Source organism: Janthinobacterium sp. GW460-12-1-14-LB5 (assembly GCF_059423585.1).
Map to the genome: position 1 here is coordinate 170202 of NZ_JBWKYD010000004.1, position 55381 is coordinate 225582.

A 55381-nucleotide genomic window follows, 5' to 3' on the forward strand; every position below is an offset into this window, starting at 1 on the left:
AGCTGCGCGATGGTGATCAGGCCCGAGCGCAGGCCGTCGTCGATATCGTGGCTGTTGTAGGCGATTTCATCGGCCAGGTTGGTCAGCTGCGCTTCCAGTGTCGGTTGCGTGCGGTCGATGAAGCGCTGGGCCACCGGCCCCAGCTCGCGCGCATGCGCCAGCGAGCAGTGTTTTAATATGCCTTCGCGCGTCTCGAACATCAGGTTCAGGCCATCGAACGCGCCGTAATGCTCTTCCAGGGTATCGACCACGCGCAGGCTTTGCAGGTTGTGCTCGAAGCCGCCGTGCGCCTGCATGCATTCATTGAGCACGTCCTGGCCCACGTGGCCGAACGGCGTGTGGCCCAGGTCATGCGCCAGCGCGATGGCTTCCACCAGGTCTTCGTTCAGGCGCAGGTTGCGCGCAATCGAGCGGCCGACCTGCGCCACTTCCAGGCTGTGCGTCAGGCGCGTGCGGAACAGGTCTCCCTCGTGATTGAGGAAAACCTGGGTCTTGTATTCGAGGCGGCGGAAGGCCGAGGAATGGATGATGCGGTCGCGGTCGCGCTGGAACTGGCTGCGCGAGGCGTGCGCCGCTTCGGCAAAGCGACGTCCCTGCCCCTGTGCCGAATGGGCGGCGTACGGAGCGAGGAAGTCTTCCGGCGTCATGGCTATTGCACTCCGGCGGCCAGGGTAGCGAGCACCAGTTCGTGCGGCGCGGACGTGATGCACGGGCTGCCCAAGGGTTTCAACAGGATGAACTTGATGGCGCCGCCCTCGTTCTTCTTGTCCACTTCCATCAGTTCCAGCCAGCGCTCGACACCGAGGTCGGGCGCCTTGACGGGCAGGCCGGCGGCGGCGACGAGTTTGCGCACGCGCTCCACGGCCGCCTGGTCGATATAGCCCATGCGGCAGGACAGGTCGGCCGCCATCACCATGCCGCAGCCGACGGCTTCGCCGTGCAGCCAGTGGCCGTAGCCCAGGCCCGCCTCGATGGCGTGGCCGAAGGTGTGGCCAAAGTTCAGGATGGCGCGCAAGCCGCCTTCGCGTTCGTCCTGGCGCACCACGTCGGCCTTGATTTCGCACGAGCGGGCAATCGCATACGCCAAAGCCCCCTTGTCGCGCGCCATCAGCTTGGCCATGTTCGCCTCGATCCAGTCAAAGAAGGCCGCATCGATGATGGCGCCATGCTTGATCACTTCGGCCAGGCCGGCCGACAGCTCGCGCGCGGGCAGGGTTTCCAGGGTCGAGGTGTCGGCGATCACGGCGCGCGGCTGGTAGAAGGCGCCGATCATGTTCTTGCCCAGCGGGTGGTTGATGCCCGTCTTGCCGCCGACGGAGGAATCGACCTGCGCCAGCAGGGTGGTGGGCACCTGCACGAAGCCGATGCCGCGCATGTAGCTGGCGGCCGCATAGCCGGTCAGGTCGCCGATCACGCCGCCGCCCAGCGCCACCAGGGTGGTCTTGCGGTCGCATTTATTGGCCAGCAGCGCGTCGAAGATCTGCATCAGGCTGGCCCAGTTCTTATATTCTTCACCGTCCGGCAGGACGATGCTGATCACTTCACGGCCATCGCTGGCCAGCGCCGCCTGCAGGCGGCCCAGGTACAGGGGCGCGACGGTGGTATTGGTGACGATGGCCACCTTGTGGCCGCTGATATGGCGCAGCAGCGCATCGGCGTCGGCCAGCAGGCCGGGACCGATGGCGATCGGATAACTGCGTTCGTCGAGGTCTACGCTCAACAACATTTTGGATTGCTCGTTCATCGAAGGCTCTGCATGAATGACGCAGTTGGGCGAGGCCTCGCATTCGAGGCTGGCCAGCTGCATCAGGATGGTCTGAACCATCGATTGTACGTTAGGACGGCCCGTGTCGATCACAATGTCGGCCACTTCCATGTAATGCGGCTCGCGCTGCGCCGTCAATTCCTCGAGCTTTTTGCGCGGGTCCGCCGTCTGCAGCAGGGGGCGGTTCTTGTCGTGGCTGGTGCGCGCCAGGATGTTGCTGACGCTGGCGCGCAGGTAGACGACCGTGCCCCGCTCCTTCAGGTAGGCGCGGCTGTCGGCGTTGAGGATGGCCCCGCCGCCGGTGGCCATGACGATGCCTTCCTGGGCGCTCAGGTCGCGGATGACCTCGGCCTCGCGCCGGCGAAAGCTGGCCTCCCCCTCGATTTCAAAGATCCACGGGATGGTCGCTCCCGTGCGTGCCTCGATTTCGTGGTCGGAATCGACAAAGCGCAAGCCCAGCTTGCGGGCCAGGATGCGCCCGATCGTGGTTTTGCCTGCGCCCATGAGGCCGACAAGAAAGATATTACTGTTGGAAATTTCGGACACTTTTTATATCAATCAGAAAATAAGCAGGCGCCGCCTCTACGGCGCCCGTTTCCCCTTACGTCAAGGACAGGAGAATGTCAGTCTAAACGGGTAACTGGTGGCGTTACCCAGCGGCGTCGTCACTGTTACATTAAACGTGCTGACCACATTCGCTACACAATTTGTCGGCGTCAGGCTGTTAATTGTAACGGCATGCCGGCCTCCCTGGTTACCTTGAATGTTGCCTCCGGTACGGTCATCCACGCCAAGCGTGTTGTGCGGATAGATATTTTGTATGCTGTCCGGAGTGATGGATCCAACGCCATTGATCATATTCGTGATCGCGACCGTGGTCCCGGAGGGCATGGGATTTTGATGCAAATCGCTGAATCTCAAGCTGAATTGACGCACTGCAGCAGCTGAAACGCTTCCAAGATCATAGGTGCTGCGATCCAGGCTGACCTGGGCCGACTGATCGAACAGCATGACATTTTCGGGACGGCTGCCGCTCAGGAAGATGGCGATCTTCGCGAACAACGTCTTGCTGCCGTCCGAAGTGCTGGCGCAGACGGTGGCAAGACCGGGCCACAGGCTGTCGGCCGTGCCGCCATTGCTGACATCATTGCAGGGCGTGACAGGTGGATTGGTCGCCACACGCGGGTTCTGGCTGCGGAAGTCGACCGAGCAGCCGCCGTTCATGGTGGTGCAGCCGCCCATGCTGGACGAGCCGATGGCGCCCAAATTGCTCTGAAATACCACCGGCGTGCCGTCAGGAACAGGGTTGCCCGCTTGGTCTGCCAGCAAGATAGTGACGGTCGTGGCAGGGTTGCCCACGGGACTGTCATACGACCAGCCTTCCACGCTGGACTTGACGGAGCTGAGCGAAAACGCCGTTTGCACAGGCAAACCAGTCGTTACCAGGATGGAATCGGACAAAGTGGAAATGCCAGAGGCCAGGCTGGCCTTGACGCGGAAGGTGGTCGGGGTGGTGCCGGAATTGACGGTGGTGATGACGTCACCGTTGGCATCCGTGGTGTCTGTCACTTTATTGAGCGTCATGCCAGGGCCGTTCAACAGCGCAAACGTCACTTCCTGGCCGACCAGCGGTTTGTTGAAAGTATCGAATACGCGGAAAGTCAGCGTGGCCATTTCCGTGCGCGCTATGCCGCCCTGCCCTTGAATCACGATCGATTTGCCTACCGGACTGACGCTGGAAAATTGTACCGATGCCGGCGCGACGCGGCCGATCGGCAGCGTCGCGTGAAGATACATGGAAGCGCTGCCCGCCACTGTGGCATTGACCATATCGTAGTCATTGCAACCCAGGTCGCGGAAAACAGCTGTGGCCTTGCCATTGACGACCGGCACGCCACTGGTCACGCTAGCCTTGCCGGCCGCCACGCAAGTCGAACTGAAATTGACCGTCTGACCTGATCCCGTGTACAGGCTGGTGCCAGCCATGACATCAACCGTGACATTGGTGGTGCCATAGGCCGCGATGCTGGCGGGCGAAAACCGCATGTTCTCCACACTCAGGTCGGTGGCTCCCAGCACATAATTAATCTGGCTGCTGGCAACGGCACCATTGGCCGTTGTGGTCGCCCGCAACGTGGCGGCGCCGCTGGCCGACAGATTGAAAGGACGCAGCGTTACGCTGGCCGTACCTGTCGCATCGGTCAGTGCCGTCCCTACCGATGGTGACATTACTGCCATGGTATTGTCAGTCGAGAATGCCACCAACATGTCGCTGATCGGTTTTCCGTTCAAATCGGTCACCAACGCCTTGGCCGTCAGCGGCGTGGCGCTCGACAGCGCGTTACTGGCGCTGCTACCACTGAACAGCGACAGCGTCATTTTCGCGCCCGCAGCCTGCGCCGCCTTGACCTCATAACTCGCCTCGCCGGTGACCATGGCGGTGCCCGCCGCGACAGTGGCCGTCAGCTTGCCCGCACCGGTGACCGTCGCATTCAAGGCCGAGACAGTGATGCTGGCATAGCCCTTGGTGTCCGTCAGCGCCGTGCCATTGCTCGACGACAGCTTTACCAGTGTGGCGTCGGAGGCGAAAGTGACTATCGTATTGCTGACCGGAGCACCATTTTTATCGATCACCAGCGCCTTGGCCGTCAGCGGCGCAGTGCTGCTTAGCGTACTGGCAGGCTGGTCGGCCGAGTTCAACAGGCTCACCGTGACCGTCGCGGCCACACCACCGGTGGTACCACCGCCCTTGCCGCCATCGATGGTCGGATCACCGCCACCGCCGCCGCAGGCGGCCAGTACAGTGCTCAAGACCAGCAAGAGCAGCCAATTCGATACCCTACTCCAAGAAGTATTGCCTAAAGAGAAATTCCGCATAGTCGCCATCAGTCCGCTTTCGTTTGCATTGTTACTTAAACGTAAAGATGTGACATTAACGTGTTGCTGGCCGATCTGCCACTATTTTCGGCGTAATAAACACCATCAGTTCCGTTTTTTCTTGACTGCGGCCCGTGCTGCGGAAAAAAACACCGAGCACGGGGATGTCGCCCAGCAGCGGCACCTTGCTGTCCGTACCCCGTTCGGACTGCTGATAAATGCCGCCCAGCACCACCGTGCCGCCGTCTTCCACCATCACTTGCGTCCGCACGTGTTTGGTGTCGATGGCGAAGCCGGAACGCGTTTCCTGGCCCACGCTATCCTTGTTGACGTCCACTTCCAGCACCACGTTGCCGTCCGGCGTAATCTGCGGCGTCACTTCCAGGCGCAAATTCGCCTTGCGAAACGTGATGGACGTGGCGCCGCTGCTGGTGGCCACCTGATACGGCAGTTCGATGCCCTGCTCGATCAGCGCCAGCACCTTGTCGGCCGTCACCACGCGGGGGCTGGAAATGATCTTGCCCCTGCCGTCCGCTTCCAGCGCGGACAGTTCCAGATTCAAAAAGCGGTTGGCGGCCGCCGAAAACAGGCTCAGGGCGAAGCTGGCCGGCTGCAAGCCATTGATGCTGGCGGCCGGCAAGTTGACGAATTGCGTGTTCGGCACGAAGGCGCCGGCGCCCGCCACCGTTTGCCCCGTCGCCTCGCCCACGCCCTGGTAACTGCCGCCGATGGCCGCGCGGCGCCCGCTGCCGCCCAGGGAAAAGCCGGGCACCTGGCCCGCCGCCAGGCGCTGGTCCGTAAAACCGAGGCGCGCGCCCAGATTGCGGCTGAAACTGTCATTCGCCTCGACGATGCGCGCCTCGATCATGACTTGTCGCGTGGCAACATCCGTCTTGGCGATCAGCTGACGGATCTGTTCCAGGCGCGCCGGCACGTCCGTCACGAACAACTGATTCGTGCGCGGCTCGATGAGCACGCTGCCACGGCGCGACAGCAGGCGGCTGCGCCCTTCTCCCGCGTCCAGGGCGAACACCGTGCGGAACGCTTCAGCCTTCTGGTAATTGAGCTGGAAGATGGCCGATTGCAAAGGTTCGAGTTCGGCAATCTGCGCGCGCGTTTCGAGCTCCAGCTTTTCGCGCGCCAGCATTTCCTCACGCGGCGCGATCCACAGCACGTTGCCGTTGCGCCGCATGTCCAGGCCCTTGGCCTGCAACAGCAGGTCGAGCGCCTGGTCCCACGGCAAGTCGCGCAGGCGCATCGTCACATTGCCCGCCACACTGTCGCTGGCGATGATGTTTTGCCCGGAGGCATCAGCCAGGATGTGCAGGGCCGCGCGCACGCCCACGTTCTGGAAATCGACGGAGATCTTCTCGCCCGCGTAAGGGCGCGGGGCCGACACGTGCACCACCGCCTCCTGGGCAAGGCCGCAGGCATGCAGACACAGCATGACGGCCAGGAGCATGCGGCGCGGCCTCATGGCGCCGCCTCGGGCAGGCTGGCTTTCGTCCCCGCCACCTGCAAGGCCAGGCTGCCGCGCCGCTCGCGCCACGGGCCATCCGCCTCGCGCAGCAATTCACGGTACTGCACCGCCTGTTCGCTGATCTCCGTCACCATACCGTGGTCTTGCCCCAGATACTGGCCCACCGCCACCCGGTACACGCGCTGGCCCGCCAGCAGCAGCGCGTTCAGGCGCCCGTCCTGCTGCACGCTGCCCACCATGCTGATGGCAGGCAAGGCCACGCTTTCCAGCGGTTCACGCACGCGGCGCGGGTCGGGTCCCGCCACGTTGCCCCGCTGACCCGGCGCGGGCGCTGGCGGCAATGCATTGAAAGGATCGGCCAGCGCGGCCGCCTCATAGGGATGCGGCGTGACAGCGGCAAGCGGGCGCCATGCCGCTACGGCTACAGGCGTGCCTGCCTTGGGCACCAAAGCCGCTTGCGCCGCCCGTTCTCCCGCTTCGGGCAAGCGATACGCGTGCAGCACGGCATCGAGGGTCAGCAAGCGATCCTTGCCGAGGTTCAAGGCCAGCTCATGCACCGTGACGATGCGCGGCAAGCGCGCCAGATCCGCCAGCAGCGCGCCCATGGCATGATAGCTGCCGCGCAACTGTATGGCGATCGGCAAGGCAACATACGGTGCTTGCGGCTGGGCCACTCCCGGCTTGAACAGCGAAAATTGCAAGCCGCGCGACTGGCCTGCGGCATTGATATCCGTCAACAGCACCGCCATCGCCTGCTGGTCGGGCAGTTGCTGTTCCAACAAGGCCAGCTCGGCGCCGGCCTGGCGCTGCTGCGCGCGCCACTGCGGCAACTGTTTCGCCCTGGCCTGCGCCGACAGATAATCGGCGCGCAGACGGGCCTCCTCGCCTTGCCCCGCCTGCACGGCCGCCAACAGGCCATCGAGCCACGCAAGGTGCAGCAGGGCCGCCACCAGCGAACCGGCCAGGACAGCGCAAGCGAGGCGCCCCGGTAACGGCCACAGTGACGCGATCTTCAAGCTCAGCATGATCAACCTCCACGACTAAGATTGCCCAGCGGGTGCCAACGCCAGCCGTATCGTCCATTCCACGGCGCCATCTGCCGCGCCGCGCACTTCAAGCACTTCCGGCCTGGACCAGGGCACGGCCTGCGCCAGCGCCAACAATAGTGCCGCGACCTTTTCCTGCGAAACGGCATGCCCTTGCAAGCGCACCATCGCCGTTTCCTGGCGCACACTGTGCAAGGCCACGCCAGCCGGCATCGCGCGCGCCAGCGCGTCCAGCATGCGGACCCAGGCATTGCGTTGCTCTTGCAAATTGGCGATGGCCTGCTGGCGCAGCAACAGTGCCGCCGTCTCGCCCTGCACCCGCTTGCCGGCGGCAAGGACGACCTCGACTTGCTGCATGGCACTGCGCCAGCCCTCTTGGCGGCGCAGCTGCGCGTCGAGCTGGTGCTGTAGCCAAGCCCCTGCCGCCAGGGCCACCAGCAAGCCCAGCAACGCCCCACCCGCCAGTTGCCACAGCAGCAGCTGAATACGCCTGCGGCGTGCCGCCTGGCGATACGGCACAAGGTTGATGCACAGCACTTGCGTGCGGACTTTCATCGGGCGTACCGGTGCAAGGCCAGGCCCCAGGCCAACTGGTACGCCACGCCACCATCGGGCAAGGCTTGCCAGCCACCGTGCGCGAGCGCCGCCTGCAGCGCGAGCGCCTCGCTATCCATGACCACAGCCTGCAAACCCGCCGCCGTGGCCGCATCGAGACGGCGCTGCACGGTGGCGCGCCGCGCCGCCACCAGCAGCACGTCAACCTCCTTGCCTGTCGTGCCGGCCAGCGGCGGCGCGGGGCCGAGAATGACAAAATCCAGGCTGGCATCTTCCAGCGCAAACGGCATGTATTGCGCCGCTTCCAGTTCCACGAGGATTTCCAGCTGTTCCTCCGGCAATCCTGCGGGCAAGCGGATCGCATGCGTGATCAGGGCCGTGGCCGGCATGGCCAGCGCCACCCGCGTGCAGCCGCTGCCGCTGTCGCGGTGGGCCTGGCGCAGGGCATCGGCCAGGCCCGGCAGATCTTCGACACTGCCTTCAAGCATTATTCCAGCAGCCAGTGCGGCGCTGCCGCAATGCCGGCACGACAGTTTTCCCCGCCGGCGCCGCAACTCGACCACGCGCACGGCATCGTCCGCGATGTCGACGCCCAGCAAGCCGGCGCCAAAAAAATTGCTGATAGACATGTTTTTCATAGAGAAACGTCAGCGTGGGAGGAGTTCCTGCCATTCGAAAGCCTAGTCCTGGCAGCGCTGGCTTGTAAATGGATTTCACGCCGGAGTCTGCGGTACGCGGCGCCTATCTGGCCCGGCCGTGATCTGGCGCAGAATAATTGTTACCAAATCCTGGTTGCCAGCGGGCCCATACACGCTTATATAGAGTATCGGCAAGTTTCGACACTGCCCCCGGGCAAGCGCCACGGCGCGCTGCCACCCCGGCAAGCTCGCTTATAATTGGCCGGCATAATTAACCGAAAGACATACGACGCATGACATCTTCAAACTCCGCTGGCTCCGCTGGCTCGAAGCCGCCCACCAAGGGCAGCAAACCCAAACGTTTTCTGCTGATGGCCCTGGTATCGCTGCTGGGCCTGGGCATCGTCGGCGTCTTGCTGGTGGTCTTTGGCCTGGCCATGGCCTATCCGAACCTGCCGGCGCTCGATACCTTGACCGATTACAAGCCCAAGATGCCGCTGCGCGTGTTCACGTCCGACAGTGTGCTGATCGGTGAATTCGGCGAGGAACGGCGCAACATGGTGCACATCAAGGATATTCCCGATGTCATGAAGAAAGCCGTGCTGGCCATCGAGGATGACCGCTTCTATGAGCATGGCGGCGTCGATTACCTCGGTATCACGCGCGCGGCCCTGCACAACCTGACGGGCGGCGCCAAGCAAGGCGCCTCGACCATCACGCAGCAGGTGGCGCGCAATTTCTTCCTGTCCAGCGAACAGACCCTGAAACGCAAGGCGTATGAAGTATTGCTGGCGTGGAAGATCGAGAAAAACCTCAGCAAGGACCAGATCCTCGAAGTGTATATGAACCAGATTTATCTGGGACAGCGCGCCTACGGCTTCGCGTCGGCCGCGCAAATCTATTTCGGCAAGAGCATCCAGGACCTCACCGTGGCCGAAGCGGCCATGCTGGCTGGCTTGCCGAAGGCGCCATCGGCCTACAACCCCGTCGTCAATCCGAAGCGCGCGCGCATGCGCCAGCAATACATTCTGCAACGCATGGCGCAGCTGGGCTACATCACGCCAGAGCAGTACACGGAAGCCAAGAATGAAGAGCTGAAAGTGAAAACCGACAGCAGCGCCTTCGGCGTGCACGCGGAATACGTGTCGGAAATGGCGCGTCAGCTTGTCTACGAGCAATTCAAGGAAGACACCTACACGCGCGGCCTGAACGTCTACACCACCATCACCAAGGCCGACCAGGACGCCGCCTACATCGCCTTGCGCAAGGGCGTGATGGATTACGAGAAACGCCACGGCTACCGCGGCCCGGAGGCATATATCGAGATTCCGAAAACCAAGGCCGAAGCCGATGACGCGATCGAAACGGAACTGGCCGACCACCCGGACAGCGATGACATCATCGCCGCCATGGTGCTGCAGGCGTCACCCAAGTCCATCCAGGCCGTCACCTCGGCCGGCGAGGAAATTACCATTACCGGCCCCGGCCTGACCTTTGGCGCGGCCTGGCTGTCGGAAAAAGCGGCACCGAACCGCCGCATCAAGCGCGGCGCCGTGATCCGCGTCATGCAGGAAGGCAACACCTGGGTCTTGACGCAGATGCCGGAAGTGCAATCGGCGTTCGTCTCGGCCAGCACCACGGACGGCGCCATCCGCGCCATGGTGGGCGGCTTCGATTACAACCGCAACAAGTTCAACCACGTCACGCAGGCGTGGCGCCAGCCCGGTTCCGCCTTCAAGCCCTTCATCTATTCCGCTTCGCTGGAACGGGGCCTGTCGCCGGCCACCATCATCAACGATGCGCCGATCTCGTTCGACGCGGGCCAGACGGGCGGCCAGGCATGGGAACCGAAGAACTACGACAGCAAATACGACGGTCCGATGACCATGCGCAAGGGTCTGATGAAATCGAAGAACATGATTTCCATCCGCATCCTGCACAAGATCGGCGCCAAGTATGGCCAGGAATACGCGACGCGCTTCGGCTTTGACGCGGACAAGAACCCGCCGTACCTGACCCTGGCCCTGGGCGCCGGCAACGTGACGCCGCTGCAGATGGCGGGCGCGTATGCCGTGTTCGCCAACGGCGGCTACAAGATCAACCCGTATCTGATTGCCAAGGTGACCGACAGCGACGGCAATGTGTTGTCGCAAGCCAAGCCGGACCTGGCGGGCGAGGAAGCCAACCGCGTCATCGATGAGCGCAATGCCTTCATGATGAACAGCATGCTCAACGACGTGGTGCGCTTCGGCACGGCAAATAAAGCCATGGCCTTGAAGCGCCCTGACCTGGCCGGCAAGACGGGCACGACCAACGATTCCATCGACGCGTGGTTCGCCGGCTACCAGGCCAAGCTGGTGGGCATCGCCTGGATCGGCTACGACCAGCCGCGCAACCTGGGCAACCGGGAAACGGGCGGCGGCCTGGCCTTGCCGATCTGGATCAACTATATGGCCAAGGCATTGAAGAGTATTCCCGTGGAGGAACGCGCCGTGCCGGAAGGCCTGATCCACGTGGGCGACGAGTATTACTATGCGGAAAATCCACCGGGCACGGGCGTAGGCAGCCTGGAAGGCGCGGCGCGCGGTACGCCGGAGGAAGAAAAAGCCAAGGAAGCCGTCAAGAACGAGTTGTTTTAAGATCGTTTGATGCAAAAAAGGACAGCCTGAAGAGGCTGCCCTTTTTGATTGCGCGCGGCTAAAACAATTACTTCAATACCACCGGCGCACCCGCCTGCTCGCTGGCCATGCTGGACAAGGCCGCAAACAGTTCCGAACCGTCGCGCGTGTTGATCCATTCGTCGCCCACGCGCTTGTAGTGGAAACCGCCGGAACGGGCGGCCACCCACATTTCGCGCATGGGGGCCTGGCTGTTGACGATGATTTTCGTGCCGTTATCGATGAATTCGATCTCCAGCACATTGCCGCTGCGGCTGCATTCGACGTCGAGCACGTCTTCATCGTTCAGCCGGTCCAGCGCCGCCTCGATCTGGGTCAGGGTGGCTTCGGCCAGGGCCAGGAATTCCGATTCGCTCATGCTACACTCCAAAGATCTTAATCAAACCGTGATTCTAATCGTGAAGTCATCCTCAGCGTTTTATATCGGCACCGCCATTGTGGTTTCTAGCGTCCTGGCCGGCTGCGGCCAGCCCGGCCCCCTGTACCTGCCCAAGCCGCCAGCGGCCAAGGGCGCACCGGCCAAAGGCCCCGTCGAACCGGCGCCCGTGCCGCCGCCGCCGGTGATCGTGCCGGCGACCTAAACGGAGCGCACCGGGGTGGCGGCATTCGCCGCCCTGGCATTTTTGACGCGCTTGCTCCAGAAAAAATACACACGCATTAACAGCAATAGCGCGACGATACTGCCAAACAGGATCGGTTGCGCGAAATTGTGCTTGCCCGCCTTCATCCACCAGAAGTGCAAGATACCGAGCGGGGCGATGACATAGATCAACCGGTGCAGCCACTGCCAGCGCTTGCCCCCCAGGCGTTTCACCATGCCGTTCGTGCTCGTCACGGCCAGCGGAATCAGCAGCACGAAGGCAATAAAACCCACCGTGATGAATGGCCGCTTGAGCACATCCTTCCACATTTCCTGCACATCAAAAAAGTGATCGAACCATAAAAACGTGGTGAAGTGCAGCGCCGCGTAGAAAAACGCGAACAGGCCCAGCATGCGCCGCAGCTTGATCAGCCAATTCCATTGCGTGAAGCGGCGCAAGGGCGTCACCGCCAGGCTGATGCAGATAAAATACAGGGTCCAGTCGCCCGTGCCGCGCGTGATGAATTCCAGCGGCTCCACCAGTTGCCCCGTGTACGTGAGCCAGACCATGCGCGCAAACGGCAGTAGCGCCAGCAGAAAAACCAGGCTTTTGAAGAGCGACAATTGTCTCGGCGTGGGGTGGAAGGCCATGGTCTTTCCTTAAAAGAACTTCTTCAGATCCATGCCCGCGTACAAGGAAGCAACATCGTTGTAGCCGTTGAACATCAGGGTCTTGCGCTTGCGCGCGAGAAAGCCGTCTTCGCCGATGCGCCGCTCGGACGCCTGCGACCAGCGCGGATGATCGACGTTCGGGTTCACGTTGGAATAAAAACCGTATTCGGACGGCGCCGACAGGTTCCAGGACGTGCGCGGCTGTTCCTTGACGAAACGGATCTTGACGATGGATTTGGCGGATTTAAAACCATATTTCCACGGCAAGACCATGCGCACGGGCGCGCCATTCTGGTTCGGCAAGGTTTCGCCATACATGCCCAGGGTCAACAGCGCCAGCGGATGGTTCGCTTCATCGATGCGCAAGCCTTCCGTATAGGGCCACTGCAGCACGCGGCTGCCCACGCCCGGCATCTGCTTCTTGTCGGCCAGGGTGATGAATTCCACATACTTGGCATTGCCCGTCGGCTCGACCTTCTTGATGATTTCCGAGAAGGAATAACCAACCCAGGGAATCACCATCGACCAGCCTTCCACGCAGCGCAGCCGGTACACGCGCTCTTCCAGCGGCGCCAGCTTCAACAGGGCGTCCAGATCGAGCGTCATGGGCTTCCTGACTTCGCCTTCGATACTGACGGTCCACGGCCGCGTGCGCAGGGTGCCCGCGTTTTGCGCCGGATCGCTCTTGTCCGTGCCGAATTCGTAGAAATTGTTGTAGCTGGTGGCGTCTTTATAGGCCGTCTGCTTGTCCAGCGCCGAATAGGCGGGATTCAATTTGGCGGACAGCTTGGGATTGGTGCCTTGCGCGAACGCTTCGCGGCTGGCCATTTCCAGCAAGGCCGCGCTGGACACGGAGCCCAGGGCGATTTGCTTGATGAAGCTGCGGCGCGATTCAAACACGGCGCGTGGCGTGATTTCGGAAGAATACGGCAACTCAATGCCGTTGGGACTGCGCTTGATCAACATGGCGGCTCCGGGAAAAGGTGATGATTTGTACCTTACACCAGTTTTCCCGGGCCGTTCATGACGCTTCTGTCATTAAAGCTTGCCGTAAGAATGCAGGCCGGAGAGAAACATATTCACGCCCAGGAAGGCAAACGTCGTCACCAGCAAGCCCACCAGCGCCCACCACGAGGCGACGCGGCCGCGCAAGCCCGTCATCAGGCGCATGTGCAGCCAGGCTGCATAGTTGAGCCAGACGATCAGCGCCCACGTTTCTTTCGGGTCCCACGACCAGTAGCCGCCCCACGCTTCGGCCGCCCACAGGGCGCCCAGGATGGTCGCTACCGTGAAGAAGGCGAAGCCCACGGAAATGGCCTTGTACATGACGTCGTCGAGCACTTCCAGCGACGGCAGGCGGTCGACCAGGTAGCCGCTCGATTTGAGCAGGTAGGCCGCCGCCACCATGGCCGACAGGGCGAAGGTGCCGTAGCCGATGAAGTTGGCCGGTACGTGGATCTTCATCCACCAGCTTTGCAGGGCCGGCACCAGCGGCTGGATTTCCGCCGCATCGCGCGTGACCGTGTACCACATCAGGAACACGACGGCCGCGGAAATGACCAGCATGACGAAGGCGCCCAGCTGGCGCGTCGCGTAGTGCTGCTCGTAATACAGGTAGAACATGGCCGTGATCAAGGAAAACAGGATGAACACTTCATACAGGTTCGACACGGGGATGTGGCCCACGTCGGCGCCGATCAGGTAAGACTCGTACCAGCGCACCAGCATGCCCGTCAGGCCCAGTACCACGCCGGCCCAGCACAGCAGGGAGCCGACGGACGAGCCGAATTCCGAGCGCGCCACCAGGCCGATCCAGTAGAACAGGGTCGACAGCACGAACAGGGTGCCCATCCACAGGATGGCGGACTGGCTCGACAAGATGTATTTCAGGAAGAATTTCTGGTTCGCCATGTCCAGATGGCCCGCGTACAGTTCGATGGCGAACAGCGACAGCACGGCCGCCAGCGGGATCAGCCAGCGCACGGGCTTCCAGTACCAGCCCAGCCACGCGAACGTGGGCGCCGCGGCTAGCAGGATGGCTTTTTCGTAGATATCCATGAAGGCGCCAAAGCGCATCAGACCGAACAGCGAGGCGGCCAGCAAGCCGGCACCATACAGCCAATCGATCAGGCTCAGGCGCTTGAAAAATCCTGGTTCCTGCGTATATATTTGCTTGTTTGCCAATTCCATCATTTTCTCCATTCCCGGCGACGCGCAAGCGCCCCGAAACTCAGCCAATCCAACTCAGCGCAGCTTACGCCGATTGCGGCAGCTTTGCCTTCAAAGTCTCAAATTCTTTTTCAAAATCCAGGGTCTTGCGTTGCGTGCTCATGGCCATCAGGGCTTCGCTGCCGCCCTCGCCATCCTTGATCCACACCCACAGGCGGCGCTCGCGGATATAAAACATGGAAAATACGCCGATCACGAGGAACAGGCAACCGAGGTAGACCACGCTCTTGCCCGGCGAACGCGTCACTTGCAGCACGGACGCCTTGATCTCCGTAAACTCGTCGAGTTGCAGATACACGGGCGCGCCATAGAAGAAGCTGTCGGACAGCGCATTCGTGGCCAGCTGCAGGAAGCGGCCGTGCTTATCATCGGCCTCGATGGCTTTCAAGCCATCCTGGGCGCGCGCCGCCTGCCACAAGTCCCACAGGCTGCCATTCAAGATTTTCATGAAGATATCGGCCGCTTTTTCCTGCTCGGCCGTCGGAACTTTCTCCAGGAAACGCGAAATGGCGAGGAAACCGCCCTCTTGTCCATTGCCGGCAAAGATACCCAGGCTTTTCGCCGCCGATTCCTGCAACTGGCCGCGCAAGGCTTCCGCGTTCGCCTGCGGCATGGCGCGCGCCGCATAGCGTGCGGCAGCCTGCTGGCGCAGCGCGGGATCTTGCAGCGCGGCACGCAAACGCATCCACTCGTTCACACTGTAATTGTCATCGGCGGGAATGCGCAGATAGCTGAACGGGTCGCTGGGGTTGACACGCATGCCGGCCAGAAACACCGTCGTGCCATCGACCGTGACGGGCTGCATGTAATTCTGGTACTCGCGCGCCTGGCCCGTCTTGTCGCGCAATTTGTATTGCACCGAGGGACCCACGTTCTTGAGATCCTTGTTATGCGCGTTCTTCGCGGCCGACCCGAGGCGTTTATCGAGGCCGACGGCGAATTTATCGTTGAAACTTTCCGCCTTGCTGACGGCGCGCACATCCTGGCCCGCGCTGAGGTTTTCCACGTTAAACGGACGGAAACCCGACCATTCCACCGTGTAGGAATTGCCGTCGCTGCGCTCGAGCGGCGTGCTGCCGCCCACTTCGCCGCCGATATCGAAGCGTTTCGTCGTCTTGCCCGTCATGGGAAAACCAGTCAACTTGAGCTTGCTGCCGCCATCTTCAAAGCTGGACTGGTACAGGGCCAGGCCCTTGTACAGCAGCGGCTGGTTGACTTTGATGGTCGCGGGGAAACTTTCTCCCGTTGCATGGTCGGTGACGACCACATCGCTGGCGAACAGCTTGGGCATGCCCGTGCTATAGAAATCGATGTGGAATTTCTTCAGCAGGATGGTGATGGGCAGATCCTGGATCAGCACGCCATCGGCCTGGGGAATGATGGCCGTGTTGCTCGACGAGCCTTCCGGGATCATGGTATTGCCGCGGAAAGTAGGATTCGACAGGCTCAAACGGTGCTGGGCGGGAATATCGGCGATCACGCCGCTGCCGGAAAACGGCGTCTTACCAAAGAACCATTGCTGTACGCGGATCGGCATTTCCGAATCGAGCAAGCCGCCCACGCAAATGATGACGATGGCGCCATGGGCAAAGATATAGCCCCATTTATTGGCCGCGCCCCGCTTGGCGGCCACCAGGGTGGCGTTGTCCTTCTCGACCACCTTGGCCCCGTAGCCGGCGTCTTTCAGGCGCATCACCATCTGCTGCGCCAGCACGGCGCGCGGCAGCGGCGCCTGCCATTCCAGCTTGTGGTGGAAATTGCGCAGCGATTGCTCGCGTACGGTTTCGCGCCAGCTGCGCATGTCCTTGAGCATCTTCGGCGCATTGCGCACGATGCACAGCGAGGTCGAGGCAACCAGAAAACCCATGATGACGAGGAACCACCAGGCCGAATACACGGAATACAGGCTCAGCTTGTCGAAGACGGCGAACCAGAACGGACCGAACTGGTTCACATAATTGGGCATGGGCTCGTTTTGCTTGAGCACGGTGCCGATGATGGAGGCGACGGCGATCAGGGTCAGCAGGCTGATGGCAAAGCGCATCGACGAGACCAGCTCGACGAATTCAGCCAGGCTGCGGCGTTGGGTCTTTAACTCGATTCCAGTCGTGCCAGTGCTCATACGTGGATACTCATACGGGATATGCAATCTTCAAGAAAATGTAGGCATGGAGCAGAGTGTTTCTCCGCGCAAGGCGGCAGCATACTCCTGTTTGGCCCCTGCCATGAAAAAGGGCAGCCTGTGGAGACGGCCGCCCTTGTTCATGCGCGCTGGTGCGCCTGGCAATCGCTTGCCAATATGAAAACTTACTTCAGGCCGGCGATGTAATCGGCCACGGCGGCAATCTCGTCATCCGACATGCGGGCGGCGATGGTGTGCATTTGCGCGCTGTTCTTGCGGGCATCAGCCTTGGTGCTGCGGAACATGGTCAGCTGGGCCACCGTGTAATCCTGGTGCTGGCCGGCGATGCGCGGATACTGGACGGGAATGCCATTGCCCGTCGCGCCATGACAGCTGGCGCAGGCGGCAACTTGCTTGGAAGCAATGCCACCACGGTAGATTTTCTTGCCCAGGTCGATCGTATCCTTGTTTTTCGCCGCACCCGGCTTGGACACCTGCGCGCCCAGGTAGGCGGCGATATTCTTCTTGTCGGCGTCGCTGAGCATCTTCGCGTACGTCGTCATGACGGGCTGGCTGCGCTCCGGCGTGGTGAAGTCGACCAGTTGCTTGTAGATATAGCTTTCGTGCTGGCCGGCCAGCTTCGGATTGACCGTGATGGTCGAATTGCCGGCCGCGCCATGGCAGGAGACGCAGGCAGGCAAGCCGCGCGCCGCATCGCCATCGGCGTACAGGGTAGCGCCCTTGGCGGCATCGGCCTTGACGGCCGGTTTCGGTGCTTCGACCGCGGAAGCAGTTGCCGATACAGCCAGCAAAGCGAGCAGCATGGATTTGATAAACGGTGAAAACGCACGATTCATTCAGGCACCCTGAGACAGTGAGAAATTAGTGGTGGACATTGCCGCGCCCTGTGGATTTTTGCTTTATTTTCAGGGCCGCAAGCCGCATCGCTGCTACGCCGGCAACAATAAACAACCCCTTATTGTACAATAGCTTCTTGGCGTTATCGCTCCCTTATCGCTCCCTTTTGTTGCTTTACTACTCCCATGTCAAAACTCTGGCAAGCCCGCTTCTTTACGACCGTCAACCAATTGCGTGACCTGCCCGATACCACGGTGCCGGAAATCGCCTTTGCCGGCCGCTCCAATGCCGGTAAATCGACCGCCATCAACATCTTGTGTAATCAGAAAGGCTTGGCGTTCGCCTCCAAGACACCTGGCCGTACCCAGCACATCAACTACTTCTCCATCGGCGGCGCCCACGTGGCGCAGCACCGCAAGGATGCCACCATCGTCGAAGAGATCGAATGCCTGCTGGTCGACTTGCCGGGCTACGGCTACGCGGAAGTATCGGGCTCGGCCAAATTGCACTGGCAGCGCCTGCTGGGCGACTACGTGCAGCGCCGCGAGCAATTGGCGGGCTTGATCCTGATCATGGATTCGCGCCGTCCCTTCACCGACCTGGACATCCAGATGCTGGAATGGTTCGCCCCGACGGGCAAACCAATTCACTGCATCCTGACGAAAGTCGATAAGCTGAACCGCAATGAATCGGTCAACGCGCTGCGCCAGGCGAAAGCCAAGCTCGACAGCTACGTGGATGAAGACGGCGTCGGCTTCCCGTTCACAGTGCAACTGTTCTCGGCCCTGAAAAGAGTCGGCATCGACGAAGCCAATGACAAGATCATGGAACTGGCCGGCATCAGCGAAGACGGCGCGGCCCAGATGGTCGACTTGATCGAGATGGAAGACGACGTCGAGCCGGAAGCGGACAAACCGGCTTGATCAAGATCAACGCTGCGTAAAAAAGGCTGCCCGTTCACACGGTGCAGCCTTTTTTATTGCCGTCAGGTTTCCCGAGCGTTTAGCGCCGTCCCGGCCCTGGGCGCTTCTCGGAAAAGAATTCCTGGCGCAGGAAAGCCATCAGCTCAGCCGTGTCTTCCACGCGGGCGCTGAGGTTGACGTTGCGTCCCAGGCGGCGTGATTCCCACACGAAATCGCCGGGCTTTTCGGCACGGATCAGCTGGATCATCTTCTTCAGGATGGCCGTTTCGATATCGGGCTCATTGCCCAGCTCCACTTTTTCCTGCTTCAGCCAGTTGCGCTTGAAGTTGCCATTCCAGCCCTTGAACTTGACTTCCGCGCTGAACGAGGTCTGGTTGACGATAGAAAACACGCCGCCCGAATCCTCGCGGTCGCTGCCGGAATTGCGTCCCTGCGCGCCGGCGATGTTCGCCTTGGCCACGCGCATGGCGCGGTCGTTTTCGCTTTCCTCGGCCGGCGGCGCGGGATTTTGCGCCTGACGCTGCTTGCGGCGCTGCTCGATCATCGAACTCATGTCTTCAGCGGGCGGCGGCGGCAACGGCACTTTCGACACCAGCGGCGGCGTGAAGGTTTCCAGTTTCGGCTTGTCGCGCGGCACGTCTTTTGTGACCACGCGCTTGCTCGGCGCCGGCGGTGGTTTCACCTTGGCCACTTTCGTGTCCTTCGGTTTCGGCGTGGGCTTGGGTGTGGGCTTGGGCTGCGGCTTCGGTTGCGGCTTGTCCTTCAGGGGCGCAATGTAGACCATCGCGCTTTCCTTCTTCGGCGGCGGAATCTTTTCGATGGTGTCGCTGCGCAGCAGGACATACGCGGCCAGCAGCACGTGCAGCAAGACGGACACGCCGAGCGCCACCTTGCGCATGGTGCTGGTCCTGGACCCGTAGGCCGGTGGTGGCTGGATCAATTGCCCGCAGGTGGGGCAATAGTCGGAATCGGCAGCCATCAAATGGGTCGTGTCATGCAAAATGAATCGTGCTTTCTGTGTAGCAACAAAAATAATCTTACAGGGCAGCCATAGTGCCAGAGTCCCTTGCTTTTGGGAACACTTCCCCGGCATTTCCAACCCGAAGCGTACAGGATCGCGGTATTCCTTGCAGCGCAAGCTAGGGTACCCGAGCCGTCTCTTGACGGTTGTTACCGTATGTATCACGGTCCATACAAGACCGGCGCCGCATTCACTGAGGAACGGGGCGCCGGTGGTGGCCGTGTGGCGGCTCAGGCCTTGTTGTCGAGCGCCACCAGTTGCTCGTCCGTCAACGGTCCCGTGCCGCTGTACTTGTCGAGGAACAAATAGATGACGGGCGTGATGAACAGGGTAATGACTTGCGAGAAAAGCAAGCCACCGACCACGGCCAGGCCCAGCGGCTGGCGCAGCTCGGCACCGGCGCCCAGGCCCAGGGCAATCGGCAAGGCGCCCATCAAGGCCGCCGCCGTCGTCATCATGATGGGACGGAAACGCAGGATGCAGGCCTGGCGGATGGCGTCGGTTGGGCTCATGCCCTCGTTGCGCTGCGCATGCAGGGCGAAGTCGATCATCATGATGGCGTTTTTCTTGACGATGCCGATCAGCATCAAAATGCCGATGATGGCGATCATGGTCAGGTCCATGCCGAACAGGCGCAGGGTCAATAGCGCCCCCACGGCCGCGGACGGCAAGCCGGCCAGGATGGTCAGCGGGTGGATGTAGCTTTCATACAGCACGCCGAGCAGCACATAGATCACGGCCAGCGCGGCAATGATGAGGATGATCTGGCTCGACTGCGAGCTCTGGAACACGGCAGCATCGCCGCCGTAGCGCGTGATGATGGAGGCCGGCAAGCTCATATCCTTGGCCATCGCATCGATCCTGCCCGTGGCGATGCCCAGCGGCACGTCCGGCGCCAGGTTGAAGGCGATGGTGACGGCTTGCAACTGCCCCTGGTGATTCACGGAGGTGGGGCCGATCGTGCGTTCCACATAGGCAATACTTGATAGTTTGACCAGCTCGCCCGTCTTGCTGCGCACGGAGACGCGCGTGAGCGCATCGTCATACTGGCGGTCCGCCGTGGCCGCTTCCAGGATCACATAATAGCTGGCAGCCGAGGAATAGATGGTCGACACTTGCCGCTCGCCAAAGGCGCTGTACAGGGCCGTGCGGATGTCGGACATTTGCACGCCCAGCAGATTGGCCTTGTCGCGGTCGATCCTGAGCGACGCCTGCAAGCCCTTGATTTGCGAATCGCTGGTGACGTCGCGGAAGGCCGGATCGGTGCGCATGCCGGCAATAAACTTTTCCGCCCAGTCATTCAGCGCGTCGGGGCTGACGCTTTGCAAGGTGTACTGGTAGCGGCTCTTGCTCTGGCGCCCGCCCAACTGCAAGTTTTGCACGGGCCGGAAATACACGGCCATGCCGGGCACGGCGCTCGTGGCGCGGCGCAAGTTTTCCAGCACCACCGGCATTTTCGGCCGCTCGCTGCGCGGTTTCAAGACCATGAACATGCGGCCCGTGTTGCCGCCGCCGACGAACGAGGTCACATCCTGCACGCTGGGGTCCGCCATGAGCACGGCCGCCACGCGGGCTTGCAAATCCTGCAATGCCGCGGAGGAAATATCTTCCGACGCTTCCGTATTCACCTGGATCTGGCCCAGGTCTTCCTCGGGGAAGAAACCTTTGGGAATGGTCGCGTACAGCAGCACCGTCAGCGCAAAGGTACACACGGCAACAAAGAGCACCACGTTGCGGTGCGCCAGGGCCTTGTCTAGCAGATGCACATAGCCGTTGCGCAATTTCGTGAAACCGGCTTCGAAATGGCGGCCGATAAAGGTTTTCTCGCCATGGCTGGGGTCGCTGTCATTGTGCTCGCGCGAGTCGGGCGGCAGGAAGCGGCTGGCCAGCATCGGCACCAGGGTCAGCGACACGACGGCGGACACCAGCACGGCCAGCGAAACGACCACGGCGAACTCGTGGAACAGCAAACCGATCACGCCCGGCATGAAGAAGATGGGGATGAACACGGCCACCAGCGAGACGGAAATCGAAATGATGGTAAAGCCCATCTCTTTCGCCCCTTCCAGCGCCGCGCGTATCGGTTTCTTGCCCATCTCGATATGGCGCACGATGTTTTCCAGCACCACGATGGCATCGTCGACGACGAGGCCGACGGCCAGGGTAATGCCCAGCAGGGAAACGTTGTCGAGGCTGTAGCCGAGCCAGTACAGCAGGGCCAGGGCGCCCAGCAGGGAAATCGGCATGGTGACGGCCGGAATGAAGGTGGCGGTCGCACGGTGCAGGAACAAAAAGATCACCAGCACCACCAGCACCACGGTCAGGGCCAGGGTCAAATTGACGTCGTGGATGGCTTCGCGGATCGACAGCGAGCGGTCGTTAACCAGGCTGATCTGTATAGACTGCGGCAATTGCTCCTTGAAACCCGGCAACAGACGGCGCACGCCGTCGACCACTTGCACGGTATTGGCGTCCGGCTGGCGCTGCACCATCAGGCTGATCGAACGCTCGCCATTGAAACTGCCGACGGCCTTGATCGATTGAAAGCTGTCTTCCACCTCGGCCACGTCTTTCAGGCGCACAGGCTGGCCATTGCGGCTGGCGACGATCAGTTCGGCAAAATCGGCCGCTTTCATCATTTGCGGATTACCCTGGATGGTCAGGGTCTGGCTCGGACCGTCAAGAATGCCCAGCGGGGAATTCGTGTTCGAGGTGCGCAAGGCGGTGGCCAGTTCGTCCATCGTCAGGTTGCGCGCATTCATCAGGTCGGCACGGGCACGCACGCGCACGGCGAAGCGTTTCTGGCCATTGACGATGACCTGCGCTACGCCAGGCAAGGTCGACAGGCTGGGGGCGATCAGGTTTTCCGCATAATCATTGAGATCCGACAAATTCAGCGAGGGCGACGTCATCTGGATGAACAGCACCGGCGCATCAGCCGGATTGACCTTGCGGTAAGACGGCAAATCCGTCATTTCCGTCGGCAACTGGCGCTGTGCGCGCAGCAGGGCCGCCTGCACATCGACGGCAGCCTCGTTGACATTGATGCTGGCGTCAAATTCCAGGGTCAGCGAGGTATTGCCCAGGGTACTCGTGGACGTGATCAGGCTGAGGCCGGAAATGGTGGAAAACTGTTTTTCCAGCGGCAAAGCCACCGAGGACGCCATGGTTTCCGGGCTGGCGCCGGCCAGGTCGGCGCTGACGTTGATGACGGGCGTGTTGTAGCTCGGCAAGGCCGCCACGGGAATTTGCAGGTAGGCCAGCACGCCGGCCAGGATGATGGAGAGGGACAGCAGCACCACCATGACGGGGCGGCGGATGCTCAGTTCGGACAGGTTCATGCTGGCTTGCCCTGCGCTGCGGCGGCGCCATCGGCGGCCTTGTGTTTTTCCGCCAGGCGCACCTTGCTGCCTGGGCGCAAGTTCTGCTTGCCATCGACGATGACTTTTTCATCGCCGGCCAGGCCGGTGACGACGGCGCTCGGTCCGAATGCATACACGCGGGCAATCTTGCGCATCCTGGCTGTGTTGTCCGCCTCCATCGAGTACACGAACGTGCCGGTGGTACTCGTGATGATGGCGTTTTGCGGAATGACGAGCGCATCCTTGAGGGTGCGCACGGTCAGCTGCGTATTCACGTACTGGCCAGGCCACAGGTCGGTGCCGCCATTGTTGAAACGGGCCTTGACCTTGATCACGCCCGTGGCGGGATCGACGGCATTGTCGATAAAGTTCAGTTTGCCATCGAGCTGCTTGCCGCCCGCGTCCGACAGCAGCGCCGTGACGGGCACCTCGCCCGCCTTCTGCGCCGCCAGCAAGCCCGACAGGCTGCTTTCCGGCAAGGTGAACGACACGTCGATGGGGTCGAGCTGGGTGATGCTGGTCAGCGAAGTAGCCGGCTGCACCAGGCTGCCCGGATACACATTGATGGCGCCCACGCGGCCGCTCTGCGGCGCGCGCAGGACCGTGTAGCTGGAATCGACCTGGGCGGCACGCAAGGCAGCCTGGTCGGCGGCCAGCAAGGCCCGTGCCGCGTCGAGCTGGCTTTGCAGGGTATCCACGGCGCCCTGGGCGATAAAATTCTTGCTCAGCAAATCCTGGTTGCGCTTGAGCTGGCGTTCGAGGTCCTGCACCGAGGCGCGGTCGCGCAGCACCTGCGCTTGCGCCTTGTCAACATTCGCGTGCTCGCTGCGCGCATCGAGCGTGAACATCAGCTCGCCCTGCCTGACGAACTGCCCTTCGCGGATATGCACCTTGGTAATCGTGCTGGTCGTCTGCGGGTGCAGGTCGACACTGCTGATGGGCATGACGCTGCCATTGGCTTGCAGCACCATCGGCACATCCTGGCGCAGCGGCGCGACCACGCTCACCGTCGTCGGCGCCTGCCCGCCCTTGCCCCCTTTACCCTCCTGCCCACCGGTCGCTGCGCCGGACTGATGCTTGAAATACCAGATGCCGCCACCGATACACAGGGCCGCACCCACGAGGATTGCCAGACTAGTCTTTTTCATTGTTCTGTCACGCTGTCGCAGCGCAGGGCTGCAGGTTGAATGTAGTTGCCAGGGGGCATAAAGCACAATATTGTCGCATGGAAATGATCACTTTCCTGCGTAATACTCTGGCACGATAAGGGTGACTTCCAGTCCACCGTCAGCATGATTGAGCAGTGAAACCGTGGCGCCATGCTGCTCGGCAACATTGCGCGCGATGGTCAGGCCCAGGCCCGTGCCGCCCGATTCGCGCGAGCGCGAAGTCTCGATGCGGTAAAACGGTTCGAATACCTTGGCCAGTTGATCTGGCGCAATGCCTGGCCCCCCGTCGCGGATGCGGATGCGCGCGGCACCCGGGATACGCTCGACGGCAACCTGCGCGTACAGGCCATATTTGACGGCATTGTCGATCAAGTTCACCAGGCAGCGCCGCATGGCGATCGGGCGCGCCATCAAGGCCATGCCTGCCTGTCCACTGAGGGTGACTTTCTGGCCGGCATCGGCCGCGTCGGAGCAGACGCTATCGAGCAGGGAATCGAGATCGAGCGCCTGCATCGCTTCCGTGCTATCCATCGAGCGGGCCAGGTCCAGCCCTTCCTTGACCATGCTTTGCATGGCCGACAAGTCGCCCACCAGGCGGTCGTACAATTCCGTATCCGCCACTTTTTCCAGACGCAGGCGCAAGCGCGTCAGCGGCGTCTGCAAGTCATGCGTGATGGCAGCCAGCATCTGTGTACGCTGGGAAATATGCTGGCGGATGCGCGCCTGCATGGCATTGAAGGCGGCGCTGGCCTGGCGGATTTCGCTGGCGCCCGACAGGGTCAGCGGCGGATGGTTGATGTCGTTGCCCAGGTCTTTTGCCGCCTGCGCCAGCTGTTTCAGCGGGCGCATGGTCATGCGCGTGACCAGGTAGGCGAGGATGGCGATGCTGATCAAGAATGGCAGCAGGGTCATCCAGTCGTTGTGTTCATTGAACGGCGGCTGCTGGCGCGGCGGCAAGACCATCAGGCGCAGCACGTGACCGTCCTGCATGCGCACGTCGAGGTTTTCGCAGGTGCCGCCCCATGGCTTGGCGGAAAACATGCCTGGCGACTGGCGCGGCTTGACACAGGCTTCCGGGCGTTCGGCCAGCGCGCTGACCTTGAAACCCTCGCCCAGCTTGGCTTGCAGGGCGGTGGAAAATTCCGTCGGCGCACCGGGCGTATGTTCCTTCTCGGGACGCAGTTCCAGGCGCACGCTGCCCTTGTTGGCCACTTTCAGATAGGCGGCGCGCGAGGCCAGCGGCACCACGTCGGCCGCCATCACCAGTTGCTCTGCCCGCTCCACGGCGTGGTAGTCGCGGTATTGCTCGATGGCACGCTGGCGTTCGCCCACGGCCAGCCACTGCGTCAACGCGGCCGAAGCGACGATACCGATCAGCAAAAACATGAAGACGCGGCCCGTCATCGATCCCAGGAAGGCCTTCACGCGTGCGGCTCCACATTGACTTGGCCGGCCAGCACGTAGCCGCCGTTGCGCACGGTTTTGATGATTTGCGGCAAGCGGGCATCTTCACCGAGCTTTTGCCGCAGGCGGCTGATCTGGATATCGATCGAGCGGTCGAACGGGTCGGCGTCGCGCCCCTGCGTCAGGTTCAGCAACTGGTCGCGGTTCAGCACGCGGTTCGGGTGTTCCAGGAACACGCGCAGCAAACGGAACTCGGCGCCCGACAACATGATCACCAGGCCGCTGGGGTTAAGCAGGTGGCGTGCCGTGAGGTCCAGGGTCCAGCCGGAAAAGCGGATTTGCTGCGCCTTATCTGACGGCACGTTCGACGGCATGGCGTGGCTGCGGCGCAGCACGCTGCGTATGCGCGCCAGCAATTCACGCGGCTCGAACGGTTTCGGCAAGTAATCGTCGGCGCCCATTTCCAGGCCCAGGATACGGTCCAGCGGCTCATTGCGCGCCGTCAACATGATCACCGGCACGGTCGATTGGGCGCGCAGCTTGCGGCACAGGGTAAGCCCATCGTCACCAGGCAGGTTCAAGTCGAGCACGATCAGGTCGGGCCGCGTTTCATCGAGGATTTTCCACATGGCCGTGCCATCTGCCGCGCCCAGGGTGCGGTAGGCGTTCGTTTCCAGGTAGTCCGCCAGCAAGCTGCGGATATCGCGGTCATCGTCGACGATGAGAATTGTAGAAGTGGGTTCCATAATACGAATTATCCCCACTTCCCCCACCCTTGCACAACGCATTTGTATCGTCTTGTATATAGGAGACCCGAAGAAACATATAGATACAAACTGTCTGGCAGCGGACACTTCGGGGAAACATGGGGCGTCCAACATGGATTCATGTGCTGCAACATGCACATCCCTCACTTTTACAAAGGAATCCAGATGAACGCCTCAATGACAACCTTGCGCAAGAACTTGATCATCGCCATGAGCGTACTCGGCATGGGTGCGGCATCGCTGACCGTCCACGCCCAGGAAGCGGCCGCCAGCGCGCCTGCCGCCAGCACCAAGATGCAACATGATGGCCAGCGCGGCCAGCACCGCGCAGGCAACCCGGCCGAGCGCATGGCCAAGTACCAGGCCCGCCTGCACGACAAACTGAAGCTGACGGCCGCGCAGGAACCGGCCTGGGCCACGTTCACGGCCGCCAACGCGCCGAAAAAGCCGATGGGCGACTGGAAGGCCAAGCGCGAAGCGATGGCCAAGCTGTCGGCACCGGAACGCATGGAGCAATGGATCGCCATGTCGAAGGAACGCATCGCCAGCCAGGAAAGCCGCCTGGCCTCGCTGAAAACCTTCTACGCCGTGCTGACGCCGGAACAAAAGAAAGTGTTTGACGATAGCGTGCCTGGCGGCAAGCACGGTGGCATGCGCGGCGGCCACCACGGCATGCAGCAGCATCCGAAAGCCGGCTAAGTTGTAGCTGGCGCAGAAACAGAAAAAGCCTGCATTGCAGGCTTTTTCTTATTGAGCAGACAAGTAAACGCTTACTGTCCGTCGAGCTTGCGCAAGGAAGTCAGGAACGTCGATGCATTCTGGAAGCCGATCACGCGCGACTGGGCGATTTCCTGCCCCTGCGGATTGAACATGATGATGCCCGGCGGGCCGAACAGCTGGAAACGTTTCAGCATGGCTTTGTCGTCCGCATCATTGGCCGTCACGTCCACTTGCAGCAGCACGGCTTGCCCCATCTTCTCGCGCACGGCGGGATCGACGAACGTCAGTTTTTCCATCTCGATGCACGACACGCACCAGTCCGCATAAAAGTCCAGCAAGGCCGGCTTGCCACCCAGCTGCGCCAGCGCCGCATCGAGCTGCGCCACGGTCTTTACGCGCGTAAACGGTTGCGCGTGGACCTGGCCGCCACCGAGGTGGGCCAGCGGCGCTAGCGGGTCGCGGCCGCCGCTGGCCACGCCCACCAGCTGCATCGCGCCCAGCACGGCAAACACGAGGCCGAAGGCCTTGGCCACCCAGGCGTGTTGCGCGCCGCTCTTGCCCACCAGCAAATACATGCCATAGCCGACGAGCAGGACCGTCCAGCCCAGCATTTGCACGGCGCCCGGCAGCACGGGCGAGACCAGCCACCAGGCCACGCCCAGCTGCAGCACGCCAAAGAAGCGTTTGACGGCATCCATCCACGCGCCAGCACGGGGCAGCAAGGTGCCGGCGGAGACGCCCACCAGCAGCAGCGGCACGCTCATGCCCACCGCCATGGCAAACAGCGCGCCGCCGCCAATGACGACGTCGCGCGTCTGGCTGATGTACAGCAAGGCGCCAGCCAGCGGCGCGGCCACGCAGGGTCCCACGATCAGGGCGGAAATGGCACCCATGACGAACACGCCCGCCAGGCGGCCCGACGATTGCTGGTTCGACACGGACGTCAATTTTCCTTGCAGGAAAGCCGGCACTTGCAGTTCATAAAAACCGAACATCGACAGCGCCAGGCCCGCCATCAGCAAGGCAAAGAAGCCCAGCACCCACGGATTTTGCAGCTGGGCCGCCAGGCCTTCGCCCGCCAGACCGGCCGCCCCCCCCAGCGCCGTATAGACGATGGCCATGCCCAGCGCGTAGGTCAGCGACAGCAGCAAGCCGCGCGAGCGGCTGACCTTGGCGCCATCGCCGATGATGATCGACGACAAAATCGGCACCATCGGCAGCACGCACGGCGTAAACGCCAGCCCCAGGCCCAACAACATGAACAGCGGCACGATGACGAGCAGCTTGCCGCCCTTCAGGGCCGCTTCGATCTTGCCCATCTCGTTTTCCACCGGTGCGCTTGCCGCTGCTGCGGGCGCCGCCGCGACGGCATCGGGCGTGCTGCTGATATCGGGACTGGCGATGCTCATCACGGACACGCCGGGCGATGCTTGCGCCTGCGGGCCGTTGACGGCCGCCGTGTCGACTGCCGGCGCGGCCGGCAAGGCGAATTTCGACGGCAGGCCGGCGCCGGGCGCCATGCTCTGGCCGCCGCCACCGCCGACCAGCTGGGCCGTGGCGTCCTGCGGCGCATAGCACAGGCCCTTGTCGGAGCAGCCCTGCCCCGTCGCCTTCAGGGTGAACGCACCGGCCGCTTGCACGGGAATCGTGATGGTGAGCGTCTTGCGGAACGTTTCCACATTCTTCTGGAAAGTGTCGTCAAACTTGACCTTGCCAGGTGGGTATACGGGCGTGCCCAGCTTGGCGCCCACGGCGTCGAACTTGAAGCGCTCGTGATACATATAGTAGCCATCGGCAATCACATAGGTGACGGCGATGGTGGACGGGTCCTGCATGCGCGCGGAAAACTTGAAAGCCAGTTCCGGATCGAGGAATTCATCGTCGGCGCGGGCATGGCCGGCGCCAAAAACGGCCATGGCCAGCAACAGGCAAGTGGCAAACCAGATCAGCAGTTGACGTAGTGGAGCGGCGCGCGCAGTGGCGCTGGAGGGGAAACGGGACATGGGCGACCTTTTTCTGCGGCATCAGCGTGCCATTCAACAAGAGACGCGCGGGGCGTGCAGTGGCTGCAGGGCCGGCGCGAAAGGAGAATAGTACACTGCGGTAAGAATGACTGCAGCAGAAAACAAAAAAGCCAGGCTAGGCCTGGCTTTCTCAGATGCAATTACTGGGATTACTCGCCAGCAACTTCAACTGCTTCGGTCGTATCTGGACGATCCATCAGTTCAACGAACGCCATAGGAGCGTTATCGCCGACGCGGAAACCCATTTTCAGGATACGCACATAACCACCGTTACGGTTGGCAAAACGTGGGCCCAGTTCAGCGAACAGCTTGACGACCATTTCGCGGTCGCGCAGGCGGTTGAAGGCCAGACGCTTGTTTGCCAGGGAGTCGGTTTTGCCCAGGGTCAGAATTGGCTCAACAACGCGGCGCAGTTCTTTTGCTTTTGGCAGGGTGGTCTTGATCGCTTCGTGACGCAGCAGCGATACTGTCATGTTGCGCAGCATTGCCAGACGGTGGGACGAGGTACGATTCAGTTTACGGAGGCCGTGACCGTGACGCATGATAAATCCTTTCGGTGAGTGTTTAAATCCAGTTCTTCGATCGGCTTGGCGGGAAACCCCGACTAGCCGCGGACCGGTTTGGTACTACAAAATAAAAGCCTGGGACACCTGTCCCAGGCAGTTTGCTACAACTACGAATTACTTTTCCAGGCCGGCAGGCGGCCAGTTTTCCAGCTTCATGCCCAAGGTCAAGCCGCGCGATGCCAGCACTTCCTTGATTTCGTTCAGGGACTTGCGGCCCAGGTTTGGCGTTTTCAGCAGTTCGTTTTCCGAACGTTGGATCAGGTCGCCGATGTAGTAGATGTTTTCCGCTTTCAGGCAGTTCGCCGAACGCACGGTCAACTCCAGGTCGTCGACTGGACGCAACAGGATAGGATCGACCAGCGGAGCGCGCGATGGCGCTTCGGCGGCGGCTTCCGTGCCTTCCAAGGCAGCGAACACGTTCAACTGGTCCACCAGGACGCGGGCCGACTGGCGGATCGCTTCTTCCGGCGAAATCACGCCGTTGGTTTCGATGTTGATGATCAGCTTGTCCAGGTCGGTACGCTGTTCAACGCGGGCCGATTCAACGAAGTACGATACGCGGCGCACTGGCGAGAACGATGCATCGAGAATGATGCGGCCGATGGTCTTGTTCGTGTCTTCCGACAGGCGACGCACGTTACCAGGAACGTAGCCGCGGCCTTTTTCAACCTTGATCTGCATGTCCAGCTTGCCACCAGCGGTCAGGTGGGCGATCACGTGGTCAGGGTTGATCAGTTCGACGTCATGCGGCAGGTCGATGTCGGAGGCCAGGATCGCGCCTTCGCCTTCTTTTTTCAGGGTCAGGGTTACCGAATCGCGGTTGTGGACTTTGAAAACCACACCCTTCAAGTTCAGCAACAGATCGACGACGTCTTCTTGCACGCCATCGAGGGAAGAATATTCGTGGACGACGCCAGCGATCGTCACTTCGGTCGGCGCGTAGCCCACCATCGACGACAGCAGAACGCGGCGCAACGCGTTACCCAATGTGTGGCCATAGCCGCGCTCGAACGGTTCCATCACGACCTTGGCGTGACCTGCACCGAGAGCTTCAACATCGATAATACGTGGCTTCAACAAACTGTTTTGCATGAAATGTCCTTTTCAATACCCTCGGCTCATTACACCGATAAGGCTGATGGCATTAGTGAAACGCCCACTTTACAAAAGCAAAGTGGGCGGAGATCTTGCTACTGACTACTATTAACGCGAGTACAGCTCGACGATCAGCGATTCGTTGACGTCGTTAGCGATTTCGTTACGCTCTGGCAGGGACTTGAAGGTACCTTCCATTTTCTTGGCATCAACCGAAACCCAGCTAGGCATGCCAACTTGTTCGGCCAGCGACAGTGCTTCAACGATACGCACTTGCTTTTTCGATTTTTCACGAACAGCGATGATGTCGCCAACTTTGACCGAGTACGAAGCGATGTTCACAACGATACCGTTCACGGTGAATGCTTTGTGGCTGACCAATTGACGCGCTTCAGCGCGGGTCGAGCCAAAGCCCATGCGGTAGCAAACGTTGTCCAGACGCGTTTCCAGCAACTTCAACAGCGTTTCGCCGGTGTTGCCTTTACGACGGTCTGCTTCAGCGAAGTAGCGGCGGAATTGACGTTCCAGCACACCGTACATACGCTTGACTTTTTGCTTTTCGCGCAGTTGGTTACCGTAGTCCGAGGTGCGGGCGCCGGATTTGACACCGTGCTGGCCTGGCTTGACGTCCAGTTTGCACTTGCTGTCCAGCGAGCGACGTGCGCTCTTCAGGAACAGGTCTGTACCTTCACGGCGGGAAAGTTTTGCTTTAGGTCCGATATAACGTGCCACGATACTTCCTTTTTTTAAATGATAACGCCCCAGCCACATGTATGATCAAACACACTGATGCGGTTAGGCGCTAGTCTGATTTGGTTTCAATCAGACGGTGGCTGAAAACGAAAAACCCGTCAAACAGGATTTGACAGGCAAGAACAGCCGGGCAGTATAACCGTTTCCGGCTCCCTGCTCCAGCGTTTTCACACAACTGTACTGAGTTACAACAGACAGCAAAGCAGCTGGCGCCGAAGCGCCCTCTGCAACACTATCTTAGATACGACGACGTTTCGGTGGACGGCAACCGTTGTGCGGTACCGGCGTCACGTCCTGGATCTCGGTGATCTTGATGCCCAGGTTGTTCAGCGCGCGAACGGCGGATTCACGACCAGGACCTGGGCCCTTGATACGTACTTCCAGGTTCTTCACGCCACACTCAACAGCCACTTTACCAGCGGCTTCCGCGGCGACCTGCGCTGCGAACGGGGTCGATTTACGCGAACCCTTGAAGCCTGCACCGCCGGAGGTAGCCCACGACAAGGCATTGCCTTGACGATCGGTGATGGTAATGATGGTGTTATTGAACGAAGCGTGGACATGCGCTATGCCTTCAGCGACGTTCTTTTTAACTTTTTTACGCACGCGTGCTGATGCGGCGTTATTTTGCGACTTAGCCATAATTATTCCCTAGCGGATTATTTTTTCAGCGATTGAGCGGCTTTACGCGGTCCCTTGCGGGTACGTGCGTTCGTACGCGTACGCTGGCCACGGCAAGGCAGACCCTTACGATGACGCATGCCGCGGTAGCAACCCAGATCCATCAAACGCTTGATGTTCATGGACAGTTCACGACGCAGATCGCCTTCGACGATGAATTTACCTACTTCATCGCGCAGTTTTTCCAGTTCGCTGTCATCCAGATCTTTGATCTTTTTGTTGGTTGCTACACCGGTCGATGCACAGATTTTCTCTGCGCGTGGACGGCCCACACCGTAGATGGCCGTCAGGCCGATAACGGTATGCTGATGATTTGGGATATTAACCCCTGCAATACGTGCCATTTGTTATTCCTCGATTAACCTTGACGCTGCTTGTGACGTGGTTCCACGCAGATAACGCGGACTACGCCTTTGCGCTTGATGATCTTGCAGTTGCGGCAGATCCGCTTGACTGATGCGAGAACTTTCATTTTTGGGCTCTTTCTTTCGCTTCTTTGGTTTGATTCAGTGTGTTACTTGGTACGGAACACAATGCGGGCTCGGCTCAGGTCATACGGCGTCAACTCCACCGTCACCTTGTCTCCAGGGAGAATGCGAATATAGTTCATCCGCATTTTACCTGAAATATGCCCGAGCACCACGTGTCCGTTCTCCAGCTTCACTCGAAATGTTGCATTTGGGAGATTCTCAAGAATCTCGCCCTGCATCTGTATGACGTCGTCTTTTGCCATTCGGTATGTTTACCGCGCTTAACGCGTCGGAATTCCGCCCTTGAAATTTGCTTTGCGCAGCAGCGAATCATATTGCTGCGACATCACGTAGTTCTGTACTTGCGCCATGAAATCCATGGTGACAACTACAATAATCAATAAAGAAGTACCGCCGAAATAGAATGGTACTTTCCACTGGGCTTGCATAAATTCCGGCAATAAACACACCAGGGTGATGTAGACTGCGCCGGCAAGTGTCAAGCGTGTCAGGATCTTGTCGATGTAACGGGCTGTCTGCTCGCCTGGACGGATCCCGGGAATGAACGCACCGCTTTTCTTCAAGTTATCCGCTGTTTCCTTGCTGTTAAATACCAGCGCTGTATAGAAGAAACAGAAAAACACGATCGCCACTGCGTACAACAGCGCATGGATAGGCTCACCAGGCCCCATCGATGCTGCCAAATCTTTCAAGAACCGCACCGCAGGGTTAGCGTTGTCGGCGCCCTTTGAAAACCAGTCCACGATAGTGGCCGGGAACAAGATGATCGAAGAAGCAAAGATCGGCGGGATCACGCCGGCCATGTTCAGCTTCAACGGCAAATGGCTGGTTTGACCGCCATAAATCTTGTTGCCTACCTGGCGCTTCGCGTAATTGACCAATATTTTGCGCTGACCACGTTCGACGAATACAACGAAGTACGTTACCAGTGCTACCAGAATCACGATGAAAATCGCGCTGAAGCTGCCGATCGAACCATTCGACACCTGAGTGAACAAGCCACCCAACGCCGACGGCAGACCTGCTGCAATCCCGGCAAAAATGATGATCGAGATGCCATTCCCCAAGCCACGCTCGGTAATTTGCTCACCCAACCACATCAAAAACATTGTTCCGGTCAACAAAGTGACGACCGTCACGAAGCGGAATGCAAGACCAGGTTCCAACACCAGACCAGCTTGCGACTCCAGTGCGACTGCAATGCCTAACGCTTGGAACAGTGCCAGGGCAACCGTGAAATACCGGGTGTACTGGGTGATCTTGCGACGACCTGCTTCGCCTTCTTTTTTCAACGCTTCCATCTGCGGTGACACGATCGACAGCAATTGCATGATGATCGAGGCCGAGATATAAGGCATGATACCCAGCGCAAACACTGTAAAACGAGACAAGGCACCGCCCGAGAACATGTTGAACATGCCCAGGACGCCGCCTTCGTGCTCCTTGAACAGCGAGGCTAATTGTGTCGGGTCAATCCCGGGAACCGGGACGTGAGCACCGATACGATAAACCACCAATGCGCCAAGCAAAAACCAGAGCCGTCCCCAAGGGAAACCGGCCGCTGCACTTTTAGCAAGTTGTGGATTAGTCGCCAATTTTCGCTCCGATCAAGCTGTTAGCGGTCAACTCAGGCTACCGAGCCGCCGGCTGCTTCGATGGCTGCTTTCGCGCCAGCGGACACTTTCAAGCCCTTCAAATTCACCGCTTTGGTGATTTCGCCGGACAAGATCACGCGCACGTCACGGGCCAACACGCCCAGAACGCCAGCTTGCTTCAAGACCAGAATGTCGACATCGCCAACAGCCAGGTTGTTCAGATCGGACAGGCGCACTTCAGCTTTGAAGGTGGCGTGCATCGATTTGAAACCGCGCTTAGGCAGACGGCGTTGCAGAGGCATCTGACCGCCTTCGAAACCGACTTTATGAAAGCCGCCCGAACGCGATTTCTGACCTTTGTGACCACGACCCGAGGTTTTACCCAGGCCGGAGCCGATACCGCGACCGACGCGACGCTTGTAGTGCTTAGCGCCTTCGGCTGGTGCAATAGTATTCAATTCCATGATTTGCTCCGTTCGTGTAAGCCCGAAGGCTTACCCGACAACTTTAACGAGATACGATACTTTATTGATCATGCCGCGTACGGATGGGGTGTCTTGCAATTCGGAAACCGAATTTACACGACGCAGACCCAGACCGCGCACGGTAGCGCGATGCGATTCGCGCGTACCGATCAAGCCCTTGACCAATTGCACTTTGACTGTGTTTGTCATTTTGTCCACCTTAAGCCAGAATGTCTTCGACCGACTTGCCGCGTTTGGCAGCGATATCGGAAGCAGTGCTCATTTTCGACAGGCCGTCCAGCGTAGCGCGTACCAGGTTGTATGGGTTGTTCGAACCGGTGGATTTCGCCACCACGTCCGTCACGCCCATCACTTCGAAGATAGCGCGCATTGCGCCACCAGCGATAACGCCAGTACCAGGCTTAGCTGGGTTCATCAGGACCTTGGAGGCGCCGTGACGACCAACAACCGTGTGATGCAAGGTGCCGTTTTTGAGCGGTACTTTGATCAGGTTGCGACGGGCTTCTTCCATTGCCTTCTGCACGCCAACTGGCACTTCTTTCGATTTGCCCTTGCCCATGCCGACGCGGCCATCGCCATCACCAACTACGGTCAGCGCGGCGAAACCCATGATACGACCACCCTTGACCACTTTGGTCACGCGGTTGATCGCGATCATTTTTTCGCGCATGCCATCATCCGGCTTGTCGCTTTGCATTTTTGCTTGCATTTTTGCCATGATTGATCCTTAGAACTTCAGACCGGCTTCGCGTGCGGCTTCTGCCAACGCTTTCACACGGCCGTGGTAACGGAAACCGGAGCGGTCGAACGCAACTTCGGTAATTCCTGCTTTCAACGCTTTTTCAGCGACGCGCTTGCCGATCAAGGCTGCAGCAGCGGCATTGCCGCCTTTGCCGGATTGGCCTGCCAGTTCAGCGCGAACTTCCGCTTCAGCCGTCGAGGCCGAAACCAGGACTTTAGCGTCCGGGCTGATCAGGTTGGCGTAAATGTGCAGGTTGGTGCGATGCACCGACAAGCGATTTACTTTCAATTCCGCAATCTTGATGCGGGTTTGGCGTCCGCGGCGAAGCCGTGATTCTTTCTTATCCATCGTCAGCCCCTAATTACTTCTTCTTGGTTTCTTTAAGCTTAACCACTTCGTCCGCATAGCGAACGCCCTTGCCTTTATAAGGCTCAGGAGCGCGGTAAGCACGAACTTCAGCGGCTACCTGGCCAACCTGTTGACGGTCGATACCTTTAATCAGGATCTCGGTCGGGGTTGGTGTTGCGCAGGTAACGCCAGCTGGCATGTCATGCACTACAGGGTGCGAGAAACCCAGGGACAGATTCAACTTGTCGCCTTGAGCTTGCGCCTTGTAACCCACGCCTACCAGGTTCAGCTTTTTCTCGAAACCCTTGGTGACGCCAACAACCATGTTGTTGACCAGTGCGCGCAGCGTGCCGGACATGGCATTGGCTTCGCGGCTGTCGTTCGCCACGTCGAAACTCAGGGTTCCTGCATTGTTTTCCACTTTGACCTGACCGGTGAGGGCCTGGGAAAGTACGCCCAGCGGGCCTTTTACGGTGATCGCTTGTGCGGAGATGGCGACTTCGGCGCCAGCTGGCACTACGATAGGCATTTTAGCTACTCGAGACATGTGTAACTCCTTAAGCCACGTAGCAAATAACTTCGCCGCCGACACCGGTAGCGCGTGCTTTGCGGTCAGTCATGACGCCTTGCGGAGTCGACACGATCGCCACACCCAAGCCATTCATCACAACAGGGATCTCGTCTTTACCCTTGTAGACGCGCAGACCCGGACGGGACACGCGCTCCAAGCGCTCAATGACGGGACGGCCAACATAATACTTCAAACCGATTTTCAGTTCCGCTTTGCCACCAGCTTCGGCAACAGCGAAATCTTCAATGTAACCCTCGTCCTTCAGGACGCTGGCAATCGCAATTTTGACTTTCGACGATGGCATGGCCACGGTCGTCTTTTGCACGCCTTGTGCATTGCGAATGCGGGTCAGCATATCGGCGATAGGATCGCTCATACTCATTGCATATTCTCCTATTACCAGCTTGCTTTTGTCATACCCGGAATTTCACCACGCATGGCGAATTCACGGAGCTTGATACGACCCAGACCGAATTTACGGAATGTGCCGCGCGGACGACCAGTGATGGCGCAACGGTTACGTTGACGCGTCGGGTTCGAGTTACGTGGCAGCGCCTGCAATTTCAGGCGAGCTTCGTAGCGCTCTTCTTCCGATTTCGATTGGTCATCGACGATGGCCTTGAGAGCTTCGCGCTTAGGGGCGAATTTCGCCACCAGGTCAGCACGCTTGATCTCACGATTAATCAGTGACAGTTTGGCCATGATCAGTTCCTGAAAGGGAATTTAAAGGCGGCGAGCAAAGCTTTGGCTTCGTCATCGGTCTTAGCGGTTGTCGTGATGCTGATATTCATACCGCGCAACGCGTCAATCTTGTCGTATTCGATTTCAGGGAAAATGATCTGTTCCTTGACACCGATGTTGTAGTTGCCACGACCATCAAATGCACGGCCGTTCACACCACGGAAATCGCGTACGCGCGGCAGAGCCACGGTAATGAAGCGATCCAGGAACTCGTACATGCGAGCGCCGCGCAGGGTGACCATCGTACCGATCGGGTAACCTTCACGGATTTTGAAGCCTGCGATCGCTTTGCGGGACTTGGTGGTCACTGGCTTCTGGCCGGCGATCTTGGTCAAGTCAGCAACTGCGTGCTCGAGAACTTTTTTATCCGCGATAGCCTCACCAACACCCATGTTCAGGGTGATCTTGGTCAGGCGTGGAACTTCCATTACCGACTTGTAACCAAACTTGCTGGTCAGGTCGGCAACGACTTTTTCTTTATAGAATTCTTGGAGACGTGCCATGATTTCTTAAGCCTTCACTACTTCGCCGGAGGATTTAAAGATGCGGACTTTCTTGCCGTCCACTTCTTTGAAACCCACGCGATCTGCCTTGCCAGTCGCTGCATTAAACAATGCAACGTTGGACACGTGAATTGGCATGGTCTTATCGACGATACCACCAGTTACGCCAGTCATCGGGTTTGGCTTAGTCGCTTTTTTAGCGATGTTAATGCCGTCAACCACGATATGTTCAGCATCGATACGCTGCTGTACCACACCACGTTTGCCCTTGTCTTTCCCGGTCAGAACGATGACTTCGTCGTTTTTACGAATCTTATCCATTACGACTCCTTACAGGACTTCCGGTGCCAGGGACACGATTTTCATGAACTTCTCAGTGCGCAGTTCGCGCGTGACAGGTCCAAAAATACGGGTACCGATCGGTTCCAGCTTGGCGTTCAACAGAACGGCGGCGTTGCCGTCGAACTTCACCAGGGAACCGTCTTGGCGGCGAACACCTTTAGCGGTGCGCACAACCACGGCGTTATAAATTTCACCTTTTTTGACACGACCACGTGGCGCAGCAACCTTAACGGTTACCTTGATCACATCGCCAATGCCAGCATAACGGCGCTTGGAGCCGCCCAATACCTTGATGCACATTACTTCTTTGGCACCGGTATTGTCAGCCACTTCGAGCCGGCTTTCAGTTTGAATCATAGTATTCTCTTTCCCAACTTAAGCCGAAGAATCCACACAATGTAGACCCACGGTCAGTCTTGGTCCCGCCAGAGCCGCCCTGCTGGGCTTCACTGTTTGGGTGCATGACCTTCATACATCAACTGACCGCGAATGCTACTGTCTGTGGCCAGACACTTTGCGGCGTTACATGAACGAAGCCCGCAAGTATTACATACAATTTGCGGGCCTGCAAGTACTAATTAAAAGCCACCGCCGAAACGGTGGTTTTTATTTAAACGGTTGGTGCGGCTTGAACCACACGTGTCACCGTCCATGCCTTCGTTTTGGAGATCGGGCGACCTTCCTGGATCTCAACCGTGTCACCGGCCTTGACTTGGTTGGTCTCGTCATGCGCGTGATACTTGTTCGAGCGCATGATGATCTTGCCATACAAAGGATGTTTTACGTGGCGCTCGATCAGAACGGTAACGGTCTTGTCCATCTTGTCCGAAACCACTTTACCGATCAGCGTGCGCTTGAGCGACTGTTTCACTGGTTCGTTCATTTGGCTTCCTTCAGATTCATTACCGTCTTCACACGCGCGATATCGCGGCGTACCTTCTTGAGCTGCGAAGTGTTGCTCAGCTGCTGCGTAGCGATTTGCATGCGCAGGCCGAACTGTGCCTTCAACAGGTCATTCAGCTCTTTTTGCAGAGCTGGCTGGTCCTTGCCGCGGAGTTCAGATGCTTTCATATACAACTCCAATTATTGGCCGACTTGGCGGATGACAAACGTCGTCGCCAGTGGCAGTTTAGCGGCGGCAAGACGGAATGCTTCCCGTGCCAGCGCTTCATCAACGCCATCCATTTCGTACAGTACTTTGCCTGGCTGAATTTCAGCGACGTAGTACTCAGGATTACCTTTACCGTTACCCATACGGACTTCAGCCGGTTTGTTCGAAATCGGTTTGTCCGGGAAAATACGGATCCAGATACGGCCACCGCGCTTGATGTGACGCGTCATTGCACGACGCGCCGCTTCAATTTGACGCGCAGTGATACGACCGCGCGCAACTGCCTTCAGACCGAATTCGCCAAACGACACGGCGGTGCCGCGGCTGTGCGAAATACCGGTATTACGGCCTTTCTGCTCTTTACGATACTTTCTGCGTGCTGGTTGCAGCATGATTATTCTCCTGCTTTCTCAGCTGGTGCTGCTGCGGCGGCCGGTTTAGCGGCGGTACGCACACGTGCACCTGGTGCTGTGGATGGTTTCGCACCGGCACCGGCTGGACGTGGACGGCCAGCTGGCTTGCCATCGTCACGGCGTGGGCCGCGGCTTTTCTTCTCGTCAGCTGGGGTATCGATGACTGGTGCATCGCCGTTCGGCGCGCGGTCACCTTTGTATACCCACACCTTGACACCGATGATGCCGTAGGTGGTCGACGCTTCGCTGGTACCGTAGTCGATATCGGCGCGCAGGGTATGCAGAGGCACGCGGCCTTCGCGGTACCACTCTTTACGCGCGATTTCGATACCGTTCAGACGGCCGGACGACATGATCTTGATACCGAGAGCACCCAGGCGCATTGCATTTTGCATTGCACGCTTCATGGCGCGGCGGAACATGATCCGTTTTTCCAGCTGCTGCGAGATCGAATCGGCGATCAGTTGCGAGTCGATTTCAGGCTTGCGAATTTCTTCGATGTTCACGTGAACAGGTACGCCCATGATCTTGGTCAGCGCCGACTTCAGTACTTCGATGTCTTCGCCTTTTTTACCAATGACCACGCCTGGACGCGAGCTGTAGATCGTGAAGCGCGCGTTCTTGGCTGGGCGCTCGATAACGATGCGGCCAACGGAAGCGTTCTTCAGTTTCTTTTTCAGGTAAGCACGTGCTTTCAAGTCTTCGTTCAGCATGGCAGCGAAATTACCGTTGCCTGCATACCAGCGCGAAGCCCAGTTACGGGTGACCGCCAGACGGAAACCGGTTGGATGAATTTTCTGACCCATCGTGGCTCCTTAGTTACCGACAGTCACGTAAACGTGACAGGATTGTTTCGAAATACGGTCGCCACGGCCTTTTGCACGCGCGGTGAAGCGCTTCAGGACCGGGCCCTTTTCGACGTAGATCGTTTTCACGAACAATTCGTCGATGTCCGCACCATCATTGTGCTCGGCATTCGCAATAGCGGATTCCAGAACGCGCTTGATGATCGCAGCACCTTTTTTCGGGCTGAATTGCAAGATGTTGAGTGCAGCGTCAACTTTCTTGCCACGGATCAGGTCAGCAACCAGGCGGCCCTTTTGGTCCGACAGGCGCACACCTTTGAGGATAGCTTTAGTTTCCATTATTTCTTAGCCTTTTTGTCAGCTGCATGGCCCTTGAACGTACGGGTCAGTGCGAATTCGCCGAGCTTGTGACCAACCATGTTTTCGGAAACATAAACCGGCACGTGCAGCTTGCCGTTATGCACCGCGATCGTCAGGCCGATAAAGTCAGGCATGATTGTCGAACGACGCGACCAGGTTTTGATTGGCTTTTTGTCTTTGGCTGCTTGCGCGGCTTCAACTTTTTTCACCAGGTGGGCGTCACAGAACGGCCCTTTTTTCAATGAACGTGTCATGTGCTACCCCTTATTTCTTGCCGCGGCGCGAGACGATCATGGAAGTAGTACGCTTGTTGCTGCGTGTCTTCTTACCCTTAGTCTGTTGGCCCCAAGGCGAAACTGGATGACGACCAGCTGCTGTTTTACCTTCACCACCACCGTGCGGGTGATCGACCGGGTTCATGACCACACCGCGAACGGTAGGACGAACACCGCGCCAGCGCATCGCGCCAGCCTTACCGATTTTACGCAGGCTGTGCTCGGCATTGCCGACTTCACCAACCGTAGCACGGCACTCGATGTGCACGCGACGTACTTCACCCGAGCGCAGACGCACTTGAGCGTAGGTACCTTCACGAGCCATCAGCACAACGCCAGCGCCGGCGGTACGTGCCATTTGGGCACCTTTACCTGGCAGCATTTCAACGCAATGCATCACGGTACCGACTGGGATGTTACGGATTGGCAAGCAGTTACCCGATTTGATCGGTGCTTCCGAACCGTTCATCACGCTGTCGCCAACGGCCATGCCTTTGGTTGCGATGATGTAGTGACGTTCGCCGTCGGCGTAGCACAACAGAGCGATATTCGCGGTGCGGTTTGGATCGTATTCGATACGTTCCACTTTCGCTGGAATACCATCTTTGGTGCGCTTGAAGTCGATCAAGCGGTAGTGTTGCTTGTGACCACCACCGATATGACGGGTGGTGATGTGACCGTTGTTGTTACGACCAGCGGTCTTGGATTTCTTTTCAACCAGGGCAGCGAACGGACGACCTTTGTACAGGTCGGCATTCACCACCTTCACCATGCCGCGACGGCCTGGCGAGGTTGGTTTCATCTTAACGAGTGCCATTATGCAGCCTCCTCGGAGAAGTTGATTTCCTGGCCAGGCTTCAGGCACACGAAAGCACGCTTGGTATGGTTACGACGACCGTTGAACTTGCCGGTGCGTTTTTGCTTACCTTCGCGGTTTGCAGTTTGCACGGACAGAACTTCAACCTTGAACAGCAGTTCGACCGCTGCCTTGATTTCAGGCTTGGTTGCATCCGGCAATACGCGGAATACAATTTGCTCGTTCTTTTCCGCGACCATGGTGGCCTTTTCGGAAATCACGGGCGCCAACAGCACCTTCATCAAGCGTTCTTCGCTATGTTTCAAAATCGCGCTCATGCCAGCATCTCCTCAATCTTGGCCAATGCAGCTTTGGTGACCAGGATCTTCTTGTAGAACACCAGGGACATCGGGTCTGCGTGACGTGGCTCAACGACGAGTACGTTAGGCAGGTTGCGCGATGCCAGTTCCAGGTTTTCGTTCAGAACGTCGGTGATGATCAGAACCGAATCAAAGCCCAGGCCGTTCAATTTTTGCGACAGCAGCTTGGTTTTTGGCGCGTCGATCGTCAGATCGTCGATGACGATCAGGCGCTCTTCGCGAGCCAGCTGCGACAGGATCGAGCAGATACCTGCGCGATACATCTTTTTGTTCACTTTGTGGGTGAAGTTTTCGTCAGGCGAGTTCGGGAAAATCCGACCACCGCCGCGCCACAGTGGCGACGACGACATACCAGCACGAGCGCGGCCGGTACCTTTTTGGCGCCATGGCTTTTTCGTCGTGTGGTGAACTTCTTCACGGTCTTTTTGCTTGCGGTTACCACTACGTGCATTCGCTTGATAAGCGATGACGACTTGGTGGATCAGCGCTTCATTGTAGTCACGGCCGAAAATCGTATCGGCTGCAGCAACGTTCGAGGCGGCTTGACCTTGCGCATTCAGAAGCTTGAGTTCCATCGTTTAAGCTCCCTTCTTGGCTTTGGTTTTGATGGCTGGCGAGACAACTACCTGGCCATTTTTCGCACCTGGAATCGCGCCTTTGACCAGCAACAGCTGACGGTCGGCATCGATACGGGCGATCACGAGGTTCTGGATCGTACGGTTAACGTCACCCAGATGACCGGTCATGCGCTTACCAGGGAAAACGCGACCTGGATCTTGTGCCATACCGATGGAACCTGGAACGTTATGCGAACGCGAGTTACCGTGCGTTGCACGGCCAGAAGCGAAGTGGTAACGTTTGATAACGCCTGCATAGCCTTTACCGATGGTAACGCCTTGCACGTCGATCTTTTGACCGACTTCGAACAGGGAAGCAGCGACAACATCGCCAGCTTTCAGTTCAGCGGCTTTGGCAGCGTCGACACGGAACTCTTTCAACAGAGTACCGGCTTCAACACCAGCTTTAGCGTGATGACCAGCAACAGCTTTGGTCACGCGGGAAGCGCGACGTTGACCGAATGCGACCTGAACAGCGGAGTAGCCATCTGTTTCAGGGGTTTTGATTTGCGCAACACGGTTGTTCGATACGTCCAACACGGTGACAGGAATCGAATCCCCTTCATCCGTGAAAATGCGCATCATACCAACCTTGCGACCGAGAAGGCCTAGGCTCATTTTTTCTCCATTCCCACCTGCGATTGGGCGGGGCTTGTTTAACTACAAAGTAACGTAGGACTCAAAAAAGACGAATCCATACCGAAGCCGGCTAGTATATAGCACAAAAACCCTTGACGCAACAAGTTAACACGAGGTATGTCAAAGTGTTGCGCGACGCCCCTGCGGGAGTTGTCAGGGCAGGGGAATTGAGAGGGAAAGCAGTGCGCGAAGGCCATCCATGCGGGACGGCGCCATGAAGAGAAACGGCGCGAGAGGGGCTTGCCGCCCTGCTCGCGCCGCATGCTTCCGGCCGCCAAACAGCGCCGCGCCGGCACGCCGGACAGGCACTGCCGGACTTGCCGCCTTAGCCGCCGTACGTGCGATCGCAGCTGGCGGTGCAGGTATCGAGAATCATCTGGCAGATCGGACTGCTTCCGCCCAGGCCGCCGCCACCGGTGCAGCTGGCAACCTTTTGCCAGCAACCGTAATAGCATTGCTGCAATTCAGCACTCGTGGCATAGGCATAACTGCCGCTCAGGCTGCAGGCGAAGAGGAAAAAAGCCAGTTTCTTGATCATGGTACTGTCTCCAGGTTTTTTATCAGTGGGGATGGAAGGTCTTGCCAAGCGGCGGCAAGCCATCCTGCCTGTCGCCGCCCTACTACGCCGCTGCGCCGCCGCACGTAGTTTCGTGCTTCTCGGCAATCAATACCAAAGAGTACCGTAAACAATACCAACTTAAAACCACTTATTTACAAAATCGGCAATGTTTTCATGCGCCACGCGATTGCGCCAGTGGACTATTGGGTGCCCTTGCCAATCTGATACCAGTCCACCTTGCGCGTCGCCACCATGATCGCGGCCAGCACGGCGAACAGCAGGATGCTACCCATCACCAGCGCATTGTTTTCCGAGCTCAGCAAGCCATACAGGGCGCCGTACAGCATGGTCAGCCCCACGCCGAAGCCGATGCCGCGCCAGGCGTTGTGCAACACGTGCACCAGATAAAAGCTGGTCAGCACGATACAGGCGGCGCTGGCGATCAGGTAGGCGGCCAGGAAGGCGATGTGCTCGGCCAGGCCCACCAGCAGCAGGAAGAAGATCACCAGCGACAACCCCACCAGCAGATACTGCACCGGGTGGATCGGCAGGCTCTTCAAAATTTCGAAGATGAAGAAGGCGGCAAAGGTCAGCGCCACGAACAGCAAGCCATATTTGGTAGCGCGATCCGATTGCGAGTACACGTTCACCGGCTCGATGAAGCCCACGCTGAAGCGGTCGATCTGGCCCAGCGGCGCGCTGTCGGGCACCTTGAATTCACCCTCGATCGTGCTCAGCTGCGTTTGCGCATTGGTGGCCAGCGAGGAGATGCTCCACTCGACCTGAAAGCCATCGGCGTTGATCTGGCGGAATTTCGGCGACGGCAGGAAGCGCCCGCCAAACTGCGGATGGGGCCAGTTAGACTTGATGCTGATCTGACTGTTTTTCGCCACCGGCACGAAATGCTGGCGTTCGATGCCATCGAGGCCCAGGTCAAAGCTGAAGCGCACCTGCTGCGGCGCCGCCAGCGGCATGGCGCCCAGCGGCGCATGCAAGCCGCTGCGGAAGGCGAACAGGTCGGTCCCCTGCTCGAACTCGATCTTCTGGCCGCCCCAGTCGATTTTCGGAATATTACGGATACCGCGCACGTCCTCGATGGACAGGGCCACAAACGGCGCCCCCAGGGTCACGCGCGAGTCCGGCGACTTGCGCGGCAGCTGGCTGCTGGCCGGCACCGTGAAGTCGCCCTTGAACGCGTGCTGACCGCTATAGACCAGCACCTGGTGGATGCCGCGGTAACGGCGGTCCGTCTCGATGTTACCGTTGAGCAGTAAATTGTGCGGGTAGACAAGCAGACGGCGCTGCACCGTGCGGCGCAGCAACTCCGTGCGCACCGCCGATTTCGCTTCCTTGTCATCACCCTTGGCCACCTCCACGCGCTCTTCGTACTGCTCCGTGTAGGGAATCACCAGGATGGGACCGATGATGGTTTGTTCGCGCACGGAATCGGCGGCGATGCTGTTGACGGCTTCCTGGCGGAATTCCATCCGCTCCTTGATCGTTTCCTGAATCATCAGCAGAGGCAGGCCGATCAGCAGCATCAGGCCGAACACGATCAACGCTTTGACTAACAGAGTTTTTTGCATGGCGCATCCTTGAAGTAAGGACGCCAGTGTAAAAAAGCTGTATGCGCTGACGATGCAGTCTGTGTGAAGCCGGCAAATAAAGTGTGCTACACCAACGCCAGGCACAGGCGCGCGCAGGCGCCACCGTCCGCATGATTGAACACTTCGACCGTGCCGCCATGCAGGGAAGCGACCTCGCGCACGAAGGGCAGGCCCAGGCCCGTGCTCTTGCCGGCGCTCGGGCGCGGCAGCGAGTAAAAGCGCTCGAAGACGCGCTCAATCGCATACGCAGGGATGCCCTCACCGCAGTCGCGCACGACAATTTCCACCTGACTACCCAGGCGCCGCGCCGTCAGGTCGATGCCGCTGCCCGGCGGCGCAAAGCCGGCCGCGTTGTCGAGCAAATTGCCCAGCGCCTGACGCAGCAGCAAGGCATCGCCGTCCACGCTCAACGCGTCGCACTGCAGCTGCAGGTCCACGCCGCGTGCCGCCAGCGTGGCGGCCGCATCCTGCGCCACTTGCGCCAGCAGGGGCGCCAGCGCGATGCGCTCGGGATGTTCCAGGCGCTGCTGCTTCTCCACGCGCACGAGGGCCAGCAGCTTGTCGATCAGCTGCCGCTGGCGCGCGTTCTGCGCCAGGATACTGGCGAGAAACTGGCGGCGCTCTGCCGGCGGCATGTCTTCCTGCAGCAGCTCGGCCGAGGCCTGGATGGCGGCGATCGGGCTTTTCAATTCATGCGCCAGGGTATGCATCAGCTGCTCCACATATTCCTTGCCTTCCAGGCGCGTGCGCATCGCTTCCAGCGCCCGCCCCAGGGTACCGATCTCGTTCTTGCCCAGCGCCGGCAGCGCTACCTTGCGCCCCGCTTCCACCTCGCCGATATAGTTCATCAGCTTGCCCAGCGCATGGTGCAGCCACCAGGCGAACGCCAGGCCGATCAGCAACGACAGCAGCAGCAGCACGGCGCCGCGCTGCAGGATCTTGCGCTGGCTGCGCTCGACAAACGCTTGCACACTGGCATTCGGCTTGGCCACCGTCAGCACGCCGATCACCTCATTGCCGTCGCGAATCGGCGCGGCCACGTGCATCACCGTCGACATCTCGTCGTCAGGCCGGCTGCGCGTGCTGCGCGCGCCATACTTCCCCTGCAAGGTGAGGTACACGTCATTCCAGCGCGAATAGTCGCGCCCCACGTCGCGCCCGCTGGAATCGAACAGCACGATGCCGTGCCGGTCCGTGATGGTGATGCGGTAGTCGAGCGTGCGCTTGCGCACGCCATTGATGTTGACGTCCACGCCATGGCGCGCGTAATCCTGCATGCGTTCGGCCACGGGCGACTGCGCCAGCGTGCCCGCCTTCAGATCGGGCGCCACCAGGCTGGCCAGCAGCTGCGAAGTGTCAACCAGGGTATCTTCCAGGGTCGAACGCACGCCCGGCTTGACTTGCTCCATGAAAACATTCAGCAGGAACCACGCCGCCAGGCCGACGATCAGGAAGTAGCCGAGCAGGATGCGCAGGCCGATCCTCATGCGCCGGCCAGGCTGTAGCCGAGGCCACGGTGGGTGTGGATGGGGTCGACCTGCGCATCGACGGCGCGCAGCTTGGCGCGCAGCGACTTGACGTGCGCATCGACCGTGCGCTCAAGCGTGTCGGGCGCCCCGCTCCACACGCGCTGCATCAGCTGCGCGCGCGACAGCACGTGGCCCGGATGTTCGAGCAGGGTCTTCAGCAACAGGTATTCATAGCGGGTCAGCTCCAGCGGCTGGCCGTGGAACAGCACGCGCGCCTCGAGCGCGCGCAACTCGAAGCGCGCCGGTGCCGGCGCGGCCGCGGCAACAGGCGCGGCTATCGTCATGCCCGTCTCGCGGGGCGCTGGCGCGATGCCTGCGCGGCGCAGGATGACGCGGATGCGGGCCACCAGTTCGCGTGGCGAAAACGGTTTGGTGACGTAATCGTCGGCGCCGATTTCCAGGCCGACGATGCGGTCGATCTCATCGCTGCGGGCCGTCAGGAAGATCACCGGCACCTCGGAAAACTGGCGCAGCCGGCGGCACACTTCCAGCCCGCTCATGTCGGGCAAGCCGATATCGAGCACCACCAGTTGTGGTGCGGCCTCACTGCGCAGCACGGCAAGCGCCTGCTCGCCCAAGGTCACATGGCGCGGCGTAAAGCCGTCCGTGCGCAAGGCATAGGCGATGCTGTCGGCTATCGCCTGTTCATCTTCCACGATCAGGACAGTCTTGGACATGGCGGCGGCACGCATTAATGGACAAGTCCGGAGTATCCCTGAAGCGGGCAAGCGGCGTCAATCGCGCGCCTTGCCGTGCGCTGGCAAAAAGCCGCTAGGCCTAAGGCTGGGCGACGTGGATGCTGGCCTTGATGTGCTTGAGGTGGGCCACGATGGTGAACGTCATCACCACCAGCAGCGACCACGAGCTCCATTTGCTGACGTGCACGACCGACCACGCGCCAAGCTGGTTGGGATAGCGCCACACGCCCCAGAAGGTGCTGATGTTTTCGGCCAGCCAGATGAAGAAGCCGACCAGCACGAAACCGAGCAGCAAGGGCATGCTGCGGTCGCGGTCGAGCGGGCGGAACACCACGGTGGTGCGCGCATACAAGCCCAGCGCGCAGGCCGCCAGGTACCAGCGATAGTCGCCGATGTAGTGATGGGTGAAGAAGTTGGCGTAGATCAGCAGCGCGATCAGCACTGCCATCCAGTACGGCGGATGGTGGCGGATCCGCATGTCGAGCAGGCGCCAGGTCTGGATGATGTAGCTGCCGACGGCGGCGTACATGAAGCCGGAAAACAGGGGCACGCCAAGCACCTTGCTGTAGGCAAAGTCGGGATAGCTCCACGACTGTATCGTCCCCGATACCTTGAATACCTCGAGTGCGAAGCCGACTGCATGAAACAGGCAGATGGCTTTCAACTCATCCCACGTTTCCAGCCCGCTCCAGACCATCGCGGCCTGGATCGCCAGCGCCACCAGTAGCAGCACGTCATAGCGCGGCAGGCCGAACAGGCCTGTGCGCGGCACCAGGAAGACGGCAGCAAAAAACAGCCCCACGAACAGGCAGGATCTCGCCTCCTTGATGCCGAAATACAGGAACTCGGTCAGGAAGCGCGGCCAGCCGCGCAAGCGATGACGGGGAGTGGCATTCAACAGGTGGGTATCGATGGCGTTAAGCATGCAGCAACTTTATCGGCCGGCCGCGGCACTGTAAAGCGATTTTGCACGCGCACGCAAGTAGCGCCAAGTTGGGCAGGCACCAATGGCAATGGGGCCGGGCGCACTCACGATCGTGAGCAGGCCCGGCCCCATCATCAGGCAGCGGGATACCCGCCGGCCTTCTTAAAAACGATTATTGCAGTTTGATTTCGACATCAACACCAGCTGGCAGGTCCAGCTTCATCAGCGCGTCAACGGTTTTGTCCGTTGGGTCAACGATGTCCATCAGGCGTTGGTGCGTACGGATCTCGAACTGATCGCGCGAAGTTTTGTTGACGTGCGGGGAACGCAGCACGTCGAAACGCTGAATACGGGTAGGCAGTGGTACTGGGCCTTTGACGACAGCGCCGGTGCGCTTCGCGGTTTCAACGATTTCCAGAGCGGACTGGTCGATCAATTTGTAATCGAAAGCCTTCAGGCGGATACGGATTTTTTGGTTTGGTGCCGACATGATATTTCCTTAAAAGAACGAACCGCGCGGTTTGCACGGCAATGAGGTCATACGGGAATTTCTGACGCAACAACCGTCAGGGTCGACATGATAGCACCAAAATGCTTGCCAACCCCGGCAGTTGAATAAAAAGAAGGGCGCCGGGCGACGACGCTTCTTCTTTTATAGTCGCCTAATAATTAAGCGATGATTTTTGCAACAACACCAGCGCCGACGGTACGGCCGCCTTCACGGATAGCGAAGCGCAGACCTTCTTCCATCGCGATCGGGTTGATCAGCTTGACGGTGATCGACACGTTATCGCCTGGCATGACCATTTCTTTGTCTGCTGGCAACTCGATCGAACCAGTCACGTCCGTCGTGCGGAAGTAGAACTGTGGACGATAGTTGTTGAAGAATGGCGTATGACGGCCGCCTTCGTCTTTCGACAGAACATAGATCTCGCCGGTGAAGTGCGCATGCGGCTTGATCGAGCCTGGCTTGGCCAGAACTTGACCACGTTGCACGTCTTCACGCTTGGTGCCGCGCAGCAGCAGACCAACGTTGTCGCCTGCTTGACCTTGGTCCAGCAGTTTGCGGAACATTTCCACGCCGGTGCAAGTCGTTTTGACGGTATCGGTAATACCGACGATTTCGATCTCTTCGCCGACTTTAACAATGCCGCGCTCGATACGACCGGTCACAACGGTACCGCGACCCGAGATCGAGAACACGTCTTCTACTGGCATCAGGAACGCACCGTCAACAGCGCGCTCTGGCGTTGGGATGTAAGCATCCAGCGCATCGGCCAGACGCAGCACTGCGTCAACGCCCATTTCGCCTTCTTTGCCTTCCAGCGCCATACGTGCCGAACCTTTGATGATTGGCAGGTCGTCGCCCGGGAATTCGTACTTCGACAACAGCTCGCGCACTTCCATTTCAACCAGTTCCAGCAGCTCTGCGTCGTCGACCAGGTCGCACTTGTTCAGGAACACGATGATGTATGGAACGCCAACTTGGCGGGCCAGCAGGATGTGTTCGCGGGTCTGTGGCATTGGGCCGTCAGCTGCGGAGCACACCAGGATCGCGCCGTCCATCTGCGCGGCACCGGTAATCATGTTCTTGATGTAATCGGCGTGGCCTGGGCAATCAACGTGTGCGTAGTGACGGGTTTCCGTTTCGTACTCGACGTGGGCGGTGTTAATCGTGATACCGCGCGCTTTTTCTTCTGGAGCCGCATCGATCTGGTCGTATGCTTTAGCTTCGCCGCCGAATTTCTTCGACAGAACCGTTGCGATTGCAGCGGTCAGCGTGGTTTTACCGTGGTCGACGTGGCCGATGGTGCCGACGTTGACGTGCGGCTTGGTCCGTTCGAATTTACCTTTTGCCATTTTATTCTTCCTTAGAACAATGATTTAAATGTAGGGACCGGCATTCTCGTGAAAGCCGGCCCGGAACTTCTATTACTTAGCTTTCGAGCTTACGATTGCTTCAGTCACATGCTTAGGTGCTTCAGCATAGTGCTTGAATTCCATCGTGTAAGTCGCACGACCTTGGGTCGACGAACGCAACGACGTAGCGTAGCCGAACATTTCCGACAGAGGTACTTCGGCCTTGATGATCTTGCCGCCACCGCCAGCAATTTCATCCATGCCTTGCACCATGCCGCGACGCGACGACAGATCGCCCATCACGGTACCGGCGTAGTCTTCCGGCGTTTCCACTTCCACGGCCATCATCGGCTCCAGGATGACTGGCGATGCTTTGCGGCAGCCATCTTTGAATGCCATCGAAGCGGCCATGCGGAATGCATTTTCGTTCGAGTCAACATCATGGTACGAACCGAAGAACAGCGTGACTTTCACGTCAACAACTGGGTAGCCAGCCATCACGCCCGAAGTCAGCGTGTCGCGCACACCTTTTTCAACTGCAGGGATGTATTCGCGAGGAACGGTACCGCCCTTGATCGCGTCAACGAATTCGAAGCCCTTGCCCGGTTCTTGCGGCTCGATCTTCAGAACCACGTGACCGTATTGACCACGACCACCCGATTGCTTGACGAATTTGCCTTCCGACTCTTCGCACACTTTACGGATCGTTTCGCGGTAAGCCACTTGTGGCTTGCCGACGGTGGCTTCAACGTTGAATTCGCGCTTCATGCGGTCAACGATAATGTCCAGATGCAACTCGCCCATACCGGCGATGATGGTCTGGCCCGATTCTTCATCGGTACGCACGCGGAACGACGGATCTTCTGCTGCCAGACGGTTCAGCGCCAGGCCCATTTTTTCCTGGTCGGCCTTGGTTTTTGGCTCAACCGCTTGCGAAATCACCGGCTCAGGGAAGACCATGCGCTCCAGAACCACGCTTGCCTTGTCGTCGCAAAGCGTATCGCCCGTGGTGGTGTCTTTCAGACCCACAACGGCGGCGATGTCGCCAGCGCGCATTTCCTTGATTTCTTCGCGTTCGTTCGCCTGCATCTGCACGATACGGCCGATACGCTCTTTCTTCTGCTTCACGGAGTTCAATACCGAGTCGCCCGAATTCAGGGTACCCGAGTAGCAACGGATGAAGCACAACTGACCGACGAACGGATCGGTTGCGATCTTGAATGCCAGCGCCGAGAATTTCTCGTTGTCGTCAGCTGCGCGTTCGACCGGCTGCTCGTCCTCGTCCAGACCTGGGACAGGTGGAATGTCGATTGGCGATGGCAGGTACTCGATGACCGCGTCCAACATGGCTTGTACACCTTTGTTTTTAAAGGCGGTACCGCACAACATTGGAACGATTTCGCTGGCGATGGTACGCTGACGCAGGGCAGCCTTGATCTCTTCTTCCGAGAGGTCGCCTTCTTCCAGGTACTTGTTCATCAGGTCTTCCGACGCTTCAGCAGCGGCTTCAACCATGTTCTCGCGCCACTTGGCAGCTTCAGCGGCCAGGTTCGCAGGAATTTCGCCGTATTCAAACTTCATACCTTGCGAAGCGTCGTCCCAGATAACGGCTTTCATCTTGACCAGATCGATAACACCGGTAAAGAGGTCTTCAGCGCCGATAGGCATCTGAATAGGTACTGGGTTGGCTTTCAGGCGCGAACGCATCTGATCGTAGACCTTGAAGAAGTTGGCGCCGGTACGGTCCATCTTGTTCACGAAGGCCAGACGTGGCACTTTGTATTTGTTAGCCTGACGCCATACCGTTTCCGATTGTGGCTGCACGCCGCCGACTGCACAGTAAACCATGCAGGCGCCATCCAACACGCGCATCGAACGTTCCACTTCAATGGTGAAGTCAACGTGGCCTGGGGTGTCGATGATGTTGATGTGGTGAGCTGGGAAGTTGTTAGCCATGCCTTTCCAGAAGCACGTAACAGCAGCCGAGGTAATCGTGATACCGCGCTCTTGCTCTTGTGCCATCCAGTCGGTGGTGGCAGCGCCATCATGGACTTCGCCCAGCTTGTGGTTCACGCCTGTGTAGAACAGGACGCGCTCGGTCGTGGTCGTCTTACCTGCATCGATGTGAGCGGAGATACCGATATTACGATAGCGCTCAATGGGGGTCTTGCGGGCCATAATTAATCCTAAATGAATGGACAAAACCGAGCAGCATTTTTTTGCAAAAATGAGCCCGGCCTCGAACAACAGATGCTTGACAGCCGCCTTGCGGTAGCTGGCTTTATATTAGAAGCGGAAATGCGAGAACGCTTTGTTCGCTTCAGCCATACGATGGACTTCGTCGCGTTTTTTCATCGCGCCGCCGCGGCTTTCAGCCGCTTCCATCAGCTCACCGCCGAGGCGTTGTGGCATCGATTTTTCGCTGCGCTTGTTAGCAGCTTCACGCAACCAACGCATGGACAGCGCCATACGACGGACTGGGCGAACTTCGACCGGCACCTGGTAGTTTGCACCACCGACGCGACGGGATTTCACCTCAACCAGCGGCTTGGCGTTGTTGATTGCGGTAGCAAAAACTTCGAGTGGATCTTTACCCGATTTTGCTGCGATGTGCTCGAAAGCACCGTAGATGATGTTTTCTGCAACCGATTTCTTACCGGACAGCATCAGCACGTTTACAAATTTAGCGACATCAGTGTTGCCGAATTTTGGATCTGGCAAAATTTCGCGCTTGGGTACTTCACGACGACGTGGCATATCAATTCCTTTCAATCTTCAGTTGAGCGCGCGTTCTTCGCACACTCGCGGACGACCATCATAGCCTTCCACTTACTCGACCAGATGCGGTCGACTACATTCACTTAGCTAGTTGCCACTGAGCGAAACTTGGGTTTGCTGCGTACAACTTATTACTTCTTGCCTGCTTTAGCGCGCTTGGTACCGTACTTCGAACGCGATTGCTTACGGTCTTTAACGCCTTGGGTATCCAGGGCACCGCGAACCATGTGGTAACGCACACCCGGCAAATCCTTGACGCGGCCGCCGCGCAACAGCACAACACTATGCTCTTGCAGGTTATGGCCTTCACCGCCAATGTACGAAATGACTTCGAAACCATTGGTCAGGCGAACTTTAGCGACTTTACGCAGAGCCGAGTTAGGCTTCTTTGGAGTCGTGGTGTAAACACGTGTGCAGACGCCACGTTTTTGCGGGCTGTTTTCCAGCGCCGGCGATTTGCTCTTCACGGTCAAAGCGACGCGTGGATTGCGAATCAATTGATTGATGGTTGGCATCGTTATAAATCCAACAAAAAACTACGATTAATAACCCGGGCAAGATGCCCGGCGACTAAAACCTCGTCCCGCTTTCATCTCCTGCGCACCGGAGGCGCCCGCAGCCACTCGATCAGGAGCGGCCATGAAATGCCAAGCAATACGTAAACGATGAGCAGAATAAAATCGAGAACTCGCTAGTTTAGACCTTGTGTTACAGGGGGTCAATCAGTTTACCGCTTTTTGCTATAAAAAAAGGCAAAAAAGCGGCACTTTTGTGGCATTTTGACTAATATTTAGCCGCTCCGCGCGGATGCCGCCACCGCATGGCGCTTGATGATTTGACACTCTTTCCCTGCGGCCAAGTAGCGGACGCACGCATTCTTGTATGACCGCAAGACAACAAAAGGATTGATAATAGCGGACATTTTTCGCTGCCCTTCCCTATGCGCTCCTTGCTTCGCCCCGCCAATCTGTTCCTGCTCCTGACGTATGCCTTGCTGACGGCCGTGCCCTTCATCCCCGCACTGCTGGGACGCGCGCTCGAGCATCCCTGGCAAATGCTCACCTTCGAGCTGCTGGCCTGGCTGGCCGTCTGGAGCGTATTCAAGCGCCCCGCCTACTTCCACTGGCTGCTGGTGCCCGCCTTCCTCGCCCTGCCGACGGAAATCTACCTGTTCATCTTCTATGGCCAGGGCATTTCCACGCACCACCTGGGCATCATCTTCGAAACCAGCCCCAAGGAAGCGATGGAATTCCTCGGGCAAAAGGTATGGCTGATGGGCGCCGTCATGCTCGGTGTGATCGCCTGGTGCGCCCTGAGTTGGTATGCGGCCACGCGCACGCGCGACCTCGACTGGCGCGGCAAGACGCGCCCGGCCGCCTTCGTGCTGCTGATCCTGCTGGGCGGCTTCTGGTGGTATGGCTACGAATTCGGTTTCGAGGCCAAGGCCGTGCACAGCGCCGCCGCATCCGCCAAGGCCAGCGGGCCGGCGGCCAGCGGGAAGGCGGGCGCCTCCGGCTTCGGCGACGCCAGTTCGGCCGACGACGACACGGCAGAGGAAGACGAGGAGGGCAGCAAGCCGGAGAACGCCAGCATCGCCGGTGCCGACGAGACGGGCCTGGGCTGGCCCAGCCTGCCCCACTGGGCGCGCCTGCCCTACGCCTTCGATACCATCAGCAATTCCTGGCCCTTCGGCCTGGCCGCGCGCGGCTTCGATTTCTATAAGGAACGTCGGTACCTGGCCGAGCTGGGACAGAAAAGCAGCAGCTTCCGTTTCGGCGCGCACCAGCAACAGCCCGATCCCCATCCGGAAGTGGTGGTGATGGTGATCGGCGAATCGTCGCGCTACGACCGCTGGAGCCTGAACGGCTACGAACGCGACACCAATCCCCTGCTGAAACAGGAAAGCAACCTGGTGCCGCTGGCCGACGTCATCACGGCCGTTTCCGCCACGCGCCTGTCCGTGCCCGTCATCATCTCGCGCAAGCCGGCCACGCAAAGCCTCAAGGATGGCTTCTCGGAAAAATCCTTCCTCACGGCCTACAAGGAAGCGGGCTTCAAGACCTACTGGCTGTCGAACCAGATTTCGTTCGGCCAGTTCGACACGCCCGTGTCCGTATTTGCCAAGGAAGCGGACGTGGTGCAATTCCTGAACCTGGGCGGCTTTACCAACAACTCGAACTTCGACCAGATCCTGTTCGACCCGTTCAGGAACGCGCTGGCCGACC

General features: G+C 59.3%; 61 protein-coding genes and 1 pseudogene (2 of these 62 only partly in view). 5 read left to right on the forward strand and 57 right to left on the reverse strand.

All coding sequences use genetic code 11. The features are described from left to right. From AC07X6_RS05395 to pilM, 7 genes and pseudogenes are all read right to left on the reverse strand, one after another. A protein-coding gene (locus tag AC07X6_RS05395; RefSeq protein WP_494790325.1) for a deoxyguanosinetriphosphate triphosphohydrolase crosses the window boundary here: on the reverse strand, nucleotides 1-647 show its 5' portion. Its footprint begins 490 nt before the window's first position; 647 of the gene's 1137 nt are visible here — the first part of the coding sequence; it begins with the start codon at nucleotides 645-647; its stop codon lies off the left edge, out of view. 2 nt (nucleotides 648-649) lie between these two features. After that, the gene (gene aroKB, locus AC07X6_RS05400) at nucleotides 650-2269 is read right to left on the reverse strand and encodes a bifunctional shikimate kinase/3-dehydroquinate synthase AroKB (RefSeq protein ID WP_494790366.1); all 1620 of its coding nucleotides are present in this window, start codon (nucleotides 2267-2269) and stop codon (nucleotides 650-652) included. A gap of 102 nt (nucleotides 2270-2371) precedes the next feature. After that, nucleotides 2372-4576 (reverse strand): Ig-like domain-containing protein, encoded by a 2205-nt coding sequence (locus AC07X6_RS05405; RefSeq protein ID WP_494790326.1) that lies wholly within the window; start codon nucleotides 4574-4576, stop codon nucleotides 2372-2374. 121 nt (nucleotides 4577-4697) lie between these two features. Further along, nucleotides 4698-6023: pseudogene (locus AC07X6_RS05410) on the reverse strand (type IV pilus secretin PilQ); the annotation flags it as partial. Nucleotides 6024-6115: 92 nt separating this feature from the next. Next, nucleotides 6116-7147, reverse strand: a complete 1032-nt coding sequence (locus AC07X6_RS05415) for a pilus assembly protein PilP (protein ID WP_494790327.1) — start codon at nucleotides 7145-7147, stop codon at nucleotides 6116-6118. A gap of 15 nt (nucleotides 7148-7162) precedes the next feature. Next, a complete protein-coding gene (locus tag AC07X6_RS05420; RefSeq protein WP_494790328.1) occupies nucleotides 7163-7723 on the reverse strand; it encodes a PilN domain-containing protein in 561 nt (186 codons plus the stop codon). Next, the gene (gene pilM, locus AC07X6_RS05425; RefSeq protein WP_494790329.1) at nucleotides 7720-8352 is read right to left on the reverse strand and encodes a pilus assembly protein PilM; all 633 of its coding nucleotides are present in this window, start codon (nucleotides 8350-8352) and stop codon (nucleotides 7720-7722) included. The genes AC07X6_RS05420 and pilM overlap by 4 nt, the downstream gene beginning before the upstream one ends. 302 nt (nucleotides 8353-8654) lie before the next feature. On the opposite strand from pilM, the gene AC07X6_RS05430 reads away from it, so the two are divergent. Beyond that, nucleotides 8655-11000 carry a penicillin-binding protein 1A gene (locus tag AC07X6_RS05430; RefSeq protein WP_494790330.1) on the forward strand — a complete coding sequence of 782 codons (2346 nt, stop codon included), beginning with the start codon at nucleotides 8655-8657 and terminating at the stop codon, nucleotides 10998-11000. Between the two features lie 67 nt (nucleotides 11001-11067). Here the strand turns inward: AC07X6_RS05430 and cyaY are convergent, their stop codons facing one another. Next, the gene (gene cyaY, locus AC07X6_RS05435) at nucleotides 11068-11397 is read right to left on the reverse strand and encodes an iron donor protein CyaY (RefSeq protein ID WP_092802037.1); all 330 of its coding nucleotides are present in this window, start codon (nucleotides 11395-11397) and stop codon (nucleotides 11068-11070) included. Here cyaY and lptM point away from each other — a divergent pair. After that, nucleotides 11396-11620, forward strand: a complete 225-nt coding sequence (lptM, locus tag AC07X6_RS05440) for an LPS translocon maturation chaperone LptM (protein WP_099378447.1) — start codon at nucleotides 11396-11398, stop codon at nucleotides 11618-11620. The genes cyaY and lptM overlap by 2 nt on opposite strands. On the opposite strand, the gene msrQ is transcribed toward lptM, so the two are convergent. The 5 genes from msrQ to AC07X6_RS05465 all read right to left on the reverse strand — a co-directional run bounded on the left by msrQ (nucleotide 11617) and on the right by AC07X6_RS05465 (nucleotide 17499). Further along, the gene (gene msrQ, locus AC07X6_RS05445; protein ID WP_494790331.1) at nucleotides 11617-12270 is read right to left on the reverse strand and encodes a protein-methionine-sulfoxide reductase heme-binding subunit MsrQ; all 654 of its coding nucleotides are present in this window, start codon (nucleotides 12268-12270) and stop codon (nucleotides 11617-11619) included. The genes lptM and msrQ overlap by 4 nt on opposite strands. A 9-nt stretch (nucleotides 12271-12279) precedes the next feature. Then, entirely contained in the window at nucleotides 12280-13257 is a 978-nt protein-coding gene (gene msrP, locus AC07X6_RS05450; RefSeq protein ID WP_494790332.1) for a protein-methionine-sulfoxide reductase catalytic subunit MsrP, read from the reverse strand. A gap of 72 nt (nucleotides 13258-13329) precedes the next feature. Continuing rightward, nucleotides 13330-14481, reverse strand: coding sequence for a c-type cytochrome biogenesis protein CcsB (gene ccsB, locus AC07X6_RS05455; protein ID WP_230541434.1), 1152 nt, complete (start codon nucleotides 14479-14481; stop codon nucleotides 13330-13332). A gap of 64 nt (nucleotides 14482-14545) precedes the next feature. Further along, nucleotides 14546-16642, reverse strand: coding sequence for a cytochrome c biogenesis protein ResB (locus AC07X6_RS05460; protein ID WP_230541256.1), 2097 nt, complete (start codon nucleotides 16640-16642; stop codon nucleotides 14546-14548). A 185-nt stretch (nucleotides 16643-16827) separates the two neighbouring features. Beyond that, nucleotides 16828-17499 (reverse strand): c-type cytochrome, encoded by a 672-nt coding sequence (locus AC07X6_RS05465; RefSeq protein ID WP_494790333.1) that lies wholly within the window; start codon nucleotides 17497-17499, stop codon nucleotides 16828-16830. A 186-nt stretch (nucleotides 17500-17685) separates the two neighbouring features. Here AC07X6_RS05465 and yihA point away from each other — a divergent pair, with 186 nt between their 5' ends. Next, on the forward strand, nucleotides 17686-18423 hold the full coding sequence (yihA, locus tag AC07X6_RS05470) for a ribosome biogenesis GTP-binding protein YihA/YsxC (RefSeq protein ID WP_230541254.1): 738 nt from the start codon (nucleotides 17686-17688) through the stop codon (nucleotides 18421-18423). Nucleotides 18424-18502: 79 nt separating this feature from the next. Here yihA and AC07X6_RS05475 read toward each other — a convergent pair whose 3' ends face one another. From AC07X6_RS05475 to AC07X6_RS05495, 5 genes are all read right to left on the reverse strand, one after another. After that, nucleotides 18503-19402, reverse strand: a complete 900-nt coding sequence (locus AC07X6_RS05475; RefSeq protein ID WP_494790334.1) for a hypothetical protein — start codon at nucleotides 19400-19402, stop codon at nucleotides 18503-18505. A gap of 272 nt (nucleotides 19403-19674) precedes the next feature. Then, nucleotides 19675-22785, reverse strand: coding sequence for an efflux RND transporter permease subunit (locus AC07X6_RS05480; protein WP_494790335.1), 3111 nt, complete (start codon nucleotides 22783-22785; stop codon nucleotides 19675-19677). Then, nucleotides 22782-23954 (reverse strand): efflux RND transporter periplasmic adaptor subunit, encoded by a 1173-nt coding sequence (locus AC07X6_RS05485; protein ID WP_494790336.1) that lies wholly within the window; start codon nucleotides 23952-23954, stop codon nucleotides 22782-22784. The genes AC07X6_RS05480 and AC07X6_RS05485 overlap by 4 nt, the downstream gene beginning before the upstream one ends. A gap of 87 nt (nucleotides 23955-24041) precedes the next feature. Then, the gene (locus tag AC07X6_RS05490) at nucleotides 24042-25400 is read right to left on the reverse strand and encodes an ATP-binding protein (RefSeq protein ID WP_494790337.1); all 1359 of its coding nucleotides are present in this window, start codon (nucleotides 25398-25400) and stop codon (nucleotides 24042-24044) included. Further along, a complete protein-coding gene (locus AC07X6_RS05495) occupies nucleotides 25397-26125 on the reverse strand; it encodes a response regulator (protein WP_034753223.1) in 729 nt (242 codons plus the stop codon). Before AC07X6_RS05495 ends, AC07X6_RS05490 begins: the two co-directional genes overlap by 4 nt. 186 nt (nucleotides 26126-26311) lie before the next feature. Between AC07X6_RS05495 and AC07X6_RS05500 the strand changes: the two genes are divergently transcribed. After that, nucleotides 26312-26845, forward strand: a complete 534-nt coding sequence (locus tag AC07X6_RS05500) for a Spy/CpxP family protein refolding chaperone (RefSeq protein WP_494790338.1) — start codon at nucleotides 26312-26314, stop codon at nucleotides 26843-26845. Nucleotides 26846-26916: 71 nt separating this feature from the next. On the opposite strand, the gene dsbD is transcribed toward AC07X6_RS05500, so the two are convergent. The 39 genes from dsbD to rpsL form a co-directional block, all read right to left on the reverse strand. Continuing rightward, nucleotides 26917-28869 (reverse strand): protein-disulfide reductase DsbD, encoded by a 1953-nt coding sequence (gene dsbD / locus AC07X6_RS05505; protein ID WP_494790339.1) that lies wholly within the window; start codon nucleotides 28867-28869, stop codon nucleotides 26917-26919. Nucleotides 28870-29039: 170 nt separating this feature from the next. Then, complete coding sequence (gene rplQ, locus AC07X6_RS05510) at nucleotides 29040-29432, reverse strand: 50S ribosomal protein L17 (protein WP_034753219.1); 393 nt, start codon at nucleotides 29430-29432, stop codon at nucleotides 29040-29042. A 138-nt stretch (nucleotides 29433-29570) separates the two neighbouring features. Further along, nucleotides 29571-30548, reverse strand: coding sequence for a DNA-directed RNA polymerase subunit alpha (locus AC07X6_RS05515; RefSeq protein ID WP_008444343.1), 978 nt, complete (start codon nucleotides 30546-30548; stop codon nucleotides 29571-29573). 111 nt (nucleotides 30549-30659) lie between these two features. Then, nucleotides 30660-31283 carry a 30S ribosomal protein S4 gene (gene rpsD, locus AC07X6_RS05520; RefSeq protein ID WP_038496998.1) on the reverse strand — a complete coding sequence of 208 codons (624 nt, stop codon included), beginning with the start codon at nucleotides 31281-31283 and terminating at the stop codon, nucleotides 30660-30662. A 258-nt stretch (nucleotides 31284-31541) separates the two neighbouring features. Further along, nucleotides 31542-31946: a 30S ribosomal protein S11 gene (rpsK, locus tag AC07X6_RS05525; RefSeq protein ID WP_010394475.1), complete on the reverse strand. Its 405-nt coding sequence runs from the start codon at nucleotides 31944-31946 to the stop codon at nucleotides 31542-31544. Nucleotides 31947-31963: 17 nt separating this feature from the next. Continuing rightward, complete coding sequence (rpsM, locus tag AC07X6_RS05530) at nucleotides 31964-32329, reverse strand: 30S ribosomal protein S13 (protein WP_046681666.1); 366 nt, start codon at nucleotides 32327-32329, stop codon at nucleotides 31964-31966. A 14-nt stretch (nucleotides 32330-32343) separates the two neighbouring features. Beyond that, the gene (gene rpmJ / locus AC07X6_RS05535) at nucleotides 32344-32457 is read right to left on the reverse strand and encodes a 50S ribosomal protein L36 (RefSeq protein WP_010394471.1); all 114 of its coding nucleotides are present in this window, start codon (nucleotides 32455-32457) and stop codon (nucleotides 32344-32346) included. Between the two features lie 42 nt (nucleotides 32458-32499). Next, complete coding sequence (infA, locus tag AC07X6_RS05540; protein WP_005663428.1) at nucleotides 32500-32718, reverse strand: translation initiation factor IF-1; 219 nt, start codon at nucleotides 32716-32718, stop codon at nucleotides 32500-32502. A gap of 18 nt (nucleotides 32719-32736) precedes the next feature. After that, nucleotides 32737-34071, reverse strand: coding sequence for a preprotein translocase subunit SecY (secY, locus tag AC07X6_RS05545; protein WP_010394438.1), 1335 nt, complete (start codon nucleotides 34069-34071; stop codon nucleotides 32737-32739). Nucleotides 34072-34103: 32 nt separating this feature from the next. Continuing rightward, nucleotides 34104-34535: a 50S ribosomal protein L15 gene (gene rplO, locus AC07X6_RS05550; protein WP_034753211.1), complete on the reverse strand. Its 432-nt coding sequence runs from the start codon at nucleotides 34533-34535 to the stop codon at nucleotides 34104-34106. A 30-nt stretch (nucleotides 34536-34565) separates the two neighbouring features. Continuing rightward, nucleotides 34566-34745: a 50S ribosomal protein L30 gene (gene rpmD / locus AC07X6_RS05555; protein WP_010394435.1), complete on the reverse strand. Its 180-nt coding sequence runs from the start codon at nucleotides 34743-34745 to the stop codon at nucleotides 34566-34568. A gap of 10 nt (nucleotides 34746-34755) precedes the next feature. Beyond that, nucleotides 34756-35274, reverse strand: coding sequence for a 30S ribosomal protein S5 (gene rpsE, locus AC07X6_RS05560; protein WP_010394433.1), 519 nt, complete (start codon nucleotides 35272-35274; stop codon nucleotides 34756-34758). 9 nt (nucleotides 35275-35283) lie between these two features. Beyond that, nucleotides 35284-35646: a 50S ribosomal protein L18 gene (gene rplR / locus AC07X6_RS05565; protein ID WP_010394431.1), complete on the reverse strand. Its 363-nt coding sequence runs from the start codon at nucleotides 35644-35646 to the stop codon at nucleotides 35284-35286. Between the two features lie 13 nt (nucleotides 35647-35659). Beyond that, on the reverse strand, nucleotides 35660-36193 hold the full coding sequence (gene rplF / locus AC07X6_RS05570) for a 50S ribosomal protein L6 (protein WP_034778281.1): 534 nt from the start codon (nucleotides 36191-36193) through the stop codon (nucleotides 35660-35662). A 10-nt stretch (nucleotides 36194-36203) separates the two neighbouring features. Next, complete coding sequence (gene rpsH / locus AC07X6_RS05575; protein WP_034753208.1) at nucleotides 36204-36599, reverse strand: 30S ribosomal protein S8; 396 nt, start codon at nucleotides 36597-36599, stop codon at nucleotides 36204-36206. Between the two features lie 14 nt (nucleotides 36600-36613). Further along, nucleotides 36614-36919 carry a 30S ribosomal protein S14 gene (rpsN, locus tag AC07X6_RS05580; RefSeq protein ID WP_010394423.1) on the reverse strand — a complete coding sequence of 102 codons (306 nt, stop codon included), beginning with the start codon at nucleotides 36917-36919 and terminating at the stop codon, nucleotides 36614-36616. A gap of 2 nt (nucleotides 36920-36921) precedes the next feature. Then, nucleotides 36922-37461: a 50S ribosomal protein L5 gene (rplE, locus tag AC07X6_RS05585; protein ID WP_010394421.1), complete on the reverse strand. Its 540-nt coding sequence runs from the start codon at nucleotides 37459-37461 to the stop codon at nucleotides 36922-36924. 6 nt (nucleotides 37462-37467) lie between these two features. Further along, complete coding sequence (rplX, locus tag AC07X6_RS05590) at nucleotides 37468-37782, reverse strand: 50S ribosomal protein L24 (protein ID WP_034753204.1); 315 nt, start codon at nucleotides 37780-37782, stop codon at nucleotides 37468-37470. 9 nt (nucleotides 37783-37791) lie between these two features. Then, on the reverse strand, nucleotides 37792-38160 hold the full coding sequence (gene rplN, locus AC07X6_RS05595; RefSeq protein WP_008444317.1) for a 50S ribosomal protein L14: 369 nt from the start codon (nucleotides 38158-38160) through the stop codon (nucleotides 37792-37794). A 253-nt stretch (nucleotides 38161-38413) separates the two neighbouring features. Beyond that, nucleotides 38414-38686 (reverse strand): 30S ribosomal protein S17, encoded by a 273-nt coding sequence (rpsQ, locus tag AC07X6_RS05600; protein ID WP_010394415.1) that lies wholly within the window; start codon nucleotides 38684-38686, stop codon nucleotides 38414-38416. Next, on the reverse strand, nucleotides 38683-38874 hold the full coding sequence (gene rpmC / locus AC07X6_RS05605) for a 50S ribosomal protein L29 (RefSeq protein WP_010394412.1): 192 nt from the start codon (nucleotides 38872-38874) through the stop codon (nucleotides 38683-38685). Before rpmC ends, rpsQ begins: the two co-directional genes overlap by 4 nt. A gap of 12 nt (nucleotides 38875-38886) precedes the next feature. After that, entirely contained in the window at nucleotides 38887-39306 is a 420-nt protein-coding gene (rplP, locus tag AC07X6_RS05610; protein WP_034753201.1) for a 50S ribosomal protein L16, read from the reverse strand. 2 nt (nucleotides 39307-39308) lie between these two features. After that, a complete protein-coding gene (gene rpsC / locus AC07X6_RS05615; RefSeq protein WP_092718261.1) occupies nucleotides 39309-40133 on the reverse strand; it encodes a 30S ribosomal protein S3 in 825 nt (274 codons plus the stop codon). 9 nt (nucleotides 40134-40142) lie between these two features. Further along, nucleotides 40143-40475, reverse strand: coding sequence for a 50S ribosomal protein L22 (gene rplV / locus AC07X6_RS05620; RefSeq protein WP_170840583.1), 333 nt, complete (start codon nucleotides 40473-40475; stop codon nucleotides 40143-40145). Next, nucleotides 40472-40747 carry a 30S ribosomal protein S19 gene (gene rpsS / locus AC07X6_RS05625; RefSeq protein WP_008444295.1) on the reverse strand — a complete coding sequence of 92 codons (276 nt, stop codon included), beginning with the start codon at nucleotides 40745-40747 and terminating at the stop codon, nucleotides 40472-40474. Before rpsS ends, rplV begins: the two co-directional genes overlap by 4 nt. 10 nt (nucleotides 40748-40757) lie before the next feature. After that, complete coding sequence (gene rplB / locus AC07X6_RS05630) at nucleotides 40758-41585, reverse strand: 50S ribosomal protein L2 (protein ID WP_034753198.1); 828 nt, start codon at nucleotides 41583-41585, stop codon at nucleotides 40758-40760. Continuing rightward, nucleotides 41585-41902, reverse strand: a complete 318-nt coding sequence (gene rplW, locus AC07X6_RS05635) for a 50S ribosomal protein L23 (protein WP_010394398.1) — start codon at nucleotides 41900-41902, stop codon at nucleotides 41585-41587. Before rplW ends, rplB begins: the two co-directional genes overlap by 1 nt. Beyond that, nucleotides 41899-42519 (reverse strand): 50S ribosomal protein L4, encoded by a 621-nt coding sequence (gene rplD / locus AC07X6_RS05640; RefSeq protein WP_034753197.1) that lies wholly within the window; start codon nucleotides 42517-42519, stop codon nucleotides 41899-41901. The genes rplW and rplD overlap by 4 nt, the downstream gene beginning before the upstream one ends. A gap of 3 nt (nucleotides 42520-42522) precedes the next feature. After that, on the reverse strand, nucleotides 42523-43179 hold the full coding sequence (gene rplC, locus AC07X6_RS05645; RefSeq protein WP_010394393.1) for a 50S ribosomal protein L3: 657 nt from the start codon (nucleotides 43177-43179) through the stop codon (nucleotides 42523-42525). A gap of 346 nt (nucleotides 43180-43525) precedes the next feature. Then, entirely contained in the window at nucleotides 43526-43738 is a 213-nt protein-coding gene (locus AC07X6_RS05650; RefSeq protein ID WP_436497771.1) for a hypothetical protein, read from the reverse strand. Nucleotides 43739-43959: 221 nt separating this feature from the next. Beyond that, entirely contained in the window at nucleotides 43960-45345 is a 1386-nt protein-coding gene (creD, locus tag AC07X6_RS05655) for a cell envelope integrity protein CreD (protein ID WP_494790340.1), read from the reverse strand. Between the two features lie 86 nt (nucleotides 45346-45431). Continuing rightward, nucleotides 45432-46853, reverse strand: a complete 1422-nt coding sequence (creC, locus tag AC07X6_RS05660) for a two-component system sensor histidine kinase CreC (protein ID WP_494790341.1) — start codon at nucleotides 46851-46853, stop codon at nucleotides 45432-45434. Next, nucleotides 46850-47572: a two-component system response regulator CreB gene (creB, locus tag AC07X6_RS05665; protein ID WP_494790342.1), complete on the reverse strand. Its 723-nt coding sequence runs from the start codon at nucleotides 47570-47572 to the stop codon at nucleotides 46850-46852. Before creB ends, creC begins: the two co-directional genes overlap by 4 nt. A gap of 100 nt (nucleotides 47573-47672) precedes the next feature. Further along, nucleotides 47673-48518, reverse strand: a complete 846-nt coding sequence (locus AC07X6_RS05670) for a DUF817 domain-containing protein (protein ID WP_230541243.1) — start codon at nucleotides 48516-48518, stop codon at nucleotides 47673-47675. Nucleotides 48519-48690: 172 nt separating this feature from the next. Next, entirely contained in the window at nucleotides 48691-49008 is a 318-nt protein-coding gene (gene rpsJ / locus AC07X6_RS05675) for a 30S ribosomal protein S10 (RefSeq protein ID WP_010394389.1), read from the reverse strand. Between the two features lie 179 nt (nucleotides 49009-49187). Next, nucleotides 49188-50378, reverse strand: coding sequence for an elongation factor Tu (gene tuf / locus AC07X6_RS05680; RefSeq protein ID WP_077398776.1), 1191 nt, complete (start codon nucleotides 50376-50378; stop codon nucleotides 49188-49190). A 72-nt stretch (nucleotides 50379-50450) separates the two neighbouring features. Next, nucleotides 50451-52556, reverse strand: a complete 2106-nt coding sequence (fusA, locus tag AC07X6_RS05685; RefSeq protein ID WP_230542322.1) for an elongation factor G — start codon at nucleotides 52554-52556, stop codon at nucleotides 50451-50453. Between the two features lie 108 nt (nucleotides 52557-52664). Further along, nucleotides 52665-53135: a 30S ribosomal protein S7 gene (rpsG, locus tag AC07X6_RS05690; protein ID WP_010394377.1), complete on the reverse strand. Its 471-nt coding sequence runs from the start codon at nucleotides 53133-53135 to the stop codon at nucleotides 52665-52667. 152 nt (nucleotides 53136-53287) lie between these two features. After that, a complete protein-coding gene (gene rpsL, locus AC07X6_RS05695; RefSeq protein WP_010394376.1) occupies nucleotides 53288-53671 on the reverse strand; it encodes a 30S ribosomal protein S12 in 384 nt (127 codons plus the stop codon). Nucleotides 53672-54096: 425 nt separating this feature from the next. Here rpsL and AC07X6_RS05700 point away from each other — a divergent pair, with 425 nt between their 5' ends. After that, a protein-coding gene (locus tag AC07X6_RS05700) for a phosphoethanolamine transferase (protein ID WP_494790343.1) crosses the window boundary here: on the forward strand, nucleotides 54097-55381 show its 5' portion. It continues 641 nt past the right edge of the window; 1285 of the gene's 1926 nt are visible here — the first part of the coding sequence; the start codon lies at nucleotides 54097-54099; the stop codon falls past the right edge of the window.

What these genes read in the sequence shown, in the direction of transcription:
- rpsK (WP_010394475.1), bottom strand. Translation starts at nt 31,946, where the DNA reads ATGGCTAAGTCGCAAAATAACGCCGCATCAGCACGCGTGCGTAAAAAA.
- AC07X6_RS05415 (WP_494790327.1), bottom strand. Translation starts at nt 7,147, where the DNA reads ATGCTGAGCTTGAAGATCGCGTCACTGTGGCCGTTACCGGGGCGCCTC.
- rplP (WP_034753201.1), bottom strand. Translation starts at nt 39,306, where the DNA reads ATGCTGCAACCAGCACGCAGAAAGTATCGTAAAGAGCAGAAAGGCCGT.
- AC07X6_RS05650 (WP_436497771.1), bottom strand. Translation starts at nt 43,738, where the DNA reads ATGATCAAGAAACTGGCTTTTTTCCTCTTCGCCTGCAGCCTGAGCGGC.
- AC07X6_RS05495 (WP_034753223.1), bottom strand. Translation starts at nt 26,125, where the DNA reads ATGGAACCCACTTCTACAATTCTCATCGTCGACGATGACCGCGATATC.
- AC07X6_RS05515 (WP_008444343.1), bottom strand. Translation starts at nt 30,548, where the DNA reads ATGCAAAACAGTTTGTTGAAGCCACGTATTATCGATGTTGAAGCTCTC.
- rpsN (WP_010394423.1), bottom strand. Translation starts at nt 36,919, where the DNA reads ATGGCCAAACTGTCACTGATTAATCGTGAGATCAAGCGTGCTGACCTG.
- lptM (WP_099378447.1), top strand. Translation starts at nt 11,396, where the DNA reads ATGCTACACTCCAAAGATCTTAATCAAACCGTGATTCTAATCGTGAAG.
- rplC (WP_010394393.1), bottom strand. Translation starts at nt 43,179, where the DNA reads ATGAGCCTAGGCCTTCTCGGTCGCAAGGTTGGTATGATGCGCATTTTC.
- tuf (WP_077398776.1), bottom strand. Translation starts at nt 50,378, where the DNA reads ATGGCAAAAGGTAAATTCGAACGGACCAAGCCGCACGTCAACGTCGGC.
- rpmJ (WP_010394471.1), bottom strand. Translation starts at nt 32,457, where the DNA reads ATGAAAGTTCTCGCATCAGTCAAGCGGATCTGCCGCAACTGCAAGATC.
- dsbD (WP_494790339.1), bottom strand. Translation starts at nt 28,869, where the DNA reads ATGTCCCGTTTCCCCTCCAGCGCCACTGCGCGCGCCGCTCCACTACGT.
- AC07X6_RS05460 (WP_230541256.1), bottom strand. Translation starts at nt 16,642, where the DNA reads ATGAGCACTGGCACGACTGGAATCGAGTTAAAGACCCAACGCCGCAGC.
- infA (WP_005663428.1), bottom strand. Translation starts at nt 32,718, where the DNA reads ATGGCAAAAGACGACGTCATACAGATGCAGGGCGAGATTCTTGAGAAT.
- rpsL (WP_010394376.1), bottom strand. Translation starts at nt 53,671, where the DNA reads ATGCCAACCATCAATCAATTGATTCGCAATCCACGCGTCGCTTTGACC.
- yihA (WP_230541254.1), top strand. Translation starts at nt 17,686, where the DNA reads ATGTCAAAACTCTGGCAAGCCCGCTTCTTTACGACCGTCAACCAATTG.
- rplR (WP_010394431.1), bottom strand. Translation starts at nt 35,646, where the DNA reads ATGGATAAGAAAGAATCACGGCTTCGCCGCGGACGCCAAACCCGCATC.
- creD (WP_494790340.1), bottom strand. Translation starts at nt 45,345, where the DNA reads ATGCAAAAAACTCTGTTAGTCAAAGCGTTGATCGTGTTCGGCCTGATG.
- rplW (WP_010394398.1), bottom strand. Translation starts at nt 41,902, where the DNA reads ATGAGCGCGATTTTGAAACATAGCGAAGAACGCTTGATGAAGGTGCTG.
- rpsG (WP_010394377.1), bottom strand. Translation starts at nt 53,135, where the DNA reads ATGCCACGTCGTCGTGAAGTACCCAAGCGCGAAATTTTGCCAGATCCA.
- AC07X6_RS05420 (WP_494790328.1), bottom strand. Translation starts at nt 7,723, where the DNA reads ATGAAAGTCCGCACGCAAGTGCTGTGCATCAACCTTGTGCCGTATCGC.
- creC (WP_494790341.1), bottom strand. Translation starts at nt 46,853, where the DNA reads ATGAGGATCGGCCTGCGCATCCTGCTCGGCTACTTCCTGATCGTCGGC.
- AC07X6_RS05670 (WP_230541243.1), bottom strand. Translation starts at nt 48,518, where the DNA reads ATGCTTAACGCCATCGATACCCACCTGTTGAATGCCACTCCCCGTCAT.
- rpsM (WP_046681666.1), bottom strand. Translation starts at nt 32,329, where the DNA reads ATGGCACGTATTGCAGGGGTTAATATCCCAAATCATCAGCATACCGTT.
- msrP (WP_494790332.1), bottom strand. Translation starts at nt 13,257, where the DNA reads ATGTTGATCAAGCGCAGTCCCAACGGCATTGAGTTGCCGTATTCTTCC.
- rplB (WP_034753198.1), bottom strand. Translation starts at nt 41,585, where the DNA reads ATGGCACTCGTTAAGATGAAACCAACCTCGCCAGGCCGTCGCGGCATG.
- AC07X6_RS05485 (WP_494790336.1), bottom strand. Translation starts at nt 23,954, where the DNA reads ATGAAAAAGACTAGTCTGGCAATCCTCGTGGGTGCGGCCCTGTGTATC.
- rplQ (WP_034753219.1), bottom strand. Translation starts at nt 29,432, where the DNA reads ATGCGTCACGGTCACGGCCTCCGTAAACTGAATCGTACCTCGTCCCAC.
- rpsS (WP_008444295.1), bottom strand. Translation starts at nt 40,747, where the DNA reads ATGACACGTTCATTGAAAAAAGGGCCGTTCTGTGACGCCCACCTGGTG.
- rplE (WP_010394421.1), bottom strand. Translation starts at nt 37,461, where the DNA reads ATGGCACGTCTCCAAGAATTCTATAAAGAAAAAGTCGTTGCCGACCTG.
- creB (WP_494790342.1), bottom strand. Translation starts at nt 47,572, where the DNA reads ATGTCCAAGACTGTCCTGATCGTGGAAGATGAACAGGCGATAGCCGAC.
- rpsJ (WP_010394389.1), bottom strand. Translation starts at nt 49,008, where the DNA reads ATGTCGGCACCAAACCAAAAAATCCGTATCCGCCTGAAGGCTTTCGAT.
- aroKB (WP_494790366.1), bottom strand. Translation starts at nt 2,269, where the DNA reads ATGGGCGCAGGCAAAACCACGATCGGGCGCATCCTGGCCCGCAAGCTG.
- AC07X6_RS05500 (WP_494790338.1), top strand. Translation starts at nt 26,312, where the DNA reads ATGAACGCCTCAATGACAACCTTGCGCAAGAACTTGATCATCGCCATG.
- AC07X6_RS05475 (WP_494790334.1), bottom strand. Translation starts at nt 19,402, where the DNA reads ATGGCTGCCGATTCCGACTATTGCCCCACCTGCGGGCAATTGATCCAG.
- ccsB (WP_230541434.1), bottom strand. Translation starts at nt 14,481, where the DNA reads ATGGAATTGGCAAACAAGCAAATATATACGCAGGAACCAGGATTTTTC.
- rpsE (WP_010394433.1), bottom strand. Translation starts at nt 35,274, where the DNA reads ATGGCAAAAATGCAAGCAAAAATGCAAAGCGACAAGCCGGATGATGGC.
- rpmC (WP_010394412.1), bottom strand. Translation starts at nt 38,874, where the DNA reads ATGAAAGCATCTGAACTCCGCGGCAAGGACCAGCCAGCTCTGCAAAAA.
- rpsH (WP_034753208.1), bottom strand. Translation starts at nt 36,599, where the DNA reads ATGAGTATGAGCGATCCTATCGCCGATATGCTGACCCGCATTCGCAAT.
- rplX (WP_034753204.1), bottom strand. Translation starts at nt 37,782, where the DNA reads ATGGATAAGATTCGTAAAAACGACGAAGTCATCGTTCTGACCGGGAAA.
- rplD (WP_034753197.1), bottom strand. Translation starts at nt 42,519, where the DNA reads ATGGAACTCAAGCTTCTGAATGCGCAAGGTCAAGCCGCCTCGAACGTT.
- cyaY (WP_092802037.1), bottom strand. Translation starts at nt 11,397, where the DNA reads ATGAGCGAATCGGAATTCCTGGCCCTGGCCGAAGCCACCCTGACCCAG.
- rpsQ (WP_010394415.1), bottom strand. Translation starts at nt 38,686, where the DNA reads ATGAACGAACCAGTGAAACAGTCGCTCAAGCGCACGCTGATCGGTAAA.
- rplF (WP_034778281.1), bottom strand. Translation starts at nt 36,193, where the DNA reads ATGTCTCGAGTAGCTAAAATGCCTATCGTAGTGCCAGCTGGCGCCGAA.
- pilM (WP_494790329.1), bottom strand. Translation starts at nt 8,352, where the DNA reads ATGTCTATCAGCAATTTTTTTGGCGCCGGCTTGCTGGGCGTCGACATC.
- fusA (WP_230542322.1), bottom strand. Translation starts at nt 52,556, where the DNA reads ATGGCCCGCAAGACCCCCATTGAGCGCTATCGTAATATCGGTATCTCC.
- msrQ (WP_494790331.1), bottom strand. Translation starts at nt 12,270, where the DNA reads ATGGCCTTCCACCCCACGCCGAGACAATTGTCGCTCTTCAAAAGCCTG.
- AC07X6_RS05465 (WP_494790333.1), bottom strand. Translation starts at nt 17,499, where the DNA reads ATGAATCGTGCGTTTTCACCGTTTATCAAATCCATGCTGCTCGCTTTG.
- rplN (WP_008444317.1), bottom strand. Translation starts at nt 38,160, where the DNA reads ATGATTCAAACTGAAAGCCGGCTCGAAGTGGCTGACAATACCGGTGCC.
- rpsC (WP_092718261.1), bottom strand. Translation starts at nt 40,133, where the DNA reads ATGGGTCAGAAAATTCATCCAACCGGTTTCCGTCTGGCGGTCACCCGT.
- rpmD (WP_010394435.1), bottom strand. Translation starts at nt 34,745, where the DNA reads ATGACAAACACAGTCAAAGTGCAATTGGTCAAGGGCTTGATCGGTACG.
- AC07X6_RS05430 (WP_494790330.1), top strand. Translation starts at nt 8,655, where the DNA reads ATGACATCTTCAAACTCCGCTGGCTCCGCTGGCTCGAAGCCGCCCACC.
- rplO (WP_034753211.1), bottom strand. Translation starts at nt 34,535, where the DNA reads ATGGAATTGAATACTATTGCACCAGCCGAAGGCGCTAAGCACTACAAG.
- AC07X6_RS05480 (WP_494790335.1), bottom strand. Translation starts at nt 22,785, where the DNA reads ATGAACCTGTCCGAACTGAGCATCCGCCGCCCCGTCATGGTGGTGCTG.